Annotated in this window: 54 protein-coding genes (1 of these 54 only partly in view); 37 read left to right on the top strand and 17 right to left on the bottom strand. The window is 70.4% G+C overall.

The features are described 5' to 3' along the window. The 3 genes from ACFVJX_RS01575 to ACFVJX_RS01565 all read right to left on the bottom strand — a co-directional run. Positions 1–330: the 5' end (the start) of a GAF domain-containing SpoIIE family protein phosphatase gene (locus ACFVJX_RS01575; RefSeq protein WP_384126723.1), read on the bottom strand. The gene continues 1,560 nt to the left of window position 1, outside the view; only the first 330 of its 1,890 coding nucleotides appear in the window; its start codon is at positions 328–330; its stop codon lies off the left edge, out of view. Positions 331–745: 415 nt separating this feature from the next. Then, positions 746–1,618 carry an endonuclease/exonuclease/phosphatase family protein gene (locus ACFVJX_RS01570; RefSeq protein WP_384126722.1) on the bottom strand — a complete coding sequence of 291 codons (873 nt, stop codon included), beginning with the start codon at positions 1,616–1,618 and terminating at the stop codon, positions 746–748. Between the two features lie 285 nt (positions 1,619–1,903). Beyond that, positions 1,904–2,197, bottom strand: a complete 294-nt coding sequence (locus ACFVJX_RS01565) for a hypothetical protein (RefSeq protein WP_384126721.1) — start codon at positions 2,195–2,197, stop codon at positions 1,904–1,906. Between the two features lie 666 nt (positions 2,198–2,863). On the opposite strand from ACFVJX_RS01565, the gene ACFVJX_RS01560 reads away from it, so the two are divergent. From ACFVJX_RS01560 to ACFVJX_RS01545, 4 genes are read left to right on the top strand one after another with little or no spacing between them, the layout of a single operon-like run. Beyond that, on the top strand, positions 2,864–3,727 hold the full coding sequence (locus ACFVJX_RS01560) for a fumarylacetoacetate hydrolase family protein (RefSeq protein ID WP_384126720.1): 864 nt from the start codon (positions 2,864–2,866) through the stop codon (positions 3,725–3,727). A 47-nt stretch (positions 3,728–3,774) separates the two neighbouring features. After that, the gene (locus ACFVJX_RS01555) at positions 3,775–4,740 is read left to right on the top strand and encodes a VOC family protein (RefSeq protein WP_384126718.1); all 966 of its coding nucleotides are present in this window, start codon (positions 3,775–3,777) and stop codon (positions 4,738–4,740) included. 8 nt (positions 4,741–4,748) lie between these two features. Next, positions 4,749–6,383 (top strand): bifunctional 3-(3-hydroxy-phenyl)propionate/3-hydroxycinnamic acid hydroxylase, encoded by a 1,635-nt coding sequence (locus ACFVJX_RS01550; RefSeq protein WP_384126716.1) that lies wholly within the window; start codon positions 4,749–4,751, stop codon positions 6,381–6,383. Beyond that, the gene (locus tag ACFVJX_RS01545; RefSeq protein WP_384126715.1) at positions 6,380–8,359 is read left to right on the top strand and encodes an acetoacetate--CoA ligase; all 1,980 of its coding nucleotides are present in this window, start codon (positions 6,380–6,382) and stop codon (positions 8,357–8,359) included. Before ACFVJX_RS01550 ends, ACFVJX_RS01545 begins: the two co-directional genes overlap by 4 nt. A 97-nt stretch (positions 8,360–8,456) precedes the next feature. Here ACFVJX_RS01545 and ACFVJX_RS01540 read toward each other — a convergent pair whose 3' ends face one another. From ACFVJX_RS01540 to ACFVJX_RS01530, 3 genes are all read right to left on the bottom strand, one after another. After that, positions 8,457–9,152 (bottom strand): type 1 glutamine amidotransferase domain-containing protein, encoded by a 696-nt coding sequence (locus ACFVJX_RS01540; protein WP_384126714.1) that lies wholly within the window; start codon positions 9,150–9,152, stop codon positions 8,457–8,459. Between the two features lie 208 nt (positions 9,153–9,360). After that, complete coding sequence (locus tag ACFVJX_RS01535; protein WP_384126712.1) at positions 9,361–10,806, bottom strand: amidohydrolase family protein; 1,446 nt, start codon at positions 10,804–10,806, stop codon at positions 9,361–9,363. Between the two features lie 85 nt (positions 10,807–10,891). Next, on the bottom strand, positions 10,892–11,842 hold the full coding sequence (locus ACFVJX_RS01530; RefSeq protein ID WP_384126711.1) for an amidohydrolase family protein: 951 nt from the start codon (positions 11,840–11,842) through the stop codon (positions 10,892–10,894). Between the two features lie 76 nt (positions 11,843–11,918). Between ACFVJX_RS01530 and ACFVJX_RS01525 the strand changes: the two genes are divergently transcribed. After that, a complete protein-coding gene (locus ACFVJX_RS01525; protein ID WP_384126710.1) occupies positions 11,919–12,740 on the top strand; it encodes an IclR family transcriptional regulator in 822 nt (273 codons plus the stop codon). 70 nt (positions 12,741–12,810) lie between these two features. Here the strand turns inward: ACFVJX_RS01525 and ACFVJX_RS01520 are convergent, their stop codons facing one another. Continuing rightward, positions 12,811–13,392, bottom strand: coding sequence for a nuclear transport factor 2 family protein (locus ACFVJX_RS01520; RefSeq protein ID WP_384126708.1), 582 nt, complete (start codon positions 13,390–13,392; stop codon positions 12,811–12,813). 26 nt (positions 13,393–13,418) lie between these two features. Continuing rightward, positions 13,419–13,985 (bottom strand): flavin reductase family protein, encoded by a 567-nt coding sequence (locus ACFVJX_RS01515; RefSeq protein ID WP_384126707.1) that lies wholly within the window; start codon positions 13,983–13,985, stop codon positions 13,419–13,421. 309 nt (positions 13,986–14,294) lie between these two features. Here ACFVJX_RS01515 and ACFVJX_RS01510 point away from each other — a divergent pair, with 309 nt between their 5' ends. Next, the gene (locus ACFVJX_RS01510) at positions 14,295–15,503 is read left to right on the top strand and encodes an acyl-CoA dehydrogenase family protein (protein WP_384126706.1); all 1,209 of its coding nucleotides are present in this window, start codon (positions 14,295–14,297) and stop codon (positions 15,501–15,503) included. A gap of 7 nt (positions 15,504–15,510) precedes the next feature. On the opposite strand, the gene ACFVJX_RS01505 is transcribed toward ACFVJX_RS01510, so the two are convergent. Together ACFVJX_RS01505 and ACFVJX_RS01500 are read right to left on the bottom strand one after the other, a co-directional pair. Then, the gene (locus tag ACFVJX_RS01505; RefSeq protein ID WP_384126704.1) at positions 15,511–16,854 is read right to left on the bottom strand and encodes a PucR family transcriptional regulator; all 1,344 of its coding nucleotides are present in this window, start codon (positions 16,852–16,854) and stop codon (positions 15,511–15,513) included. 59 nt (positions 16,855–16,913) lie between these two features. Beyond that, positions 16,914–17,594 (bottom strand): GntR family transcriptional regulator, encoded by a 681-nt coding sequence (locus ACFVJX_RS01500; RefSeq protein WP_384126703.1) that lies wholly within the window; start codon positions 17,592–17,594, stop codon positions 16,914–16,916. Positions 17,595–17,771: 177 nt separating this feature from the next. On the opposite strand from ACFVJX_RS01500, the gene ACFVJX_RS01495 reads away from it, so the two are divergent. Then, positions 17,772–18,650 (top strand): alpha/beta fold hydrolase, encoded by an 879-nt coding sequence (locus ACFVJX_RS01495; protein ID WP_384126702.1) that lies wholly within the window; start codon positions 17,772–17,774, stop codon positions 18,648–18,650. Between the two features lie 135 nt (positions 18,651–18,785). Next, on the top strand, positions 18,786–20,738 hold the full coding sequence (locus ACFVJX_RS01490; protein ID WP_384126701.1) for a BTAD domain-containing putative transcriptional regulator: 1,953 nt from the start codon (positions 18,786–18,788) through the stop codon (positions 20,736–20,738). Positions 20,739–20,789: 51 nt separating this feature from the next. Here ACFVJX_RS01490 and hypB read toward each other — a convergent pair whose 3' ends face one another. Further along, positions 20,790–21,524: a hydrogenase nickel incorporation protein HypB gene (hypB, locus tag ACFVJX_RS01485; protein ID WP_384126699.1), complete on the bottom strand. Its 735-nt coding sequence runs from the start codon at positions 21,522–21,524 to the stop codon at positions 20,790–20,792. 54 nt (positions 21,525–21,578) lie between these two features. Beyond that, the gene (locus tag ACFVJX_RS01480) at positions 21,579–21,908 is read right to left on the bottom strand and encodes a hydrogenase maturation nickel metallochaperone HypA (protein ID WP_384126698.1); all 330 of its coding nucleotides are present in this window, start codon (positions 21,906–21,908) and stop codon (positions 21,579–21,581) included. A gap of 259 nt (positions 21,909–22,167) precedes the next feature. Between ACFVJX_RS01480 and ACFVJX_RS01475 the strand changes: the two genes are divergently transcribed. The 14 genes from ACFVJX_RS01475 to ACFVJX_RS01410 all read left to right on the top strand — a co-directional run bounded on the left by ACFVJX_RS01475 (position 22,168) and on the right by ACFVJX_RS01410 (position 35,423). Then, positions 22,168–23,223, top strand: a complete 1,056-nt coding sequence (locus ACFVJX_RS01475; protein WP_384126697.1) for a hydrogenase expression protein HypE — start codon at positions 22,168–22,170, stop codon at positions 23,221–23,223. Positions 23,224–23,285: 62 nt separating this feature from the next. After that, a complete protein-coding gene (locus ACFVJX_RS01470) occupies positions 23,286–25,079 on the top strand; it encodes a nickel-dependent hydrogenase large subunit (RefSeq protein WP_384126695.1) in 1,794 nt (597 codons plus the stop codon). Continuing rightward, positions 25,079–26,020 carry a NifU family protein gene (locus ACFVJX_RS01465; RefSeq protein ID WP_384126694.1) on the top strand — a complete coding sequence of 314 codons (942 nt, stop codon included), beginning with the start codon at positions 25,079–25,081 and terminating at the stop codon, positions 26,018–26,020. The genes ACFVJX_RS01470 and ACFVJX_RS01465 overlap by 1 nt, the downstream gene beginning before the upstream one ends. Next, positions 26,017–26,670: a DUF5947 family protein gene (locus tag ACFVJX_RS01460; RefSeq protein ID WP_384126693.1), complete on the top strand. Its 654-nt coding sequence runs from the start codon at positions 26,017–26,019 to the stop codon at positions 26,668–26,670. Before ACFVJX_RS01465 ends, ACFVJX_RS01460 begins: the two co-directional genes overlap by 4 nt. Then, a complete protein-coding gene (locus ACFVJX_RS01455) occupies positions 26,667–27,308 on the top strand; it encodes a DUF6084 family protein (RefSeq protein ID WP_384126692.1) in 642 nt (213 codons plus the stop codon). The genes ACFVJX_RS01460 and ACFVJX_RS01455 overlap by 4 nt, the downstream gene beginning before the upstream one ends. Then, positions 27,305–28,708 (top strand): hypothetical protein, encoded by a 1,404-nt coding sequence (locus ACFVJX_RS01450; RefSeq protein WP_384126691.1) that lies wholly within the window; start codon positions 27,305–27,307, stop codon positions 28,706–28,708. The genes ACFVJX_RS01455 and ACFVJX_RS01450 overlap by 4 nt, the downstream gene beginning before the upstream one ends. Further along, on the top strand, positions 28,705–28,824 hold the full coding sequence (locus ACFVJX_RS01445; protein WP_384126689.1) for a DUF6893 family small protein: 120 nt from the start codon (positions 28,705–28,707) through the stop codon (positions 28,822–28,824). Before ACFVJX_RS01450 ends, ACFVJX_RS01445 begins: the two co-directional genes overlap by 4 nt. 35 nt (positions 28,825–28,859) lie before the next feature. Continuing rightward, a complete protein-coding gene (locus tag ACFVJX_RS01440; protein WP_384126688.1) occupies positions 28,860–29,072 on the top strand; it encodes a hypothetical protein in 213 nt (70 codons plus the stop codon). 7 nt (positions 29,073–29,079) lie between these two features. Next, complete coding sequence (locus ACFVJX_RS01435; protein WP_384126686.1) at positions 29,080–29,610, top strand: hydrogenase maturation protease; 531 nt, start codon at positions 29,080–29,082, stop codon at positions 29,608–29,610. A gap of 2 nt (positions 29,611–29,612) precedes the next feature. After that, complete coding sequence (hypF, locus tag ACFVJX_RS01430) at positions 29,613–32,165, top strand: carbamoyltransferase HypF (protein WP_384126685.1); 2,553 nt, start codon at positions 29,613–29,615, stop codon at positions 32,163–32,165. A 47-nt stretch (positions 32,166–32,212) separates the two neighbouring features. Further along, positions 32,213–32,509, top strand: a complete 297-nt coding sequence (locus ACFVJX_RS01425; protein WP_384126684.1) for a HypC/HybG/HupF family hydrogenase formation chaperone — start codon at positions 32,213–32,215, stop codon at positions 32,507–32,509. Beyond that, positions 32,506–33,609, top strand: a complete 1,104-nt coding sequence (gene hypD, locus ACFVJX_RS01420; RefSeq protein ID WP_384126683.1) for a hydrogenase formation protein HypD — start codon at positions 32,506–32,508, stop codon at positions 33,607–33,609. Before ACFVJX_RS01425 ends, hypD begins: the two co-directional genes overlap by 4 nt. 8 nt (positions 33,610–33,617) lie before the next feature. Then, positions 33,618–34,706 (top strand): hydrogenase expression/formation protein HypE, encoded by a 1,089-nt coding sequence (hypE, locus tag ACFVJX_RS01415; RefSeq protein ID WP_384126796.1) that lies wholly within the window; start codon positions 33,618–33,620, stop codon positions 34,704–34,706. Continuing rightward, positions 34,707–35,423, top strand: a complete 717-nt coding sequence (locus ACFVJX_RS01410; RefSeq protein WP_384126681.1) for a DUF6390 family protein — start codon at positions 34,707–34,709, stop codon at positions 35,421–35,423. A gap of 112 nt (positions 35,424–35,535) precedes the next feature. Here the strand turns inward: ACFVJX_RS01410 and ACFVJX_RS01405 are convergent, their stop codons facing one another. Then, positions 35,536–36,213: a helix-turn-helix domain-containing protein gene (locus ACFVJX_RS01405; RefSeq protein WP_384126680.1), complete on the bottom strand. Its 678-nt coding sequence runs from the start codon at positions 36,211–36,213 to the stop codon at positions 35,536–35,538. Positions 36,214–36,357: 144 nt separating this feature from the next. Between ACFVJX_RS01405 and ACFVJX_RS01400 the strand changes: the two genes are divergently transcribed. The 5 genes from ACFVJX_RS01400 to ACFVJX_RS01380 all read left to right on the top strand — a co-directional run bounded on the left by ACFVJX_RS01400 (position 36,358) and on the right by ACFVJX_RS01380 (position 40,251). Next, positions 36,358–36,798, top strand: a complete 441-nt coding sequence (locus tag ACFVJX_RS01400; protein WP_384126679.1) for a MarR family winged helix-turn-helix transcriptional regulator — start codon at positions 36,358–36,360, stop codon at positions 36,796–36,798. Between the two features lie 42 nt (positions 36,799–36,840). Further along, positions 36,841–38,613 carry an MFS transporter gene (locus ACFVJX_RS01395; RefSeq protein WP_384126677.1) on the top strand — a complete coding sequence of 591 codons (1,773 nt, stop codon included), beginning with the start codon at positions 36,841–36,843 and terminating at the stop codon, positions 38,611–38,613. Further along, positions 38,610–39,176, top strand: coding sequence for a cysteine hydrolase (locus ACFVJX_RS01390; RefSeq protein WP_384126675.1), 567 nt, complete (start codon positions 38,610–38,612; stop codon positions 39,174–39,176). The genes ACFVJX_RS01395 and ACFVJX_RS01390 overlap by 4 nt, the downstream gene beginning before the upstream one ends. Next, positions 39,173–39,745: a YbhB/YbcL family Raf kinase inhibitor-like protein gene (locus ACFVJX_RS01385; RefSeq protein ID WP_384126674.1), complete on the top strand. Its 573-nt coding sequence runs from the start codon at positions 39,173–39,175 to the stop codon at positions 39,743–39,745. The genes ACFVJX_RS01390 and ACFVJX_RS01385 overlap by 4 nt, the downstream gene beginning before the upstream one ends. Before the next feature lie 164 nt (positions 39,746–39,909). Continuing rightward, positions 39,910–40,251 carry a family 20 glycosylhydrolase gene (locus ACFVJX_RS01380; protein ID WP_384126673.1) on the top strand — a complete coding sequence of 114 codons (342 nt, stop codon included), beginning with the start codon at positions 39,910–39,912 and terminating at the stop codon, positions 40,249–40,251. On the opposite strand, the gene ACFVJX_RS01375 is transcribed toward ACFVJX_RS01380, so the two are convergent. Next, positions 40,218–41,177 (bottom strand): fumarylacetoacetate hydrolase family protein, encoded by a 960-nt coding sequence (locus tag ACFVJX_RS01375; RefSeq protein WP_384126671.1) that lies wholly within the window; start codon positions 41,175–41,177, stop codon positions 40,218–40,220. The two genes, ACFVJX_RS01380 and ACFVJX_RS01375, sit on opposite strands and share 34 nt — an antisense overlap. Positions 41,178–41,253: 76 nt before the next feature. Continuing rightward, positions 41,254–42,267, bottom strand: coding sequence for a LacI family DNA-binding transcriptional regulator (locus ACFVJX_RS01370; RefSeq protein ID WP_384126669.1), 1,014 nt, complete (start codon positions 42,265–42,267; stop codon positions 41,254–41,256). Between the two features lie 287 nt (positions 42,268–42,554). Here ACFVJX_RS01370 and ACFVJX_RS01365 point away from each other — a divergent pair, with 287 nt between their 5' ends. The 6 genes from ACFVJX_RS01365 to ACFVJX_RS01340 all read left to right on the top strand — a co-directional run bounded on the left by ACFVJX_RS01365 (position 42,555) and on the right by ACFVJX_RS01340 (position 50,168). Further along, positions 42,555–43,658, top strand: a complete 1,104-nt coding sequence (locus ACFVJX_RS01365) for a glycoside hydrolase family 172 protein (RefSeq protein WP_384126667.1) — start codon at positions 42,555–42,557, stop codon at positions 43,656–43,658. 71 nt (positions 43,659–43,729) lie between these two features. After that, complete coding sequence (locus ACFVJX_RS01360) at positions 43,730–45,097, top strand: ABC transporter substrate-binding protein (protein WP_384126666.1); 1,368 nt, start codon at positions 43,730–43,732, stop codon at positions 45,095–45,097. Then, positions 45,094–46,053 (top strand): carbohydrate ABC transporter permease, encoded by a 960-nt coding sequence (locus ACFVJX_RS01355; protein WP_384126664.1) that lies wholly within the window; start codon positions 45,094–45,096, stop codon positions 46,051–46,053. The genes ACFVJX_RS01360 and ACFVJX_RS01355 overlap by 4 nt, the downstream gene beginning before the upstream one ends. Then, positions 46,043–46,882 (top strand): carbohydrate ABC transporter permease, encoded by an 840-nt coding sequence (locus tag ACFVJX_RS01350; RefSeq protein WP_384126663.1) that lies wholly within the window; start codon positions 46,043–46,045, stop codon positions 46,880–46,882. The genes ACFVJX_RS01355 and ACFVJX_RS01350 overlap by 11 nt, the downstream gene beginning before the upstream one ends. Before the next feature lie 44 nt (positions 46,883–46,926). Continuing rightward, positions 46,927–48,405, top strand: a complete 1,479-nt coding sequence (locus tag ACFVJX_RS01345; protein WP_384126661.1) for an FGGY-family carbohydrate kinase — start codon at positions 46,927–46,929, stop codon at positions 48,403–48,405. 131 nt (positions 48,406–48,536) lie between these two features. Beyond that, positions 48,537–50,168 carry a fucose isomerase gene (locus tag ACFVJX_RS01340; RefSeq protein WP_384126660.1) on the top strand — a complete coding sequence of 544 codons (1,632 nt, stop codon included), beginning with the start codon at positions 48,537–48,539 and terminating at the stop codon, positions 50,166–50,168. A 57-nt stretch (positions 50,169–50,225) separates the two neighbouring features. Here ACFVJX_RS01340 and ACFVJX_RS01335 read toward each other — a convergent pair whose 3' ends face one another. After that, positions 50,226–50,813 carry a TetR/AcrR family transcriptional regulator gene (locus ACFVJX_RS01335; protein WP_384126659.1) on the bottom strand — a complete coding sequence of 196 codons (588 nt, stop codon included), beginning with the start codon at positions 50,811–50,813 and terminating at the stop codon, positions 50,226–50,228. Positions 50,814–50,883: 70 nt separating this feature from the next. On the opposite strand from ACFVJX_RS01335, the gene ACFVJX_RS01330 reads away from it, so the two are divergent. The 3 genes from ACFVJX_RS01330 to ACFVJX_RS01320 all read left to right on the top strand — a co-directional run bounded on the left by ACFVJX_RS01330 (position 50,884) and on the right by ACFVJX_RS01320 (position 53,618). Then, on the top strand, positions 50,884–51,777 hold the full coding sequence (locus ACFVJX_RS01330; RefSeq protein ID WP_384126657.1) for an NADP-dependent oxidoreductase: 894 nt from the start codon (positions 50,884–50,886) through the stop codon (positions 51,775–51,777). A gap of 198 nt (positions 51,778–51,975) precedes the next feature. Continuing rightward, a complete protein-coding gene (locus tag ACFVJX_RS01325) occupies positions 51,976–52,710 on the top strand; it encodes a class I SAM-dependent methyltransferase (RefSeq protein ID WP_384123403.1) in 735 nt (244 codons plus the stop codon). Between the two features lie 137 nt (positions 52,711–52,847). Continuing rightward, positions 52,848–53,618 carry a uracil-DNA glycosylase gene (locus ACFVJX_RS01320; protein WP_384123405.1) on the top strand — a complete coding sequence of 257 codons (771 nt, stop codon included), beginning with the start codon at positions 52,848–52,850 and terminating at the stop codon, positions 53,616–53,618. 115 nt (positions 53,619–53,733) lie between these two features. Here the strand turns inward: ACFVJX_RS01320 and ACFVJX_RS01315 are convergent, their stop codons facing one another. Continuing rightward, positions 53,734–55,245, bottom strand: a complete 1,512-nt coding sequence (locus ACFVJX_RS01315; RefSeq protein ID WP_384123407.1) for a cryptochrome/photolyase family protein — start codon at positions 55,243–55,245, stop codon at positions 53,734–53,736. 211 nt (positions 55,246–55,456) lie between these two features. On the opposite strand from ACFVJX_RS01315, the gene ACFVJX_RS01310 reads away from it, so the two are divergent. Next, entirely contained in the window at positions 55,457–55,627 is a 171-nt protein-coding gene (locus ACFVJX_RS01310; RefSeq protein ID WP_384123409.1) for a hydrophobic protein, read from the top strand. Positions 55,628–55,690: the final 63 nt, after the last annotated feature.

Below are 55,690 nucleotides of genomic sequence, written 5' to 3'. Positions count from 1 at the left end.
CGCCAGGGACGTGCACGTCCGGGTGTCCTCACGGGCATCGGCCAGCACCAGAGGCCGCCCCTCGGCCACCACGTGCTGGCAGAGCGAATGCGTCAACGGCGTCTGCCGGCTCTTGGCCCATGGATCAGCCAGTCCCACCATGCCTGGAAAAACCTGCCGCGCGGACTCCAGTAGCGACACCAGCGCCACCGGGACACCCACCAGCTCCGCGGCCAGCCGCGCGAACCGCTCCATCCCCGCATCCGACGCCGCCGTCAGCCCCGTCTCCCGCAGCGCTCCGAGCCGTGCCTCGCCCCCCGACAGCGATGCATCCCTGCCAGATCCCGCCATCACGAACTCCTGAAAGCAACCGCCGGGCGTCAGAACATTTCGTACACGACAACAGTAGCCAAACGCATCGCGGCTCCACGGCGGCGACCCGACGCGGGAGACGGGCGCGGCCATGTGATCCAAACGAAACCCTCTACAGGGTGACGAAGGCCGGAGGTACAGCAGGGTGTGCCCCCACATACCGCAGGTACAAGGGTCGGTCCGCTGAGGACTTCTCCGGAGGCAAGATCGTTGTTCCCTCCTTCCTCTTCCCGGACGCCCTTCCTCTTCCCCTTCCGGACGCCCTTCCCCTTGCCGGACGCCCTCCCCCTACCCGGACGCCTCCGCTGCCGTCGGCGGTGCGTGACCCGCCGGATACCCCGACGACCGAAATGATCCGCGTGTCGCCCGGGGCCCGGGCGCGGAACAGGCTTCGCTACGCCCGTCCAAGATCGGCCTGCACCAGATCGTGGTCCGAGTACGGAGTGGGATGCGCACCTTGTCCGATCGGAGCGAAGCCGCGCAGAAAGATGTAGTCGAACTTGCTGCGCCAATCCGTGGTCGGCCGGCACGTACCGGCCGCCGAGGGACCGCACCCGCGGTCCGCATCCGTGAACAGGCCCCACATAGCGGCGAGTTCCACGGACTCCGGCACCGCATTGAAGTCGCCGAGAACAATCGTGCGGTCATGCCGGGCGACTGCCTTCGCCAGTACGCGTGTCTGCTTCGCGCGGACCGATTCCTGACGCCGCTGGGCGAGGTGCGTGTTGAAGACCCGGACGGGCCGGCCGTCCACGAGAGTGGTGACGGCCATGTACCCGCGGTCCTCGGAACCGCCCTCGGGGTACTCGACGTTCACATGGTCGGTCATCGGAGCGGCCGAGAGGATTGCCTGGCCAAAGCCCCCCGGGCTCCATGGCACTCCCCCACAGCGGCTCCAACTCTGCAGAACCGATCCGTACTCGACCTGGTAGACCAGCCCGTACCTGTACCGCAGATAGTCCCGGATCCTCTCGACATCACCCACGCACGCTTCCTGCAGGCCGACTACCTGAGGCGCGTACGTGGCGATCTCCGCCGCCCGGCCGACGTTCTGGCCGCTCCCCTTGCAGGGATTGCAGATGTTCCACGTCATGACACGGTTCGGCACGACCTCCTTGGGGGCGTCGGCCGGCAGCGGCATGGTTACGTAGGCACCGTTCGGTGCGCTCGGCCCCGCGATCAGCACACAGGCCACGATCAGCGCGCCCGCGAGCCACCGCGCAGCGGTTCCGGTCACCCTCGCCTCCTCGAACTCGAGACACGCCATCGTGCGAGGTCTCCCCGCACGAGGTTATGTGACGGGTTGTATGCGGCACATGAGGTGCCTGGATTACGCGGCGGCGTCACGCCGGCCCCGAGGACCACCGAGCTGCGCCCGTACACACGCGCTCGCCCGTCCGGAAGGCGTCGCCCAGGCAGCAGGCGGCCCAGCCGGGGGCGAAGGGACCGAAGGAGGCGACGAGGCGAGGAGCGAAGGGGATCATCGCCCACCTCCCACGTGGCTCGCACGCGGGAGCGGACCGAGCCGGTGGACGAATCCGTCTGTGCCGGGTCAGTCCCCGTATGCGGCGGCCTGCAGGGCGTACAGCTCGGCGTAGAGCCCCTTCGCCGCGACGAGTTCGTCGTGGCTGCCGTACTCGGTGATCCGGCCGTCCTTGAGCACCACGATCAGGTCGGCCATGCGTACGGTCGAGAAGCGGTGGGAGATCGGCAGGGTGACCCGGCCGTCGGCTCTGCCCTGCCGTGCCTCGACGGCGACCTGCTCGAACAGGGCGTGTTCGGCGCCCGGGTCCAGACTGGCCGTCGGCTCGTCGTAGATGGTGAGCAGCGGGCTGCGGCGCATCATCGAGCGGGCGAGCGCGAGTTTCTGCCCTGCCCGCCGGACAGTTCCACTCCGCCTCGCCAGCCCACGCCGAGCGGGGTCGCAAGCCCATCGGGCAGGGCCTCACACGATGCCGCCGTTCACACGACCGGCCGGGAATTCCATGGGCCGGTACAAGGGTCCCGCACCGTCGGCTCGCGGGGCGACACGCAGGGGGACGCGCCGAACGGCGTTCCGCCCGATGGGCGGCCGGCCCGAGCTTCAGGGGTGTCGACTCAGCTGCCCATCAGGCCGGTTGGAGCGCTCGGGGTTCCGGGGTCCCGCCCACACGGACCTGCCCGGCCCGGGCACGTTCCGCGCCGGATTCCGGACGGCAACGCGTGGGAACACACCGCCCCTACGGCCTCCACCACACCGGTCATTGCCGCAAACGGCCGGTGTGCGCCGGGGCGTTCCCCGGTCTCGGCGCTAACCAGCCGTCTCCCCACGAGCTTTCAGGGCGGAACGACGGCTGTGACCACGCATGCCGTCGCGCACGCGCCGGGCCCGCACCCCGTAGACATCCGGCACCATCGGGCGACACCGCACGGAAACGCCACTCGAAGAGATTATCGTTAATCTATTGCATTCATGCGATCAGACGTGAAAACTGCGTTTCAGATGCTCCGCACCACACATCGGGAGACGCACATGCGCATCGCGAACATCAACGGGCGGCTGACGCTGCGCGGCGCCGACGGATATCTGGACGTCGCCGAAGCCAGCGGCGGCAGGTTCGGCCCCGATCCGCAGGCCGTGTACGCCGACTGGAACGCCTTCACGCAATGGGCGCGGGCTCACCCGGGAGCCGGTCGGACCGCGGCCGCGGCACTCCCCGCCACCGGACACGCCACGGTGTGGGGACCCCCGGTCCCCCGGCCTGCCCAGATCTTCGCTGTCGGGCTGAACTATCGAGACCACGTCCTCGAGTCGAAACTGCAGATCCCCGAGGAACCCGCCGTCTTCACCAAGTTCGCCACGTCACTCACCGGCCACGAACAGGGCGTAGCCCTCCCGGAAGGGCTCGTGGACTGGGAAGTCGAGCTCGTGGTGGTCATCGGGGAACGCTGCCACCTGGCGACCCGGGAGGCGGCCTGGTCCCATGTGGCCGGAGTGACCGTGGGGCAGGACCTGTCCGAGCGACGCCTCCAGCTCACCGGGCCGGCGCCCCAGTTCTCCCTGGGCAAGTCCTACCCCGGCTTCGCGCCCACCGGGCCCGAGCTGGTCACCGTCGACGAGCTCGCCGATCCGGACGATCTGGAGATCGGGTGCTCCCTGGAGGGCGGTGAGGTGCTGCAGAAGAGCCGCACCTCGAACATGATCTTCGACGTTCCGGAACTGATCGTCCGCCTGTCGGCCGTCTGCCCACTGCTGCCGGGGGACCTGATCTTCACCGGCACCCCCGCCGGGGTGGGTGGGGCCCGTACCCCGCAGAAGTTCCTGGCGCCCGGCGACGTCCTCGTCAGCCGGCTCGAAGGGGTCGGCAGCCTGCGCAATCCGATGCAGGCGCCCTGAAACACCCCACCCGAGAGAAACAGTCCATCCGAAGAAGGCCGACCACCATGCCACTGCACCGCTTGACCCAGATCGTCATGGGCGTGCCGAACGTCGAACAGACCGCCGCCTACTACAAGGACTTCGGTTTGGCCCCGAGCACGGGCCCGCTCATCACCCCGGGCGCCCCGCCCTCCGCCGGACACGGCTTCTCGACGGTGGACGGTGGGGAACAGCTGCGCATCGTCCATTCCCCGCGCCGGCGTCTCGTCGAGCTCGGTGTGGGCGCCGACGACCCCGACGACCTCGACCGCGTCGCGTCCGCGCTGTCGGGACTCGGTGTCCCCGTCCACCGCACCCCCACCGCCGTCACCGCCGTCGACCCGGGCACCGAGCTCCTGGTCCGTGTCGAGATCGCGCCACGCTACGACCAGCCGGCCACTCCCCCGCCGCCGTACAACACACCGGGTATCGACGCCCGCCTGCAGGAGCGGGCCCCCGGCATCCTTCGCGAGGGCCCGGTCCGGCCGCGCAAGCTGGGGCACGTCGTGCTCGGCTCCACCGACCAGGAGTTCTCGCAGCGGTTCTTCAACGAGGGCATCGGTTTCCGGATCAGCGACACGGTGAAGGGCATGGCGGCCTTCATGCGCTGCTCCAGTGACCACCACAACGTCCTGGTGCAGCAGGCGCCGGTGGCCTTCCTGCACCACACCTCGTGGCAGGTCGACGACGTCGACGAGGTCGGCCGCGGAGCGACCGCCATGCTGGAGGCCGATCCCGGCCGCCACACCTGGGGGCTCGGCCGGCACTTCATCGGCTCCAACTTCTTCTGGTACCTCAAGGATCCGGCCGGCACCTTCTCCGAGTACTACTCCGATCTCGACTGCATCGTCGACGACGCGCTGTGGAAGCCGGGCGAGTGGGAGGGCGCGAGGGCCCTGTGGGCGTGGGGGCCGCCCCCGCCGCCTTCGTTCCTCGCCCCGGAGGACCTGGCGGAGCTCATGACCGGCTCCCACGCCGCCCCGCCGAAGTAGGAGCTGCCATGACTCTGCACGAGGACCGCACCACGGACGGCGACGTCCTGGTCGTGGGAGCCGGCCCGGTCGGCCTGGCGTGCGCGCTCTTCCTGGCTCGCGACGGACGGAAGGTGACCGTGCTCGAACGGTGGCCCTCCCCCTATCCCCGGCCCCGCGCCGTGCACTTCGACGACGAGGTCGCGCGTCTGCTGGCGGGGGCGGGTATCGGCGACCGGCTCGGTGACCTCACCGAGCCCGCCGACACCTACGAGTGGCGCAACGCCGCCGGTGAGACGCTGCTGAGTTTCGACTGGTCCACGGTCGGGCCGTCGGGCTGGCCCACCGCGTCGATGATGTACCAGCCGGATCTGGAGCAGGCGCTGGTGGAGGTCGCCGAGGCCGCCCCGGCCATCACCGTCCTGCGGGGGCACGAGGCGGTCCGGCTCGTCGAGAGCACCGACTCGGTCCACATCACCACCCGCGACAGTGCCGGTGCCGAGCGGCACTTCACCGCGCCCTGGGTCGTCGGCAGCGACGGCGCCAACAGTTTCGTCCGCACCCACATGCCGACGGAGATGCTCGATCTGGGCTTCTTCTACGACTGGCTGATCGTCGACGTCCGCCCGCACGAGCAACGCACCTGGCATCCGGTCAACCTCCAGATCTGCGACCCCGCACGGCCCACCACCGTGGTCTCCGGTGGCCCCGGGCGCAGGCGCTGGGAGTTCATGCGCATGCCCGGCGAGACGGTCGAACAGCTCAACACCGAGGGCGCCGCATGGAGGCAGCTGGCCCGCTGGGGCCTCGACGCGCAGAACTGCACGCTGGAGCGGCACGCCGTCTACACCTTCCAGGCCCAGTGGGCGACCACGTGGCGCGCGGGCCGGCTCCTGCTCGCCGGCGATGCCGCCCATCTGATGCCCCCCTTCGCCGGTCAGGGCATGTGCTCGGGCATCCGCGACGCGGCCAACCTCGCCTGGAAGCTGAACCTCGTGCTCAACGGTGAAGCGGACCCCGGGGTACTGGACACCTACGGCAGCGAGCGCAGCGCACACGTCCAGCACGCCATCGGCAAGTCCGTCGAGCTCGGCAAGGTCATCTGCGTCACGGACCCCGATGCCGCGGCGCAGCGGGACGCCTCGATGATCGCGCAGGATGGTGACCCGGAACGCATCCTGCCCCCCTTGCCGCCCGAGACGCTTGGCGACGGGGTCATCTCGGGAGACCGGACGGACCGCTCGGCCGGGCGGCTCAGCATCCAGGCCCGCGTCCGCCACCGTGCTCGTACCGGACTGCTCGACGAGGTGACCGGACACGGTTTCGTGGTGGCCGCCACCACCGATCCCCGCACCGTCCTCGCGCCCGAGCAGCTCGAGTACCTCGACCGGATCGGCGCACACGTGCTGCACCTGGCGCCCGTGAACACTGACGCCGACCCCGAGGTCGCCGCCTTCGACATCGACGACGTCTATGTGCCGCGCCTGCGGGCGGAAGGGCATATCGGCGTGGTGATCCGACCCGACCACTACATCTTCGGCACCGCCCGCACCGCGCGGGAGCTGACGGACCTCGTCAGCGACCTGCGGCATCAACTGGCGTTCCCTGCCGTCCCGGCAGCAGCGGCGCCCCGCACATCGGCGGCCTCGGAAGGTGGCATATGAACACGGCGGACGAGAGCTCCTCGCCGACGGCGCCCGTGTGGGTACCCGATCCGGCTGCCGTCGCACTCTCACACATCGGCCGCTTCACCGAGTTCGTCGCGACCCGTACCGGTACGCACCACCCCGACTACCGGTCGTTGTGGGAGTGGTCGGTGCAGGACCTCGCCGCGTTCTGGTCGGCCGTGTGGGACTTCTTCGGCATCCGGTCCAGCGGTTGCCATGACCGGGTCCTCGACGACGCGCCCATGCCCGCCACCCGTTGGTTCACGGGAGCACGGCTCAACTACGCGGAACACGCGCTGCGCGTCGACGACCCGGGGCCGGCGATCATCTCCGTCGGTGAGGACGGTGCGGCCACCCGTACCAGTCGCGGTGATCTGCGTCGCCAAGTCGGTTCGCTGGCAGCCTGGTTGCGTCGCAACGGCGTCAGGGCCGGGGACCGGGTCGTAGGCTACCTGCCCAACACCGTGCACACGGCCGTCGCCTTTCTGGCTGCGGCCAGTGTCGGCGCGGTCTGGTCCGCCTGCGGTCAGGACTACGGGGCCTCCGGCGCCGCCGCCCGCTTCGGGCAGCTGGAGCCTGTCGTCCTGTTCGCCGCGGACGGGTACCGGTGGAACGGCAGGGAACATGACCGCCGCGCCGAGGTCGACCGGCTCCGCGACGCCCTGCCGACCGTGCGGCACACCGTCCGCGTGCCGCACCTCGGACTGCCCCTGCCCGAGGATCCGGGCTCGTCCGACTGGGCCGATGTGACCGGCGGCCAGGAGGAGCCCGTCTTCGAGCAACTGCCGTTCGACGCACCCCTGTGGGTGCTGTTCTCCTCCGGGACGACGGGCACGCCCAAGGGCATCGTGCACGGACACGGGGGCGTGCTGCTGGATCACCACAGGCTGCTGGGCCTGCAACTCGACCTGCGTCCCGGCGACCGGTTCCTCTGGTACACGACCACGAACTGGATGATGTGGAACCTGGTGATCTCCGGCCTGCTGCTCGGGGCCACGCCGGTGCTGTACGACGGCAGCCCCGCCCACCCGGGGCCGGGGCGGTTGTGGGAACTGGCGGCAGAACACCGTGCCGCCGTCCTGGGTGTGAGCCCCGGATACCTGCTGGGCTGCGTCAGAGCCGGCCTGGAGCCGGGTCGTGAGCACGACCTCTCCGCCCTGCGGGTACTGGGCTCCACCGGTGCCCCGCTGCCGGCCCAGCCGTACTACTGGGTCCGCGACAACGTCGGTCCGCGGGTGCAGGTCGCCTCGACCAGCGGAGGCACCGACATCGTCAGCGGATTCTCCGGAAGCGCACCCAACACCCCCGTCTGGGCCGGAGAGATCTCCGCTCCCCTGCTCGGCGTCGCGCTGGAAGCCTGGGACGCGCACGGTCGTCCCGTCACCGGCGAGGTGGGCGAGCTGGTCGTGACCCGGCCGCTCCCGTCGATGCCCCTGTACTTCTGGAACGATGCCGACGGCTCCCGCTACCGTGACGCCTACTTCAGCGCCTTCCCCGGTGTCTGGCGCCACGGCGACTGGATGACCCGCACCTCGCGCGGCAGTGTGATCGTTTCGGGACGTTCCGACTCGACCCTCAACCGGCAGGGCGTCCGTCTCGGCAGCGCCGACGTCTACGCCGTGGTCGATGAACTACCCGGTGTCCGGGAGAGCTTGGTCATCGGAGCGGAACTCCCGGACGGTGGGTACTGGATGCCGCTCTTCCTCGTGATGGAACCCGGCCACGACCTCACCGACACCGTGCGCGCCCGGATCATCGCCGCCATCCGCACCCGGGCGTCGCCACGCCACGTTCCCGACACCGTCCTGGCCGTACCCGCCGTCCCCCACACCCGGACGGGCAAGAAGCTGGAGGTGCCCGTGAAGCGCATCCTGCAAGGCGTGCCGATAGAGCAGGTGGCCGACCGTGAGGCAGTCGACGACTTCGAGGCACTCGCGTACTTCACCCGCTTCGCCGCCGTCCGGGACCGGTGATGTGCCGATGGTGACGTGACCCGGCGGCCGGTGAACGCGAGGGGCGCACCGCGACATGCGGTGCGCCCCTCGCCTGCCGGCCGGCTCGAAGCGCGTGTCAGACGAGCTTCTTGAGGAGTTCGGCGGCGAGCAGACCGGACGAGGCGGGGTTCCGGCCGGTGACGACATTGCGGTCGACCTCGACGTGCGGCGCCCACGGCTCGCCCACCTCGACCTCGAGACCGGCTTCGGTGAGCCGGTCCTGGAGCAGCCACCTCGCCGTCTCGACGTTACCGGCGAGCTGCTCCTCGGTGTTGCTGAAGGCCGTGATCCGGTAGCCGGCATAGGCGTTGGTCCCGTCCTCCTTGAGCGCGGCCAGCAGTGCGGCCGGACCGTGGCAGATCACACCCACCGGCAGGCCGGACTCCAGCGCCCGGGTGAGTACGCGGCCGGAGTCGGCGTCGGCCGACAGATCCTCCATGGGGCCCTGGCCGCCGGGGACGTACACCGCGTCGAAGTCCTCCACCGTCACATCGCTGAGCGCCAGCGGGCTCTGCAGTTCGGCTGCACCTTCCACCACGGCCAGTACGGAGGCGGCGTTCTCCTCACCACCGTTCGCCCCGGCGCCGAGACTGGACGGTTCCACCGGAGGCACCACGCCGCCCGGTGTGGCCACAGTGATCTCGTGGCCCGCGGCCTTGAACGCCTTGTAGGGGATGACCGCTTCGCCGGCCCAGTAGCCGGTGCGCTTCTTGCTGCCGTCGGCCAGCGTCCGCCGGTCGGCGCCGGTCATCACAAAAAGGATCTTCGCCATGTGCTCTCCTGGAGGGGTTCCGGCCTGCATGGTCACCTCGCGCGATGGGGGCCGTCGCGCGGCCGCACCCGGGCGACACCAAGACGTTAGCCCCATCTGCCGTGGGCGTACCGGCGGATATACCGATCCCGGCCATCGGTAATCCGATGGCCGACGGCGGACGCGGGCCCTCAGGACCTGGGCTCGGTGCTGGGGGCCCGCGTCCAGGTCAGTGGGCGCCCGGCTCGGCGGCCACGCGCTCCAGGACGCCGTCGAGGTCGGCGCGTGACCACCAGGAGCCCTCCCTCATCACCCCGGCGATCGCCCGGAGGGCGGTGTGACTCTGCAGCGGGTCCTCGTCCAGGAGCACCAGGTCGGCGGGCATGCCCGGCGCGATTCGGCCGAACGCGCCTTCCTCTCCCAGGAAGCGGGCCGGCTCGGTCGTTGTCATCCGCAGGATGGTCAGGGGGTCCAGGCCGGCTTCGGCGAGGAGGCCGAACTCGTCGTGGAGGGCGAAGCCCGGGATGATCCCGGCGGCTCCGCACGCGTCGGTTCCGGCGACCATCGGGACTCCGGCGTCGGCGAAGGTCCTGGTCATCCTCAGCTGCGCGTCCCAGTGGCCGCGCAGGGCGCTGCGGGTGGCGTCGGGAAGCCTGGAGAACCTCTTCACGGACCTGTCCCAGGTGCGCAGTTCCTCCGGGGCCATGTAGCGGCGCCTCGGGTCCTCGGTGTGTTCGGGTGAGTCGGCGAACTGCTGGGTGTGGACGCGGATCAGTGTCGGGCACTGCCAGGTGGAGTGTTGGACGAACAGGGCGGCCAGTTCCTCGGCCTTCTGCTGATCGTAGGAGGCGTCGGCGAGGGTGTAGGCGTGCGCTTCCGGTTCGGAGGTCGCGGTAGCGGGGTTGGTGACCATTCCCTTGATCAGTTTCATCGCCAGCTTCTCGGCGCCGGGGATCTTGATCCTGGGGATGGGGGGAAGCTTGCGGGTGACGTTCCCCGCGCGGACCTCCCCCTCCTTCGAGGAGGCCGCGGCGAACACGGTGACGCCCGGGCCGAGGTGCTCGATCGACCACACCCCGGCGCGTGCGGCCTCACGGGGATCGAGGTCGGCCGGCAGGTGACCGCCCAGCCGGATGCCGAGCCGGTTCGCCTCCCGCAGCGCTGCCAGGAAGGTCTCCCCGGTCGTCATGCCCGCCTTGACGAAGTCGGCACCGTCCCGGTGCTGTTCACGCACGGCCCGCACGGCGCCGTCGACGGTGCTCGCGTTCAGCGGGGTCAGCAGGTCACCGGCGGTCGCCTTGAGGGCGGGTGCCCCGGTCGGCCGGGGCAGCCCGCCATCGCGCCGGGCCTTGAGCAGCGCCCTGTTTCCGGACATCTGACGGAAGCCGGCGATGCCGTTGGCGAGCATCAGCGCATAGGTTCCGTCGACGTCCTTCGGGGTGTTCAGGGCGTGCAGGTGCATGTCCATGTACGCCGGGACGAGGAACCTGCCCCGGCCCTCCACCACGTGCGCGCCCTCGTCGGGTGCGCCGGTCGCCGTCACGGAGGTGACCCGGCCGCCCTCGACCACCACGTCCTGACCGGGTGTGCCGTGCCCGTCCAGTGGGTCGACCACGGTGACGTCGCTCAGCCGCACGCGCCCGTTGATCCGGGACGGTTCGACGTACCTGCTCATATCTCTCCTTGGGGTCGTCGCGGTGACCGGCCGCGCGCGCCGGGTCGCCGCGCGCCTGTCCGTTCCGCGGGTTTCCGGGCGGCTGTCACGCGAGGAACAGCTGGTGTGCGTTACGGGTGGTGAGGTCGCGCCAGGTGTCGGTGGCGGACGGCTGCGCGGCCGAGTCGACGGACGCCACCTGGGTGAGCACCGCTCCCTCGGGTGTCCAGCAGTAGTCGCTCCCGTACAGGAGGCGGTCGGTGCCGAACGCGGCCGCGAGCGCGGGGACCTGGCGCGGGAACGGGGTCCCGGCCATGTCGTACCAGAGACGGCCGAGCTGTTCCACGGCGCCGGCCGTGTCCCGGGGGCCGCCCTCCATAAGTGCGCTGAACAGTTCGATGCGGTCGGCGAGCAGCGGCAGCGCGCCTCCGCCGTGGGTCAGCACCCAGCGGATCCGGGGATGGCGGGTGAGGACACCGCGCAGGAGAAGGTCGCTCGCGCTGCGGGCGGTGTCGAACAGGAACTCCAGCATCGGCCGCGGCCGTCCCAGGGCGAGCTCGTCGGCGTGGGGCGGTGACGTGGGGTGGACGAAGACGACGGCTGCGCGGCGGCCGAGCTCCTCCCACAGCGGTTCGAACCGGGGGTCGCCGAGGTAGAGGCCGTGGTGGTTGGTCTCCACGGCGACTCCGTCCGCACCGAGTACGTCGAGGGCATGGACCGCTTCGGCCAGCGAGCCCTCGACGTCGGGAAGCGGCAGGGAGGCGAAGTGGCCGAACCGCGAAGGGCGTTCGCTGCGCACCTGGGCTCCGAACCCGTTGACCTCCCGCGCCAGGGCCCGTGCCGCGGCAGCGTCACCGAAGTGCACTCCCGGTGAGGAGACGGACAGGTAGGACTTCTCGATTCCCGAGCGCTCCATCAGGTCGAGTTGCCGCTCGACGCTCCACGTGGGCCAGCCCGGCATGCCGTCGGGGTGTTCGATGCCGGCGGCCCTGGCCGCTGCGACATAGCTGTCCGTGACGAAGTGGGCGTGGACGTCGATGAGGCCGGTCGAGGTCATGTGGTGCTCCCTGGCTTGCGGGTCCGTACATCAATCAGCGTAGGAAGGGGGCCGTAGGATGGCATGAGTGATTCCAATGAATGAAACGCGGAGTTCCGCGGGTGCGGTGCCACGGCGCGGGGGCAAGCCCGCCGAGGGGCAGCCGGTCATCGACCGGGCGTTCGCGCTGCTCGGCGCTTTCGACAGCGACCACCGTGCACTGCCCCTGGGGGAACTCGCGCAGCGAAGTGGCATTCCCCGCAGCAGCGCTCTGCGGATCGCCCGCTCCCTCGTGCAGGTGGGCGCGCTCGAGCGGCTCGACGACGGCCGCTACGTCGTGGGGCTGCGGCTCCTGGAGACCGCTTCGCTGGCTCCGCGCGGTCATGGGCTGCGATCCGTGGCCATGCCGTTCATGGAGGACCTCTTCCACGTCACCCGCCAGCACGTACTGCTCGCCGTTCGTGACCAGCAGGAGGCACTGCTCGTCGAGAGGCTTTCCGCGCTGGACGCGGGACCGGTGGCCTACCGCGTCGGGGGCCGTCTTCCACTCACGTCCACCGGCGTCGGACTGGTGCTGCTCGCCTTCGCACCGGTGCCCGTGCAGGACCACGCCATCGACGCGTACGAGCCCGAGCTGGGCCCTGACGGCATCGACACCGCGACCGACCTGCGCCGCCTGCTCGCGGAGGTACGGCGTGGCGACCACGTCTTCGGCCGGCAGAGTCGTCCCTGGCGGCTGAACACCGTGGCCGCGCCGGTACGGGACGGCCACGAGGTGGTGGCGGCTCTGTCCGTCGTGGCGCCCAGTACCGGCTTCGCGGAGGCGGGCTACGGTCCTGCTGTCCGGGCAGCGGCCCGTGCGATCTCCCGCAGGCTGGACGAGGACGGCCACCGGGCCGCGCGTCCGGGTCACGCCTGATGCCGTCCGCGAAGGCGGCGGAGACGGCGGAGGCGGTCCTGCGGCCCGGACAGGCGCTCGGCGGCGCCGGTCAGCCGTTGAGCCACTTGAGCGTCTCGGCGTAGAAGGCCGCGGTCTCCCCGGGCCGGTCGTCCCCCAGGAGACCTGGGGAGACCTCGTAGCCGCGACGGGCCAGGTGCCAGGCGAGGATCGCGTACGACGCCCGGTAGGGAGCGAGGTCGTCGGGAGCGATGGCGACGTGGCTGCCGGGCAGGACCGGGCCGATGGTGTCCCGCTCGTAGACGCAGTCCAGGCGGAGGATGCCCCAGCGGCCGTCGCGGCGCTCCAGACGGTGCACGATACGGGTGTACGAGACGATGTCGACGGCGACTCCCTCGATGTCGGTCCGCAGTTCGATGCCCGCGGGGAGCTCGACGAAGGCCCGGTCCGCGACGATCCGGACCACGGGCGGGGACAGGCGGTGAACACTGGCGTCGCCGCGGCCGGCCATGGCCTCGGAGGCCTCGACGAAGCCGGGCCCCGTGCCCCGGTACCAGCTGAGGTTCACCCTGGAGTCGGGCCAGTAGCAGTTCCGCATCCGGTCCCACCAGCCGCGGTCGCGCCCTTGGCGCTCCCGCAGAACGGTCTGGGTGACGAGATCCGTGTCCGTCATGGTGTGCTCCTGTTCCCGTCGGAGGTTCAGCGGTCCCACCAGCCGAAGGAGTGCGTGGGCGCGTGCACGCCGCCGGCCCGGTCGAGGCGTGCCAACTGGCCGCGGTGGAAGATCAGGGGTTTGCGGGGCCCGCGGGCCGCGGTGAGGCCACGCACCCGGCCCACCACCGCCATGTGGTCCCCGGCCGGGAAGCTCCCCTCGATGTCGCACACGATCCAGGCCGCCGCACCGCCGAGACGCGGCGCCGTGTGCGCCGCGAACTCCCAGTCCCCGGTGGCGAACCTGTCCGAGGCGCGCCGGGCGAAGGCCGAGCACACCTCCTGCTGGTCCTCGGCCAGTACGTTCACGCCGAAGTGCCCCGCGCCGACGATCGATCGCGCGCTCGCCGAGCCGGCGCCGGCGTAGAAGACCACCAGCGGAGGGTCGAGGGACACCGAGGTGAAACTGCCGACCGTGACGCCCACCGGGCCGGAGGACGTCGTAGCGGTCACCACACAGACGGACGTCGGCACGTGTCCCAGCACATGACGGAATGCCTCGGGGTCGGGGACGGTGGCGGGCGGGTCCGTCGCGGTAAGGGCGGATGCGGGCACAACTGCCTCCAGAGGGAGCGGGTTCCGAGTCCGCGTCGGCACGGCGGGAACGGATTGCCGCGGCGCGGGTTCCGTTCCAGTCATTCCACGCTGTTCTCCCCGTCGCACTGGGCCGGGGGGCCAAGCCGGATGGAAGGGCTTGGGCGTCCAGCCTAAAGCGGCGGCCGACTGGTCCGGCAGCGCAAGCGGTGGCCTGGATTCTGTGGTCCCGGAACCAAGACAGCGGGACGGGCCGGGCGTGCAATCCCACCAGCGGCATCCCGCCATGCGGGGTGCGCCGACCGAGCCGCGCAACGCCCGGAGGGCACCATGACCACCACCACGTCCACCCCGCAGACACCCGTCACGTCCGCCCCCGCCCTGGAGGAGAGCGCCAGGGCGCTGGTGCCTCTGCTGAGGGACAACGCAGCCCGTACGGAGGCCGACCGCAGGGTCGCCGAGGAGAACATCGAGGCCCTGGCAGGTGCCGGACTGTTCCGGCTGACGGTGCCGCGGCGCTTCGGCGGCCACCAGGCGGACTTCCGCACCTTCCTCGATGTCACCTCCGAACTCGCCCGCGGCTGCGGGTCCACCTCCTGGGTGACCACCCTGGTCAACGTGTGCAACTGGATGGTCGGTCTGTATCCCGACCGCGCCCAGCAGGAGGTCTGGGGCGAGGACCCCGACGCGCGGGTGTGCGGTGTCCTCGCCCCCAGTGCCACCAGCCGGGCGGTCGACGGCGGACTCGTCGTCACCGGCCGCTGGGGCTTCGCCTCCGGCAGCCTCCACGCGCAGTGGGCCACTCTCGGTGTCCCCGTCGTGAACGCCTCCGGCCGGCAGACCGACCAGGGTGCCGCACTCATCCCGATGCACGAACTGACGATCGAGGACACCTGGTACGTCGCGGGTATGCGGGGCACCGGCAGCAACACCCTCGTCGCCGACGAGGTCTTCGTACCCGCGCACCGCATCCTGTCGGTCACCCAAGGCGTGCAGGGCGGATACCCGACCGAGCACAAGGACGAGGCCCTGTACCGGTCCGCGCTGGTACCGGTGCTCGCGCTGGTACTGGCCGGTCCGCAGGTGGGGCTGGCCCAGGCGGGAATGGACCTGGTCTCGGCCTCCCTCGCCAAGGGCAAGGGCATCTCGTACACCTTCTACGAGCGCGCGACCGATGCGCCTTCGACACAGATCCAGCTGGCCGAGGCCGCCCAGCTGATCGACACCGCGCGTCTGCACCTGATGCGGGCCGCCGACGACATCGACCGCTGGGCGGGCCGGGGCGAGTACATGCCGTTCGAGACACGGGCGCGGGTCCGGATGGACACCGGTTACGTCGCCCGGCGCTCCCGTGAGGCCCTGGACCTGCTGCTGAGCATCCAGGGCGCCGGCAGTTTCGCCGAGGCCAATCCACTGCAGCGGATCTGGCGGGACCAGGAGACGGGCAGCCGGCACGCGGTCATCAACCCGGCCATCGCCGGTGAACTGTACGGGCGGGCGCTCCTCGGCATCGAGGAGCAGGTCACCCCGTTGATCTGACGAGCTGTCACGCGTGGTGGGGAGGACCGTCGTTCGGGTCCTCCCCGGCCGGCCGGAGCACGGAAGCGCCCAACACCCGGGCGGCTTCCAGCGCCGCCATCACCTCGGGCAGCCGGGACGTCAGTTCGTGCCCGAGCAGTTCCTGAGCCCGCTTGACCCGGTAGGTGACGGTGTTGCGCGCCACGTGCAGTTGCGCCGCGGCGGCCATCAGGCTGCGCTCATTGCGCAGGTACAGGCGCAGTGTCCGGCGCAGTTGCTCCGCGTGCGGGCTGTCCGCCGCCAGCGCCCCCAGCTCGTCGGCGACGAAGCGGCGAAGGGCCGGCAGGTCCACGGAGAGCAGTGCCGGGAGTTCGACATCCGGGTAGTCGACGACAGGGCCCGTGCCTCGGGGGTTGAGTTCCGTGATCCGGGCCGCGCGCAGGGCGTCCTCGTGGGACTGGCGGAAGCCGGGGAGTCCGTGGCGTACCGAGCCGAAGGCGAAGCGGAAGCCTTCCGGGTAGGGGTAATCGCCGGGCGCCGCGGTGGGGAGCGGGGCGTGGAGGTCGCCCCACGCCCACACGGTGGTCCGGCCGGTGGGGACGACCAGGACCGAGGCACAGCCGCGCAGGTGCAGCAGTTCGGCCGCCGCGCGCTGCAGATCACCGGGGGTGTCCGTGGCCGGGCTGTCGCACCAGGCGATGACGGCCAGGTGGCGGCCCTCCAGGCGGTGGGCGAGGAGCTCACGGGCCGCCTCCTCCCGGACCGGCTGTCCGTCGAGGATCGCGCGGACGGTCTCCTCGCGGGCGGCGGCCCCGCTGGCGAGCCACCGGTCGTGCTCGGCCAGGTATTCGGCGGTCATCCGTGAGGAGAACTCGTCCATGAAGGCGAAGAGCAGCTCGGAGATGCGACGGAACTGTTCGGCGTGTTCGGACGGCGCGGCCCGTTCCTGGCACGCGGTCATCAGCGCTTGTGTCAGCGCGGCGTGGGCGACGCGGATACCGCGCAACACCTTGTCCAGGCCCAGGCGCCGCCGGGCGAACTCACGGTCCCCCAGCAGGGATTCCTCAGGGACCACACGGCCCGAGGCCGGATCCGCCAGCAGGAGCAGGGCGTACAGCGTCGCCGCCTCGGTGCCCATTCGGAGGGTCTCGAAGGGGGCCTGGCCGCCGCCGAGTTCGGGAACCTCGCTGACGATGACGCGGGCCAGTTCCGCGCCGACGGCGACGGCCCAGGCCACCGGCCCGGAGCCGAGGCGGTCGGTCGCCTCGGCGATGGTGCCCCCGGAGCTCGCGGGCGCGTGAGGCGTGTGAGCGGGGTCGGGGGCGAGCAGGGAGACCCAGCCGGAGGGACCGGGATCATGGCGGTCCGTCATGACGTGCTCCTTGCCGTCGTGTGGGCAGTGCGTGCCGCGTCGCCGCCCTCGCCGCTCAACTACGCCACGGTGGCGGGGGCCGTACCGATCACCGTGCGCAGCGCCTGAGATGTGCGGTCGATATGCCGGGCGAGCAGCTCGGCCGCGGTGTCGGCGTCCCTGTCCAGCACGGCGTCGACGATGGCCTGGTGCTCGCCTGCGACATCGCGCTCGGTGTCGTGGCCGACGGGCAGAGACCAGCGCCGGTACAGCGTGGCCGCGTCCCGCAGGCTGAGGGCCGCGGCCAGCAACCGGGCGTTGCCGCACGCTTCGAGCAGGGTCTGGTGGAAACGCTCGTGCACGGGGAACCAGTCCGCGTTCAGCGTTCCGTCCGGGCGGAGCCCGTCGGTGCCCGCCAGGTGGTGGTGGGCGGCGACCACGGACGCCTCCCACTTGATGTCCCCGCGCTCCATGGACCGGCGCAGCACCAGGGTCTCGATCTCGATCCGGGCTTCGGTGAGTTCGTTCAGATCCGCCAGGGAGACCGTGACCACGCTGAATCCCTGTTGCGGCGCGGCATGCACGAGTCCCTGCTCGGAGAGGCGCGTGAGGGCTTCGCGCACGACCGACTGGCTGACCTCGAAGCGCTGGGAGAGCTCCACCAGGCGCAGCCGCTGACCGGGTTCGAACACCCCTTGGAAGATGTCCTCGCGGATTCGCGCGTGGACGACGCCGCCCCTAGTTGTCTTCGCACCAGCCATGGCCACAGACCGTAGCAGCTGAACGACACTGACAGCAATTATCGTTAATTTGCTGCCGCCGGGATGACGGAGCGGGGCGGTCCGGCACTGATCGGCTACTCATTCACGTCGGGCACCTTTGGTTCTGCCAGTCACCGGACTGGCGGGACGAGCGAGCACGAGCACGAAGGACCTGCCATGACACCCACCTTTCCCGGTTTCGCGCACACCCGGCTGCCCGGCGCGGACGGTGTCCACCTGAATGCCGCGACCGGGGGCGACGGCAGCCCCGTCGTCCTGCTGCACGGATTTCCCGAGACCCATCTGATGTGGCGGCACGTCGCCGCGAGGCTGGCCGGCGAGCACACGGTGGTCTGCCCCGACCTGCGCGGCTACGGCGCGAGCGACAAGCCGCCCGCCACCGGTGAGGACGTCTATTCCAAGCGCACCATGGCCGCGGACGTCGTCTCGATGATGGCCGGGCTCGGCCACGACCGGTTCGCGCTGGTCGGCCACGACCGTGGCGCCCTGGTCGCCTTCCGGGCCGGACTGGACCACCCCGAGACCGTCACGCATCTGGGCGTCCTCGATGTCGTGCCGACCCTGGACATGTGGGACGTGCTGCGGGGCGTCCCCGCCGCCGTCGGCTACCACCTGTTCCTGATGGCGCAGCCGGCCGGTCTGCCGGAGACCATGATCGCCAACAGTTCGGACGCCTTCTTCGGCTCCTTCCTGGACGCCTGGTCAAACGACCCGGCCGCGCTCCCGGAAGACGTACGCGCCGAGTACCTGCGGGCCGGCGCGGCCGCAGTGGACTCGATCGTCGCGGACTACCGCGCCTCGGCGGGCATCGACGTCACCCAGGACCGGGCGGATCTCGACGCCGGCTCCCAGCTCGCGATGCCCGTCACCGTGATCCAGCAGGACTGGGGCTCGCAGCTGGGCTACGACGCGGCGCAGGTGTGGCGGGCGTGGGCACCCGACCTCGACCACCGGCTGACCCGAGCCGGTCATTTCATGGCCGAGGAGGCCCCCGACGAGATCACGGCGGCGATCCAGGACCTGCTGGCCCGCTGACACGCGCGTACGCCGGAGCCCGCTACCGTTTCCTGCAGAGGACGGCCACCCCGAGCAGGCGTGAGCGGGCCCGTCAGCGCTTCCCCGACGAGCACCGGACAACCCGTCTCGCACCCCGGAAGGAATGAGCACGGCATGCGGATCGATGTGCTCGGCCCGGTACAGGCTCGGTACGACGACGGCCGGCCGGTCGAACTGGGCGGACCGCGTCACCGCGAGGTCCTCGGCCGTCTCGTCGCGGCCCGGGGCCGCACAGTCACCACGGACAGCCTGATCGACGATCTGTGGGATGACCGGCCGGCCGGCGCGGTGGGGGCGCTGCGCACCTTCGTGGCCGCGCTGCGCCGGGCCGTCGAGCCCGACCGGCCACCGCGTACACCGCCGCGGGTACTGGTCACGCAGGGGACGGGGTACCTGTTGCGGCTGCCGCGCGAAGCCGTGGACGTCAACCGCTTCCAGGACGCGCTGGACGCGGCCCGCCTGTCCCCCGGCAAGGCGGCGGAGCTCGGTGACCCGCTCGCCCTGTGGCGCGGCCCCGCCTACGCCGACCTGCCCGACTCCCCCTGGGTCCAGCGGGAACGCACCCGCCTCGAGGAACTGCGGCTGCAAGCTCTGGAACTCAGGGCAGACGCCCTGCTCGTATCCGGCCGGGGCGCCGCCCTGGTCGCTGAACTGGGCGCACACGTCGCCGAGCACCCCTGGCGCGAGCCGGCCTGGGGGCTGCTGGCCCGGGCCCTCTACCGCGACGGGCGCCAGGCAGAGGCGCTGGAGACCCTGCGCCGCGCCCGGACCATGCTCGTCGAACAGCTCGGGCTGGATCCCGGCCCACGGATGCGGCGCCTGGAAACCGACATCCTCAACAGGTCTCCCACGCTCGAACCGCACGACGAGCAGGAGCCCGGTCTCTCCTCCCTCGCGCGAACCCGACTGGGCCCGCGGACGACCGCTGAACTGGCCCGGACCCTCGCACTGGCCGGAGGCGACGCCCTGGTCGGCTCCCGCCGCGACCGGCTCACGGCCATCACCGCCGCCGAACGCACCGGAGACGTCACGCTGACCGCACGTGTCATCGGCGCCTACGACGTCCCCTCCATCTGGAGCCGCGCCGACGATCCCGCCCAGTCGCGCGCCGTCGTCGAGGCGGCCGATCGCACCCACCGTCGGCTCGGCCCCGACGGCCCCGCCGACCTGCGCGCCCGCCTCCTGTCCACCGTCGCCAACGAGAGCCGCGGCGCCGACACCACCGGCGCCGAACGCGAAGCCGCGCACACGGCCGCGCGCCTCGCCGAATCCCTGGCGAGGGACCTCGACGATCCCGCCCTGCTCGCCTACGCCCTCAACGGCGTGTTCCTGCAGTCCTTCGCTCACCCGGGCCGTGCGGCACAGCGCGACGCCATCGGCGTCGAACTGCTGGCCCTGACCAGCCGCCACGAGCTGCCCGCCTTCGAGATCCTGGGCCATCTCGTTCGTCTGCAATCCGCGTCAGCACTCGGTGAGCTCGATGCGGCGGCCGAGCACGCCGAGGCGGCGGAGCGGCTCGCCGACACCCACGAGTCCCCCCTCGTCCCCGTCCTCACGGCGTGGTTCGGAGCCCGTGTCACCGCTGCCCGGAGCGCCGAACCGGGCGGTCCCACCGCGGCGGCGGCGGCCGCGGCCTACCGAGCGGCCGACAACGGCCTGGCCGAAGCCGGAATGCCCGGCCTCCACCGCGGCCTGCTCCCGCTGGCCCTGCTCGGCCTGCGCCTGCTGCACGACCGTCCCGCACCCACCGATCCCGGCCTCGACTGGGGCCCCTACCTGCCCTGGGCGGCGCCCCTGCTCCTGCTGGCACGGGGCCGGGCCGAGGAGGCCCGCGCCGCCCTTCGCGCGGCGCCCGAACCGCCCGGTGACCACGTGCAGGAGGCCCTCTGGTGCCTCACCGCGCACGCCGCGACCCGCCTGGACGAGCCCGGCATCGCCGATCGCGCGGCAACGGCACTGCGTGACGCGCGAGGCGAACACGCGGGCGCCGCCAGCGGCATGCTCACCCTGGGCCCCGTGGACCGCTACCTCACCGGGGCCGGTGCCCGCCCCCGGAACGACCGCTGAGCCTCGGCAGCGCACACGTGCCCCGGCGGGCACCCGGGCCCGCCGACACGGCTACTTCTGCGCCGCCAGCCAGTCGTACCAGTGGGCCAGGCCCTCGCCGGTGGTAGCGGAGACCGTCAGCACGCGCACGTCCGGGTTGACCGAGCGCGCGTACCGTGTGCACCGCTCGACGTCGAAGTCGACGTAGGGGAGCAGGTCTGCCTTGTTGATGAGGATCAGATCCGCGGCGGCGAACATGTACGGATACTTCAGCGGCTTGTCCGTGCCCTCGGTGACCGAGATGACCACTGCCTTCGCCCGCTCCCCCAGATCGAACATGGCCGGACACACCAGGTTCCCGACGTTCTCGACCATGAGGAGCGATCCGTCGGCCGGGGACAGCGCGGTGAGGGCGTCCCGCATCATCTCCGCGTCCAGGTGGCACCCGGCTCCGGTGTTCACCTGCACCACGGCGCAGCCCGTGCGCCTGATCCGGTCGGCGTCGAGCCTGGTCTCCTGATCGCCCTCGACGACGGCCACCGGCCGGCGGCCGTCCAGATCAGTGATGGTGCGTTCGAGCAGTGTCGTCTTGCCCGCCCCGGGTGAGCTCATCACGTTCACGGCAACGACGCCGCGATCGGTCAGCCACGTCCGGTTGCGCTCCGCGATGAGGTCGTTCTTGGCCAGGACCTTCTGTTCGATGGTGACCGTCTCGCCGGAGCCGGCCGACCGGGGACGCTCATGCGGATGGGGGTGGGTGTGCGGATGCGCATGTCCGTGGTCCGGTGCGTCGTCCTCCCGCAGCATCACGATCCTGCTACCGCCGGACTCCTCGGAACACCCGCACGTTCCACACATGTTTCAGCCCACTCTCATCGAGACGATCTGCAGTTCCCGGCCCGATGTGATCTCCACGTCCGCACTGCCACAGGGGCACAGCAGAATCAGGTCGGTCAGGGTGAATTCGACGGCACAGGTCCGGCAGCGGCCGGCGCCGGGCTGCTGGTCGATCTCCAGCTCGGCCCCCTCGGCGGCCGTTCCCTCGGTGATCAGGCCGAAGCAGAACCGCATCGAGTCGGGCACCACAGCGGTGAGCACACCGACGCGGACGCGGACCTCGTGGACCGGACGCCCGGCGGCACGCTCGCACACCGAATCGACGACGCTCTGTGTGATGGCCAGCTCGTGCACCGCTGCCTCGCTCTTCCGGGGGTGGTGCCGACCGTAGGGCCACCGGGGCGGCGGGATGCCGCCCGACCGGACCGGTCCGCCCGCCGGATCACCCGGGCGGCCCATCGCATGTGGCCATTCGGCCCCGGGGAACAGGCGGGGCGGCCAATTCCCCGTGTTGCCGCCGCGCTCGGATCGGGGCGTGATGGTAGCAATGTGCGCGAACCCATCCATGGGGGCGGACGGCCGGTGAGCCGTCATCCCGAAAGGCGGCACTGCCATGCCGACAGAGGAAGCGGTAAAGGCGGAGGACACCCTGATCCACGTGCTGTGGATCAATGCGGGACTGAGCTGTGACGGCGATTCCGTCTCTTTGACGGCCGCCACTCAGCCGAGCATCGAGGAGATCGCGCTCGGTGCTCTGCCGGGCCTTCCCCAGGTCGCTGTGCACTGGCCGCTCATCGATTTCGAGTGCGGACCCAATGGCGGCGCCGACGATTTCCTCGAATGGTTCTTCAAGGCCGACCGCGGCGAACTGGAGCCGTTCGTCCTGGTGGTCGAGGGGTCCATTCCGAACGAGCAGCTGCACGACGAGGGTTACTGGTGCGGGTTCGGCAACGACCCCGCCACCGGCCAGCCGATGACCACCAGCGAGTGGCTGGACCGGCTGGCCCCGAAGGCCACCGCGGTCGTCGCGGTCGGCACCTGCGCGACGTACGGCGGAATCCACGCCATGGCGGGCAACCCGACCGGTGCGATGGGAGTCCCCGACTACCTGGGCTGGGACTGGAAGTCCAAGGCGGGCATCCCGATCGTCTGCGTCCCCGGGTGTCCGATCCAGCCGGACAACCTTTCGGAGACGCTCACGTACCTGCTCTACATGGCCACCGACCAGGCCCCGATGATCCCGCTCGACGACGCGCTGCGGCCGACCTGGCTGTTCGGTTCGACGGTCCACGAGGGCTGTGACCGGGCCGGGTACTACGAGCAGGCCGACTTCGCGACGGAGTACGGCTCGCCGAAGTGCATCGTCAAGCTGGGCTGCTGGGGGCCGACGGTCAAGTGCAATGTGCCCAAGCGCGGCTGGATGAACGGGATCGGCGGCTGCCCCAACGTCGGTGGCATCTGCATCGGATGCACCATGCCCGGCTTCCCGGACAAGTTCATGCCCTTCATGGACGAGCCCCCGGGCGGAAAGCTCTCGACCAACACGGTCGGGCTGTACGGGTCGACCATGCGGCGTCTGCGCCACATCACCACACACACCCTGGACCACGAACCGAAATGGCGCAGGCCCGGCAGGGAACTCACGACCGGCGCCACCCGCACCTGGTGAACGACCGCCACGGTAAATGACCGCACAATCACCGCAACGGACAGAAAGATGAGGCGGCGCACATGACCGCGACGCAGCACAAGGGTGCCGGAGGAGGCCAGAGCAAGAACGACCTGGTCGAAATGGCGTGGGATCCCATCACCCGGATCGTCGGCAGCCTGGGCATCTACACGAAGATCGACTTCAAGCAGAAAGTCGTCGCGGAGTGCCACAGCACCAGTTCCATCTTCCGCGGCTACTCGGTCTTCATGAAGGGAAAGGACCCGCGGGACGCGCACTTCATCACGAGCCGCATCTGCGGGATCTGCGGTGACAACCACGCCACGTGTTCCTGTTACGCGCAGAACATGGCGTACGGGGTGAAGCCGCCGCACCTCGGCGAATGGATCGTGAATCTCGGCGAAGCCGCGGAGTACATGTTCGACCACAACATCTTCCAGGAGAACCTGGTCGGGGTCGACTACTGCGAGAAGATGGTCGCGGAGACCAACCCCGGGGTGCTGGAGCAGGCGAACCGCACACCGTCCCCGCACGGCGAGGAGCACGGGTACAGGACGATCGGCGACATCATGCGGTCGCTGAACCCCTTCACCGGTGAGTTCTACCGCGAGGCGCTCCAGGTCAGCCGGATGACCCGGGAGATGTTCTGTCTGATGGAGGGCCGGCACGTCCATCCGTCGACGCTCTATCCCGGCGGCGTCGGCACCGTGGCGACCATCCAGCTGATGACGGACTACATCACCCGGCTCCAGCGGTACGTGGAGTTCATGAAGAAGGTCGTGCCGATGCACGACGACCTCTTCGACTTCTTCTACGAGGCCCTGCCCGGGTACGAACAGGTCGGCAACCGCCGTATCCTGCTCGGCTGTTGGGGCTCGTTCCAGGACCCGGAGCACTGCAACTTCGAGTACAAGGACATGACCGACTGGGGCCGGAAGATGTACGTCACCCCCGGTGTCGTCGTCGACGGGAAACTGGTCACCACCGACCTGGTGAAGATCAACCTCGGCATCCGTATCCTGCTCGGCTCGTCGTACTACAACGACTGGGACGAGCAGGAGACGTTCGTCTCCCACGACCCGCTCGGCAACCCCGTCGACCGGCGTCACCCGTGGAACCAGCACACCAACCCGCAGCCGCAGAAGCGGGACCTGGACGACAAGTACAGCTGGGTAATGTCGCCGCGGTGGTTCGACGGCAAGGACTACCTGGCCCTCGACACGGGCGGCGGGCCGCTCGCGCGGCTGTGGACGACCGCGCTGGCCGGTCTGGTCGACATCGGCTACATCCAGGCCACCGGTCACAGTGTCAAGATCAACCTCCCCAAGACCGCCCTCAAGGGGCCGGTGGAGTTGGAGTGGCACGTCCCGAAGTGGAGCAACACCATCGAGCGCAACCGGGCGCGCACCTACTTCCAGGCCTACGCGGCCGCCTGCGCGCTGCACTTCGCGGAGAAGGCGCTGGTTGAGATCCGCTCGGGGAACACCAAGACCTGGGAGAAGTTCGAGGTCCCCGAGGAGGGTGTGGGCTGTGGCTTCACCGAGGCGGTGCGCGGTGTCCTCTCGCACCACATGGTGATCCGGGACGGCAAGATCGCCAACTACCACCCGTACCCGCCGACCCCGTGGAACGCGAGCCCCCGCGACACCTACGGCACTCCGGGCCCCTACGAGGACGCCGTTCAGGGCCAGCCGATCTTCGAGGAGAACGACCGGGAGAACTTCAAGGGCATCGACATCATGCGCACGGTGCGCAGCTTCGACCCCTGTCTGCCCTGCGGTGTGCACATGTATCTCGGCGAGGGCAAGAAGCTGGAACTCCTGCACTCCCCCACCCAGTCCGCGGGCGGCGAGTGATGGCGCAGGAGGAGCAACCGGCGGCGCCCGACTGGCGGGCGACCGGTGAGCGCATCGACACGCTGATCGCGGCCAGCGGCTCGGGCGGTGCGGTGGCCCGCGAGCGCAGTGAGGAGCTGGTCCGGCTCGTCGTCGACTTCTACGGCGCCGGACTGGAACGGCTGCTGGACCTCGTGTACGAGCAGGGCCGGCTGGACGACGACGTACTGGCCGCGCTGGCCGGTGACGAACTGGTGGCCAGTGTCCTGCTGGTGCACGGTCTCCACCCGTACACCGTGGAGACCCGGGTCGAGCAGGCGCTGGAGAGTGTGCGGCCGTATCTGGGCTCGCACGGCGGTGACGTCGAGCTGCTCGACGTCACCGAGGAGGGCGCCGTACGGCTGCGGCTGCTGGGCAGTTGTGACGGCTGCCCGTCCTCCTCGGTCACGCTCGAACTCGCCGTTCGGGGTGCGGTGGAAGCGGCGGCCCCGGAGATCACCTCGATCGAGGTCGAGACGGCGGCCGGCGACGACAACGCGGCGGGTCCGCTGGTGCCGGTGGACTCGCTCTTCGCCCGGCTGCACGCGGATGCCGCAGCCGTCGGCGCCGACGGTGCCTCGTGGGAGGTCGTGCCGGAGCTCCCGGGCCTGGAGTCCGGTGCCGTCGCCCGGGTCGAGGTCGGCAGGATGCCGGTGGTGGCGTGCCGCGTGGGTACGGATCTCTTCGCTTTCGAGGACCGGTGCGCACGCTGCGAGCGGCCCTTCGACGGCGCGACACTGGCACGACGGCTGGGGGGCGGCGCGGGTGACGCGGTCCTGCGCTGCGCCACCTGCCGTGCGCACTACGACGTGCGCCGGGCTGGTGTCTGCCTCGACGAGGACGGCGGCCATCTGGCCCCGCTGCCGCTGCTGGCGGACGGCGCCACGGTCTGCGTCTCGGTGCCCGCGGCGGTGGCACCGTGATCGCGGCCGGCCGCTCGGCCTCCCCTGCCTCCGCCCTGCTGCGCGTCACCCGTAACCGGCCGCGGCCGGTTGCGGGTGAGCGTTGCGAGATGTGTGCGGAGCCGATCGGCGAGAGCCATTCCCATGTGGTGAACCTCGACAGCCGTGCCCTGATGTGCGGCTGCCGGCCCTGCTATCTGCTGTTCACCGACGAGAAGGCACAGATGCGTTACCGGGCCGTTCCCGAGCGCTATCTGCACTTCGCGGGGCTCACCGTGGACGGGCGCGCCTGGGACGAGCTGCAGATTCCGGTGGGGCTCGCCTTCCTGTTCCGCAATTCCGTCCAGGACCGCATGGTCGCGTTCTATCCGGGTCCCGCCGGGGCCACCGAGTCCGAACTGCCGCTGGATGCCTGGGAGGCCGTCGTCCAGGCGAATGGGGAGCTTGCCGTGCTGCGTCCCGATGTCGAGGCCCTGCTGATCCGGCGCACCGAGGGCAGCGGCGGATCGTGTCACCTCGTGCCGATCGATGCCTGCTACGAACTGGTTGGCCAACTGCGCACGCTGTGGCGCGGGTTCGACGGAGGCTCCGAGGCGCGGACCGCGATGGACACGTTCTTCGCGCAGGTGACTGACCGCAGCAGGCCCGCCGCGGGGAGCGGGGCGCCGTGAACGACTTCACGTTCTCCGTGCTCGATGTCTTCGCCGAACCGTACGCGGCCGTGCCCCAGTTGACCGCGAGACTGCGGATCGAGGAGCGGACGGGCCGCCGCATCCATGCCATCGCGCTGCACTGCCAGGTCCGCATCGAACCGCAGCGACGCCATTACGACGAGGCCGAACAGAGCGGCTTGCAGGCATTGTTCGGCGGGCGGGAGCGATGGACGGACACCTTGAAGCCGTTCCAGTGGATGAGCTGCGACACGACGGTGCAGGGGTTCAGCGGCGTGACCGAGGTCGATCTCGCACTCCCCTGCACGTACGACTTCGATGTGATCGGCTCCCGCTATCTGCACGCCCTGGGCGAGGGTCCGGTGCCGCTGGCCCTGATGTTCTCCGGCACCGTCTTCACCCGAGGCACGAAGGGTTTCGGGGTCGAGCAGGTGCCGTGGGACTGCGAGGCCCGGCATCCGATGCCGGTCCAGGTGTGGCGGAACATGGTGGCCGCGCACTTCCCCAGCACCGGCTGGATCAGGCTGGACCACGACGTGCTCGCGCGCTTCGCGGACTTCCGGGCCCGGCGCGGACTGATCAGCTGGGAAGAGACGGTCCGGACGCTTCTCGCGGAGCACGACGAGGTGGTCCTGTGAGCCTCGACCAGGTGCGTTCGATCGCCGACGCCGTCCTGTACGAGGGGTATCTCCTCTACCCGTACCGCGCGAGCTCGCACAAGAACCGCTCGCGCTGGCAGTTCGGGGTACTCGGACCGCCGAAGGCCACCGCCGCCAGCTTCGGTGAGGACTCCGAGATGGAGATGGAGTGCCTGCTGGCACCGGCCGCCGGCCCGGTGGCCGTCACCGTACATCTGCGCTTCCTCCAGCTCCAGGTCCGCGAGGTGCGGAGCACGGGCGAGGACGGGGTGGAGGTACCGGTCGACCGGCTCACGGTCGACGGGGCCGCGGTGATGTCCTGGGACGAGGCGGTGGAGCGGGAAATCGTGCTGGCCGCCCTGCCGTTGGACGAGCCCGCCGATTCCGTGCACGAGGTGCCGGGTGGTGAGGAGAGCGAGCCGGTCACCGACGCGCGGGGCACGGTGGTGGGCCGGATCGTGCGACGGCGGCTTCCGCTGGCGGTCCGCATCCGTACACGTGCCGTCATGGACGACGGCTACGTACGTCTGACCGTGAGCGTCGGCAACGAGCACCCGGAGCCGGCGGACACCAAGGACGCCGCGATCCGGACCTCGTTGATCGGCGCACATCTGCTCCTCAGCGCGCACGACGCCGGGTTCGTCTCGTTGCTCGAACCGCCCGAGGGGGCGGCGGCGGCCGCCGGACGGTGCCGGCAGCGCAGGTGCTGGCCCGTGCTGGCCGGGCCGAAGGGCTCGACCGGCACCCTGCTGGGCGCCCCGATCATCCTGTACGACTACCCCGAGGTCGCCGAGCAGAGCCCCGGCGCCCTCTTCGACTCGACCGAGATCGACGAGATCCTGACCCTCCGCGTGATGACCATGACGGAGGAGGAGAAGGCGGAGGCCCGCGCCACCGACCCCAGGGCCAGGGAGATCATCGACCGGTGCGACGGGATGTCGCCCGCCGGCCTGCAACAGCTGCACGGCCTGCTGCGCGACCCGCACGCCCCGCAGCCCGTGGCCCTCGTGGGCCCGTCCGCCGGCGTGCGGGACGTGGAGCCCGCCCCCTTCGACACCGCGGGCGCGCCCTGGTGGGATCCGGCGGCCGATGCCTCGGTCAGCCCGGAGAGCGACGCCGTGGTCATCGACGGGGCGCGAGTGGCCAAGGGGAGTCTGGTCCGCGTCCATCCCACCCGGCGGGCCGACGCACAGGACCTGTTCTTCGCCGGCCAGGTGGCCCGGGTGACCGCGGTCCTCGCGGACGTGGACGGCGGTACGCATGTCGCCCTGGTCCTCGCCGACGACCCGGCGTCCGACCTGCACGACTGGTACGGCCGCTACTTCTACTTCGCACCCGACGAGCTGACACCCCTGAGCGCCGAGGAGTCGGCGCAGCACCGAGAGGAGAACCGATCGTGAAGAGCCTGGGCATCATCACCGCCGTCGTGGGGGCGGCCGCGGCGGCCGTCGCCGTGGGAATCGGGATCAGGTCCATCCCCGACATCCGCCGCTACCTGCGCATCCGTTCGATGTGAACCCCGACCCGAGTGATGTGAGTGAGGAGCACCCCATGGCGGACACACCGGAGAAGAACAGCGCTGTCCAGGAGGAGCCGCAGGAGGAACGGGGCCCGATGGGGTCCCGCGACACCGGCTCGGACCGGCCCGAAGGCGGCCCGGCCGAACGGCCGTCGGGCGGCTCGGACGAGCGCTCCGACACCTCCGTGAAGCCGGAGAAGGGCCGGCACCCCGAGGCGCCCGACCTCCAGTCCGGTGGCGGCTGAGCCGAGGATGACGGACGAACCGGAGACGGCTGCCCGGGTGCTGGTGGCGGGCATCGGCAATCTGTTCCTCGGCGACGACGGCTTCGGCCCGGAGGTCGTACGCCGGCTGGCCGCCGCCGGTGGCATGCCCCCGCAGGTGCGGGTGGTGGACTACGGAATCCGCGGCATGCACCTCGCGTACGACCTGCTCGACGGGTACGACGCGCTGGTGCTGGTCGACGCGTACCCGGGTGACGGCGCGCCCGGGGAGGTGACGGTCCTGCGCATCGGTGCGGAGCACCTCGGTACGGGTGAATTCGACGCTCATGGCATGAATCCGGTCGCTGTGCTTGCAAATCTGGATCAATTGGGCGGTACTCTTCCGCTCACCTACCTCGTCGGCTGCACACCCGCCGGACTCGAGGAGGGCATCGGGCTCGGCGAAGCCGTCGGCGACGCGGTGCCCGAGGCGATCCAGGCAGTACACACCCTGGTCCGGCAGCTCGTTCAAGCCGTACCGACCGCATCCATGAAGAGCGCCGAACCCCGGAGATCCTGATCATGTGCCTAGGCATTCCTGGCCGCGTCGTGGAGATCGTGGACGGGTACGCGGGCCAACTGGCTCTGGTGGACGTGGAAGGCGCCCGCAGGCGCGTCAACATCGGCATGCTCGACGATCCGCCCGGCTGCGACGACTGGGTACTTCTGCACATGGGCTTCGCCGTCGAGCTCATCGACCGGGCGAAGGCCCGGGAGGCCATGTCGGGCCTGGAGATGATGGGGCGCGGCCGGGCGGAGGGGGTCCGGCGCCGGTTCGAGGTGCGGGGCGTCGTGCAGGGCGTGGGGTTCCGGCCCTTCGTCTACGTCACCGCCTGCGAGTTGATGCTCAGCGGCACGGTGACGAACACGGGTGACGGGGTGCTCGCCGAGGTCGAGGGAGCCGCCGAGGCCGTGGCGGAGTTCGGCCGGCGGCTGCGTGCCGACGCCCCGCCGCTGGCGGTCGTCGAGGACGTGCGCTCCAGCGATCAGCCGACCCGGGGCGGCACGGGTTTCACCATCGAGCGGTCCGGCGCTGCCGACCGGGCCAGGACACTCGTCTCCCCCGACGTCGCCACCTGCCTCGACTGCCTCGACGAGCTGGCCGACCCGTCGAACCGGCGCTTCCGCCATCCCTTCATCACCTGCACGCACTGCGGTCCCAGGTTCACGATCGTCACCGGCCTTCCGTACGACCGGGCGGCGACGACGATGGCGGACTTCGAGATGTGCGGTGCCTGCCGCGCGGAGTACGAGGATCCGCGCGACCGACGCTTCCACGCCCAGCCCATCGCCTGCCCGGACTGCGGACCCCGGCTCGAACTCCTCGGCGGTGAAGGGGTTTCCGTGTCCCGGGACGAGGACGCGCTGCGCACCGCGCGCAAACTCCTCGCCGACGGCGGGATCGTCGCGGTCAAGGGACTCGGCGGGTACCACCTGGTGTGCGACGCCCGTAACGCCGCGGCCGTGACGGAGCTGCGCAGGCGCAAGCGGCGCGGCGGGAAGCCCTTCGCGGTGATGGTCCCTGACCTCGGTGTGGCACGGGAGTTGGTGACCGTGACGCCGGACGAGGAGGAGCTGCTGACAGGTGGGCGCCGCCCGATCGTGCTGCTGCCCAGGCTCACCGCCGGGCCCGGGGGCGGGGTGTCCGATGCCGTGGCGCCCGGCAGCCCGTACCTCGGACTCCTGCTTCCGTACACCCCGTTGCACGTACTGCTCTTCGGGATCGGTGACGACGACCCCGGCCCGGACGCGCTGGTGATGACGTCGGCCAATCTGTCGGGCGAGCCGATCGTCACCGACGACGCCGACGCACTGACCGTCCTTGCGCCGCTGGTCGACGCGTGGCTGCGGCACGACCGGCGGATCCATGTGCCGTGCGACGACTCGGTCAGCCGCTATGTGGCCGGTGCCGAACTGCCGTTGCGCCGCTCGCGCGGCTACGCCCCGCTGCCGCTCGCGCTGCCCTTCGACGTGCCGCCGACGCTGGCCGTAGGCGCCGACCTGAAGAACACCTGTGCGCTGGGCGAGGGACGGTACGCGTGGCTGAGTCAGCACATCGGTGACATGGACGACCTGTCCACGGTCGACGCGCTCACCCGGACCGAGAGGCACCTGGAGGACCTCACGGGAGTGGAGCCCACGGTGCTGGTGGCCGACCGCCATCCCGGCTACCACTCCGGGGGCTGGGCCCGGACCCATGCGTCCGGGCGGCCTGTTCGAACCGTGCAGCACCACCACGCGCACATCGTGTCCGTCATGGCGGAGCACGGCATGGGACCGGACGCACGCGTGATCGGCATCGCCTTCGACGGCACGGGCCACGGCGACGACGGCGCGGCCTGGGGCGGTGAGGTCCTGGTGGCCGGCTACGCGTCGTTCCGCAGGGCCGGCCACCTGGGTTACGTTCCGCTGGCCGGGGGCGACGCGAGCGTGCTGCGGCCGTACCGGATGGCTCTCGCGCACCTGCACGCGGCCGGTCTCACCTGGGACGAGGACCTGCCCGCCGTCCGGGCCTGCCCGGCCGCGGAACGCGCCGTCCTGGCCCACCAGTTCGCCACCGGCTTCGGTTGTGTGCCCACATCGAGCATGGGCCGGCTCTTCGACGCGGTCGCCTCACTGGCCGGTGTCCGCCACGAGGTGTCGTACGAGGCGGAGGCCGCCATGGAGCTGGAGGGGATGGCCCGGACCACGGGGGCACAAGCCGCCGCCGCGAAGCGCTGCTACCGCTTCGAGATCCTGCCCGGTACGGGAGAGGGGCCCGCTGTCGCGGATCCGGGACCGGTCGTCCGCGCCGTGGTGTCGGACGTACGGGCCGGTGTCCCCGCCGGGGTGATCGCCGCGCGCTTCCACGCCTCCGTGGCCGCTCTGATCGCCGGCTTCGCCGAGGACGCCCGCACCGGCACCGGCCTCGGCACGGTGGCGCTGGGCGGTGGCGTCTTCCAGAACGCCGTTCTGCTCGAGGCCGCGCAACACGCCCTGACCGCAAAGGGGTTCACCGTGCTGCGGCCGCGGCTGCTCCCGCCGAACGACGGCGGGATCGCGCTGGGCCAGCTCATGATCGCCGCGTCGGGCTGACGGCGCAGCGCGCCCGTACAACGAGAGATCCACAGAGAAGAGGGACCATGTGTCTGGCTGTTCCGGGGTGTGTCCTCAGTACCGCCGAGGTCGACGGCACCGTCATGGCCGAGGTCGACTTCGGCGGAGTGCGCAAGGAGGTGTGCCTCCAGTACATCCCCGATGTGACCGTCGGTGAATACGTCATCGTGCACGTCGGGTTCGCCATCCAGCGCCTCGACGAACGGTCGGCCAAGGACACTCTGGCCAACTTCGACCGGCTCGGAATCCTCGCCGAGGAGTTCGGCGACGGGTTCGAACTCGCAGCCCAGCAGAGCGCATCCCCCGAAGGAGCCGGCCAGTGAAGTACCTCGAGGAGTTCAGCGACCCCGAGCTCGCGAAGAAGCTCATCGACCAGATCCGCGCCGTCACCACGCGGAAGTGGGCGATGATGGAGGTCTGCGGCGGCCAGACCCACTCGATCATCCGGCATGGCATCGACCAACTGCTCCCGGACGGCGTGGAGATGATCCACGGTCCCGGCTGCCCCGTCTGCGTGACGCCGCTGGAGACCATCGACCGGGCGCTGGCGATCGCAGCCCGGCCCGGTGTCATCTTCTGCTCGTTCGGCGACATGCTGCGGGTGCCCGGCAGCAGTCAGGACCTGTTCTCCGTGAAGAGCGCCGGCGGTGACGTACGGGTGGTGTACTCGCCCCTCGACGCGCTGAAGCTGGCCCGCGAGAACCCGGACCGTGAGGTCGTCTTCTTCGGGATCGGGTTCGAGACCACCGCACCCGCGAACGCGATGACGGTGTACCAGGCGAAGCAGCTCGGTGTCCGGAACTTCTCGCTGCTGGTGTCACATGTGCTGGTGCCGCCCGCGATCGCCGCGATCATGGAGTCCTCGACCTGCCGGGTACAGGCGTTCCTCGCCGCGGGGCACGTGTGCAGTGTGATGGGGACGGCCGAATATCCGCCCCTCGCCGAGAAGTACAAGGTGCCGATCGTGGTCACCGGCTTCGAGCCACTGGACATCCTCGAAGGCGTACGCCGCACCGTCGTCCAGCTCGAAGCCGGCCGCCATGAGGTGGAGAACGCCTATCCCAGGGCCGTCCGCGCCGAGGGCAACGCGCCTGCCATGAAGATGCTCGCGGATGTCTTCGAGGTGACGGACCGGACCTGGCGCGGTATCGGGGCGATTCCCCGCAGCGGCTGGCGGCTGTCGGCGAAGTACCGGGAGTTCGACGCGGAGCAGCGGTTCGACGTGACGGGTATCCACACGGCCGAATCGTCGCTCTGCCGCTCGGGTGAAGTCCTGCAGGGCCTCATCAAACCGCACCTGTGCGAGGCATTCGGCAAGGAGTGCACGCCGAGGAACCCGCTCGGCGCGACGATGGTGTCCACCGAGGGCGCCTGCGCCGCGTACTACACCCACCGCCGGCTGGAACTGGTCGATGCGAAGTGACTGACGCGATGCAGGACATGACCGGCGTACAGGCAGCGGTGCCCGACCTCGACTTCGAAGGCTGGACCTGCCCCGTACCCCTGCGTGACAGCCCTTCCGTGGTGATGGGTCACGGGGGCGGCGGAGCGATGTCCGCGGAACTGATCGAACACCTCTTCCTGCCCGCCTACGGTGCCGCGGCGGCCGCCGACCTCGGTGACTCCGCCGTCCTGACGGTCGGTACCGGTACCCGGATCGCGTTCTCCACCGACTCGTTCGTGGTGAAGCCGATGTTCTTCCCCGGCGGGTCGATCGGTGACCTGGCGGTGAACGGTACGGTCAACGACCTCGCCATGTCGGGGGCCACCCCGCTCTTCCTGTCGACCGCCTTCATCCTCGCGGAGGGCACCGGACTGAGTGTCCTCGGCCGGATCGCCCAGGCCGTGGGCCGGGCCGCCGACACCGCGGGCGTACGCCTGGTCACCGGCGACACGAAGGTCGTGGAGCGCGCCAGTGGTGACGGGGTCTACCTCAACACCTCGGGTATCGGTGTGGTTCCCGAGGGCGTCGACATCCACGCGCGCCGGGCACGCCCCGGCGACGCCGTCCTCGTCAGCGGTGACATCGGCGTGCACGGTGTGGCCGTGATGAGCTGCCGGGAGGGCCTGGAGTTCGGTACGACTGTCGAGAGCGACACCGCCGCACTGCACACCCTGGTGGCCGCCATGCTCGCCACCGGTTCCGACCTCCACGTGCTCCGTGATCCCACGCGCGGAGGTGTCTCGGCCTCCCTGAACGAGATCGCGCGCGCCTCGGACGTGGGCATCGATCTGGTCGAGCAGGCACTGCCCGTGCCGCCCGCGGTGCGCGACGCGTGCAGTCTGCTCGGGCTCGATCCGCTCCAGGTGGCCAACGAGGGCAAGCTCGTCGCGATCGTCCCGGCCGAGGACTCGGACCGGGTGCTGGACGCGATGCGGGCGCACCCGCTGGGCCGGAGCGCGTGCAGGATCGGCAGTTGCGTGCCTGAGCACGCCGGGATGGTCGTCGCGAGGACGATGCTGGGCGGAAGCCGGGTGATCGGGCTGCCGATCGGCGAACAACTACCGAGGATCTGCTGAGTGAGTGCCGAGGGCGCCCTGCTGTTCGCGCGCTACGCCTATCCGCCCAACGAGCTCGGCTACTGCGGTCCCGCCGACGCGGCGGGTCTCCTGCGCCGCGACGCGACAGCCGACATCGAGCGACGGGCCCGGCAGTTCGAGGGGGCCTGGTGCTACCTCCAGTTCCTCGCGGAGGCCGCGGGGCTCGATGACCCGCTCGATGCGCGGGTGGTCGAGGCCTACTGGATCGGCAACGAGCTGCTGGACCTGGCGGCCCCGGCCGCTCTGGTGGAGCGCATCACCGACCGGTTCCGGGGGCAGCTCGGCGGCACCTGGCGCGAGGCCGGCGGGCGGGCGCTGGCCCATCACAGCTTCCAGGTGTTCGAGGTGTATCCCTGGGCGGCGATGCTGCGGTCGAGTGGACACCCGACCGCTCTCTCCGTGCTCGAACAGTGCCGTATCCGTACGGGGGTGGTCCTCGAAGCCGGCCCCGATGTGGCGACCGTACGGTCGCGCCCGCTGTGCTGGGACGGTGCCGGCCTCTCCGACGGCGCGTGGCGGGAGGAGACCGTGCGCTGCTCGGCCGGTGGGCGGACGCTGCTCGACGGGCTCTGCTCCGGTGACCGGGTGGCGCTGCACTGGGACTGGGTGTGCGACGTGATCACCGACGAGCAGGCGCAGCGCATCGAGTCCATCGAGGAGCGGCGGCGCACCGAACTGGGTCTGCCCGCCGTATGAGCGTGGCGCCCCGCGGCCACGAAGGTGGCCCGTCGGCCCTCGCCCGGCCGGGAACGGCCGAGGCGGCGGTCGCCCACACGGTTCGGGGGCGACGGGGCGCGCCGACCTGAGTTCAGCCGACGTCGCCCGGCGCACCGGGCACGACGATCCGGCGACCGGTGACGCGGCGGGGTGCCAGCACCATGACGCTCTCACGGCCTTCCCCGGCCCACGGGCTCGAGTACGCCGCCTCCCGGAACCGGCGGGCGGCGTCCTCGTCCGTCACGGCCCGGACAGGTCCGACGAGCAGTACGCTCCAGCCCCTGCTGAAGGCGTCGTCGATGTGATCGGCCTCGAAGGCGATCTCGGTACCTTCGGCCGTGGCCAACGGGGAGTGCTCCGCCGTGCTGAACATGACCTCACCGTCCAGCACCTGGTAGTTCAGGGGCAGCACGACCGGACCGTCACCACTTGCCAGGGCCACCCTGCCCACACCGTGATCACCGAGCAGCGTCCAGGAATCCGTTTCGTCCAGTTCCACCATCTGGGCCTGTTGGGCCGCTCTCGCGAGCCCGGTGGGCAGTTCCGCGGTCCCACCGGTCAGATCCTCGACGGTTGTTTCGAGAGCGTTCGCCAGCCGGAGCATGAAGCCGACGCCCGGAGACGCCGGCTGCTCCTCCACGTACTCGATGTAGCCGGGCGCCGCAGCCGCACGCAGGGCCACGTCCTGTCGGGACAGCCCGAGCTGCATGCGACGCGTAGCGATACGCCGCCCCATGTCGCCCCTCGCCGGATTCTGTGGTGCGGGCATCGTCGGACTCCCTGTTCGTCGCGGGCACCTGCCTGCACGACCACGCTAACGAGAGTCCACGGCGGACGCAGTGCGGCCAGGTGCCCTCCCGCGCTGCCGGACCCCATAACCCTAAGGAAGATTGATAAAGTAGCCTTAGGGTTTATGGACGACGATCTGGACCCCGAAGGTGTCGCATCGGCCCTGCTGGCGAGCCTCAGCATGCTGGTGCGACGCGTGCGCCAAGTGCCGGTCGAGGGCGGACTGACGATGCCCGAACGGACAGCCCTCTCACGCCTGGACCGCTCGGGCCCCACCACCTCCTCGGCACTGGCCAGGGAGGTGCAGATCACGGCACAGGCCATGGGGGCGACGCTCGGTGCGCTGCGGGCGCGCGGTCTGGTCGACCGGCACCCGGATCCGCAGGACGGCAGGCGCGTGGTGCTGACGGTGACCGACGCCGGTCTCCAGGCGCTCAAGGACAAGCGCAACGCGCGGACCGAGCTCCTCGCCCACGCGCTGACCGACGGCGCTTTCACCGAGGCGGAGCTGAAGCGGCTCGCTGCGGCCGCACCGCTGCTGGAACGGCTCGCCCAGAACATCTGACGCCGGCGCAACCCCGAGGAAGCGATCCGAGGAACCAAGCTGATGAAGGATCTCGCCAAGACGCGCGTTCCGCGTCGCCCGTCCGGTGACGACCGGTACAAGTGGACAGCGCTGTCGAACACGACCGCCGCGGTCTTCATGTCCGCGCTGGACGGCTCCATCGTGCTGATCGCCCTGCCGGCGATCTTCCGCGGCGTGCACCTCGATCCCCTGGCTCCGGGCAACATCGCCTATCTGCTGTGGATGATCATGGGATACCGGCTGGTCCAGGCGGTCCTGGTGGTCACGGTGGGCCGGCTGGGAGACATGTACGGCCGGGTCCGGATCTACAACTCGGGGTTCGCGGTCTTCACCTTCGCCTCGGTCCTGCTGTCCTTCGACCCCTTCGACGGCGGCCACGGAGCGATGTGGCTGATCGTCTGGCGTCTGCTCCAGGCCGTCGGCGGCTCGATGCTCACGGCGAACTCGGCCGCGATCCTGACCGACGCCTTCCCCGAGGAACAACGCGGCTTCGCCCTGGGCATCAATCAGGTCGCCGCCCTGGCCGGAATGTTCATCGGCCTGGTCGCCGGCGGTCTGCTGTCGGCCTGGGACTGGCGCGCGGTGTTCTGGGTGAACGTGCCCGTCGGCGTGTTCTTCACGGTGTGGGCCTACCGCACCCTGCGCGAGACCGGCAGGAGCGGTGGCGGACGGATCGACTGGTGGGGCAACATCACCTTCGCGGTGGGCCTCAGCGCGGTCCTGATCGCGGTCACCTTCGGCCTGCAGCCCTACGGCGGGCACACCATGGGCTGGACCAACCCGCTGGTCGACGGGCTGATCGCCGGCGGACTGATTCTGCTGACGGCGTTCGTCATCATCGAGAACCGCTTCTCCGCGCCGATGATCCAGCTGAGTCTCTTCCGCAGGCGGGCCTTCACCTTCGGCAACCTGGCGGGCCTGGCCATCTCGATCGGCCGCGGCGGGATGCAGTTCGTGCTGATCATCTGGCTGCAGGGCATCTGGCTGCCGCTGCACGGCTACGACTACGGCGACACACCGCTGTGGGCCGGCATCTTCATGCTGCCCCTGACCGCGGGATTTCTCGCCGCGGGCCCGGTGTCCGGCTATCTGTCCGACCGGATCGGCTCCCGGGGCCTGGCCACCGGCGGCGCGCTGCTGTTCGGCGCCAGCTTCCTCGGCCTGATGCTCCTGCCGATCGACTTCAGTTACTGGATCTTCGCGGTGCTGATCGCGCTCAACGGTATCGCCAGCGGGATGTTCGCCTCGCCCAACTCCTCATCGATCATGGGCAGTGTGCCCGCGCCGCTGCGCGGGGTCGCCTCCGGCATGCGTGCCACGTTCCAGAACTCCGGTACCGCCGTCTCCATCGGTGTGTTCTTCTCCCTCATGATCGCCGGGCTGGCCGGCAGCCTCCCGCACACCCTCACCAGCGGCCTGCAACAGCAGGGCGTGCCGGTGCACGTCGCCACCGAGGTCGGCGGCCTGCCCCCGGTCTCGTCCCTGTTCGCCGCCCAGCTGGGCGTCAATCCGGTCCAGCACCTGCTCGAACCGAGCGGCGTCCTGACCCACCTGACCACCGCGCAGCAACAGACCCTGACCGGCCGCGAGTTCTTCCCGAGTCTGATCTCCGGGCCCTTCCACTCCGGCCTGGTCATCGTGTTCGCCTTCGGTGCCGTCCTGGCCGTCCTTGCCGCGATCGCTTCCCTGCTGCGCGGCGACAACAACGCCCCCGGGACCCGGGGACCGCACACGGCGGCAACCCGCGGCGCCCCCGCCGGCCTGCCGACTTCCACAGGAGAGACAACGCCATGACACTCACAACGATCGACCCGTCGTCCGCGCTCGTCGTGATCGACCTGCAGAAGGGCATCGTCTCGGCCCACACCGGCGCTCCGGTGAAGGCCGCCGTCCATCGGGCGAGCCATCTGGCCGCCGAGTTCCGGCGGCACGGCCTGCCCGTGGTCCTCGTCAACGTCACCGGACGGGCACCGGGGCGCACCGAGGCCCGGTCGCCGGGACGGAGCGAGGCGCCGCCGGCCGGCTGGGCCGACCTCATCGACGCGCTCGACGTGCAGCCGACCGACCACCTGATCACCAAGCGCCGCCGCAGCGCCTTCCACGACACCGGGCTCGACACCCTGCTGCGCGATCTGGGCGTCACCCAGGTCGTGCTCGCCGGGCTCTCGACCAGCGGAGGCGTCGAGTCGACCGCCCGGTCGGCCGCGGACCACGGCTACCACGTCGTCCTGGCAACCGATGCCATGAGCGACCCCGACGCCGACGCCCACCGGCACAGCATCGAGCGCGTCTTCCCCAAACTCGGCGAGACCGCCACCACCGCCGAGGTCGTCCAGAAGGCCGAGGCCACCCGATGAGCCTGCTCGGCCGACTTCTGAGCAACCGCAGGGCGGGCGAACGCCACCTGGCGTGGAATCTGCCCAACCTGCTGGGTCCCGAGCAGCCGACTCTGACCAGCCGGGACTTCAGCGACGGCGGGACCCTGCCACCGGCGCACTGCGCGAAGAACATCGGCGGCGACGACCTGTCCCCCCATCTGGCGTGGACTCCTCCGCCGCCCGGCACCGTGCAACTCCTCCTCGTCATGGAGGACATCGACGTTCCGCTGCCCAAGCCCGCCGTGCACTGCGTCGCCCTGGTCGACCCGGCGGTCGGACACCTGGAACCCGGCGCCCTGGCGGCGCGGCGGCCCGGTGCCGGGGTGCGGGTGCTGCGCTCCACGATCGGGCGTGGCTACCACGGCCCGGCGCCCATCAAAGGCCACGGGCCGCACCACTACGTCTTCGAGCTGTTCGCCCTCTCGGCCCCCGTGGAGGACGCGCCCGGCGGCACTCCGGTGGAGCGGGTGAGACCCCGCGCCCTCCTGCCCGTGGTCACCTCACCTGTCCTCGGCCGTGCCCGGCTGACCGGTGTCGTCGAGCGCTGACCGGGGGCGCGGGGCGTGGGCCCGGCCCCGCTGGGCCGGCGCGTAGTCGTAGGTCGACGGAACGGCCATGGTTGAACACACCAGGCGTGACCAGGTCGTTGGCCGTCACCCCAGTCGGATGTGCGCTGGCCCATGTTCATGACCATTCCGGAGTAGCGCCGGCCGTGAAGACCTTCTGGACGGCCGTGGCGGGGTCCAGCGTGTCCCAGACGAGCAAGGCTTCGGCGGCTACCGTCCGGCACACGGCGGCCTGGGAACCCGCCGCCTGCGGGATCCCGGACCAGAGCGTCGCAGGTGTGGAAGCCACCGTGTTCGCCGAGCGGTTCGAGGGACTCGACGACGTCACCCTGCTGCTCCTGCCCCGGCTCGCCTCGGCCGCGGAGGCGGCCTGGTGCGGGCGGGCGCCGGAGTGGGCGGAGCACCGGACGCGACTGGCCCACCACGGCCGTGTCCGGAGCGAACGCGGGCCGGCCTACTTCGCCTCCACCGAGGTCTCCTGGCACTGAACACCGGTCCTCCTGTGCTCGCGGCGCACCTGCGGGCGGTCCAGCGCGTCGACGAGCCAGTCGTGACCCGCCCGGCCCACCGACACGGTGTTGGTCAGGGACCCCAGACCGTCGACGGCCGTCTCGACGGTGTCACCGGCGCGGAGGGTGAAGTCGAGACCGGGCACGATGCCGGTGCCGGTGGACAGCACCGCCCCGTCCGGGAAGGGCTGGCAGCGCCAGAGGTGTTCCACCAGGCCCTGCGGGGACCGGTGGAACGCGGAGGTGGAGGTCGTCGCCCGGTACACGGCGGCCCCGTCCCGCCACACGACGAGGGAGATCTCCAGCGCGTCGGGGGCCGCCATCTCCCAGGCCGGGACGATGGCCGACGATACGGCCGCGCTTCCGGCGTAGATCTTGGCCTGCGGCAGATAGAGCGGGTTCTCGCCCTCGATGGAACGTGAGCTGACGTCGTCGACGATCAGGTAACCGACCGTCTCGCCCGTCCGGTTGAGCACGAGGCCGAGTTCCGGCTCCGGGACGTTGAGCTCGGAATCCTCGCGCACGGCGATCGGTTCGCCGTCCGTCACCAGGCGCCACGGCAGCGCTTTGAGGAAGAGTTCGGGGCGCTCGGCTTCGTAGACCCGCTCGTACACCGACTGCTCGGTGCTCTCCTCGACCCGGGCCGCCCGCGATCGTTCGTACGTCACCCCGGCCGCCCAGAGCTCCATCAGTCCGTCCACCGGGGGCAGGACGAGCACGCTGTCCCGGTCGGTGTCCGGCCGGCGGGCGGCAGCGTCCTCGACCAGGGCACGCAGCCGTTCCAGCGGCAGCCGCAGCAGGTCGGCGACACGGGGCGCCGCCAGGCTCCTGATGCCCCCGGATCCGTCTGCGATCCCGGTCCGGACGGTTCCGTGGTCGTCGGCGAAGCGGACGATGCCTGTCATCCGTGGTCCCCTCTCCTGGGTCCGTGTGCGGTCGTGTGCCTTGGTCGGGCGTGCGGGGCGCGTGGCGGACCGGCCGTCACAGGACCGGTCCACCGGTCGACTCCCGGGCCTGGAGGGACGTGCGCAGGACCACCGTCTGCAGTGGCTTGTCCACACCCGCGAGGCGTTCCTGCAGCAGCCCCGCCGCGGTGAATCCCAGTTCGTACGAGGGGAGTTGGACCGAGGTCAGCGAGGGGGTGACGAGCTCCGGCCAGGGGACGTCACCGAAGGAGAGCAGGCCGGTGCGCGGAGGCTCGCGGCCCGCGTCGCGCAGCGCCGCCAGCGCGCCCACCGTCATCAGGTTGTTCGCCACGAACACCGCGTCCGGAGGTTCGGGCAGCTCCAGCAGCCGCTCCATGGCGGCCCGCCCGCCCTCGACCCGGAAGTCCCCGTGGCAGACGTACTCGGCGGGCGGTCGGCCCTGCCCGGTCTCCCGCAGGTGGTCCTGCAGCGCCGCCCGGTATCCGGCGAGGCGCTCGTCCGATGTGGAGGCGCCCTCGGGTCCGGCGATGCACGCGATGCGCCGGTAGCCGCGGCTGAGCAGATGCGCGGTGGCCTCCTCGCCGCCGTGCTGGTTGTCCATCATGACGGCGTCGACCGAGGCGCCGCGCGGGCGCCGGTCGACGGCGACGACCGGGGTGCCGCGATCGACGAGCGTCGACAGGTCCGTTCGGTGGCGGGACGCGGCGGCGACGATGACGCCGGCCATCTGCTCGGCCGCCGCGACCTCCAGATAGCGGTGCTCCTTGTCGACGTCCTCGTCCGTGTTGCACAGCACCACGGAGAGGTTCGTCTTCTGCGCGGCGTCCTCCACCCCACGGGCGAGAGCGGTGAAGAAGGGGTTCCCGATGTCCGGGATGATCAGGCCGATCACCGAGGCCCGCTGCATCCGCAGGGAGCGGGCGACCCGGTTGGGGGCGAAGCCCATCGCGGCCGCGGTCCTGCGTACGTTCTCGGCCCGCTCCTCGGTCACCCTGCCACCGTTGAAAACGCGCGACACCGTTGCCGGGGAGACCCCGGCCGCACGCGCCACGTCATAGATCGTCGCCACTGCCCTCTCACTCAACCCCTCGTCCGGGCGCGGGCGGTGGCCTCGCGCAGCTCTGCCGGTCATTGTCCGCTCCCGCGCCCCGATCGGGACCGGCCGGTCCCCCGGTCCCGTTCCCGCGCATCCTCTTGACAGCGTCTGGCGGGAAACCTACGTTCCCGTGAAACGGATTTCAAGACGTACCTGTCGGGCCCCGATGAGGGCGACGGGTTCCGCATCCACAATTCAGGACATGCAGGGAGGGACTTCCCCCTCCACCATCAAGAAATCGATTTCACGACGGAGTTTTGATGAGCATCGCCCCCGGACTGGCCGGACTCGCCCGTACCAGCAGCGCGGTCACGCGTTCCATCAGCGCGGAGAACGTCACCGGAGCCAAGGGAGCCGGCGGCATGGCGACCGATGGCACCGGCGCCCTCGCCGCCGGCCGGCTCGGACGTGGCTGGAAGATCTCTCCCAGCATCGACATCGCGGCGGGAGAGACCGTCGTGCTCGCCGACATCGACGGGCCCGGCACACTCACCCACATCTGGTGCACCACGGCCCCGCACGCGGCCTGGCGCCAGACCCTGCTGCGCTTCTACTGGGAGGGGGAGCAGACCCCCGCCGTCGAGGTACCCCTCGGCGACTTCTTCTGCCACGGCTGGAACGTCTTCAGCCAGGTCAGCTCGATCCCGGTGGCCGCCAACCCGAACGGTGGGTTCAACGCGTACTGGCCGATGCCCTTCCGGCGCAAGGCCCGGATCACGCTGGAGAACCTGGCCGCCGAGCAGCTGACGCTCTACTACCAGATCGACTACGAACTGGGCGAAGTGGCGGACGACGCGGCGTACTTCCACGCCCAGTGGCGCCGCAGCAACCCGGTGACGCCCGGCACGGACCACACGCTGCTGGAGGGCGTCGAGGGCTCCGGCCAGTACGTCGGCACCTATCTGGCCTGGGCCGTGAACAGCCCCGGATGGTGGGGCGAGGGCGAGCTGAAGTTCTTCCTGGACGGCGACGAGGAGTGGCCGACGATCTGCGGCACGGGCACCGAGGACTACTTCGGCGGCGCCTGGAACTTCGACGTCCCCGGCCGGGGCTACACCGCGTTCACCACTCCGTACCTCGGTCTCCACCAGATCCTGAAGCCGGACGGGCTCTACGACAGCCAGCAGCGTTTCGGGATGTACCGCTGGCACGTCCTGGACCCGGTCCGCTTCCAGGACGACCTGCGGGTGACCGTGCAGTGCCTCGGGATCGCCCGGGGCCACGGGAACGGGCTCCCGCACCGCTACCGGCAGAACCACGACGACATCGCGTCGACCTCCCTCTTCTACCTGGACCGGCCGGCCGGAGCGTCCCTGCCTGCCACTCCCGGGCTGCTGGACCTGGAAGTCGACACACACATGTAGCAGTCGGCCGGACCGCCCGGCATCCGCACCACTCCCCGACAGGCACACACACAGAGAGACGGGAGCACGCAATGCTCCAGCACGGCAACGGCGCCGTCGTCCCGGCCACACCGTCACGCCGCCGCTTCCTCGGCACGGCGGCGGGGGGCGTGGCCGCAGCCGCCGCCACACCGCTGCTGACCGGCTGCGGCGCCACGGCCGAGGCCGACAGCGGCACCCTCAAGTTCTGGCACTTCTACGACTCCCACTCCTCCGACCCGGCCATGCGCGGCCAGGCGAAATGGTTCGACGATCTGATCAAGGACTGGAACGACACGCACGACGTCAAGGTCGAGCCGTTCTTCGTCCCCGGAATCAGCTACCAGGGCTCGAAGATGGTCACCGCCTTCGCGTCGGGGGCGGGCCCCGACATCTTCCTGCTCAGCCCGGGTGACTTCCTGCGCTACCAGAACGGCGGCATCCTCGCGGACCTGACCCCGCACATGGACAAGCAGGCCGTCGCGGACTACGGGACGGCCCTGACCAGCCGGATGGTGGACGGCAAGGTCTACGCCCTGCCCATGGAGGTCGAGCCGCTGGCGATCTTCTACAACGTGCCCAACTGGGAGCGGGCCGGCCTGTCCGAGGCCGATATCCCGACCACCTGGGACCAGCTTCTCGATGTCGGCGACAAACTCCGCGCCAAGGGCGGTGGCGCCGGACTCGTCTTCGAGACCGATCCCGGCTACTTCCAGAACTTCACCTGGTACTGCTGGATGTGGCAGGGCGGCGGAGACGTCCTGGACAAGAACGGCAACGTGGCCTTCGACTCCAAGGCCACCCGGCAGGCGCTCGCCCTCTGGCAGGACGCCGTACGCCACGGCATCACACCGCGTACGAAGCCCGCCGCCGGCGACCAGTTGAGCGCCTTCAAGGCGGGTCAGGCCGGTATGTGGCAGAGCGGCATCTGGATGGTCTCGACCTTCAAGGTGGCCGCGCCCCAGCACAGGTACGGCGTCTTCCGGCTGCCCACACCACCGGGCGGCCGGTACGCGACAGCGCTGGGCGGCTGGTCCTTCTGCGCCAGCACCCAGTCCCGTGACCCCGATGCGGCGGCGGAGTTCTGCGGATGGGCGCTCGGACGGATGAACGAGCAGTCCGTCAACCGCACCGTCAGCTGGTGCACCGACGTCAAGTCGGATGTGTCGCCCCGCAGTTCCGCGCTCAAGGTGGCGACCGACAGGGGCGGGTACGACTCCTGGGCCATGAAGAGGTTCAAGGACGACATCTTTCCGGGGGGCCGGGCCGAGCCGCGCTACCCACCGGTCGTGTACAAGGCGATCTCGGATGCCGTCCAGGCCACGATGCTCGGCGGCAAGGGTGTCGACGGAGAGGCCGACCGGGCCGCGCAGACCATCGAGGCGTACATGAAGAGCTACCAGGGGGCGAGCCTGATATGAGCAGCATCGCAACCCGGCGCCGGCCGGCCGCCCCCGCGTCCGCCGCTACGGAACGCCCGACGCGGCGCGGGATGAGCCGCAAGCACCGGGAATGGCTGGCGGCCGGGCTCTTCCTGCTGCCCGACGGACTCGGTCTGCTCGTCTTCGTGGTCCTGCCGATGTTCTTCTCGGTCTTCCTGAGCTTCTTCCAGGTCTCCGGTTTCGGCTCGTACCAGTGGATCGGGCTCGGCAACTACGAGCGGATGTTCAACGACCCGTACTTCTGGTCCTCGATGCTGGTGACGGCGAAGTACGTGGTCATCCTCGTTCCGGTGCTCTTCGGTGTGAGTCTCGGTCTCGGCATCCTGATGAAGCAGAAGCTTCCGGGCATGGCCGTCTACAGGACCGCTCTCTTCATGCCGTACATGCTCAGTCTGGTCGTCGCGGGCCTGCTGTGGAAGTTCATGTTCGACGAGCAGACCGGCGTCGCCAACAAGGCCGTCGGCAAGCTGGGCATCGACCCCCAGTCCTGGCTGGGCGACCCCGGTCTCGCCCTGTACTCCGTCATTCTCGTCACGGTCTGGTACATGATGGGGTACTACATGATCATTTTTCTTGCGGGTCTCAACGAGATCCCCAAGGAGTACTACGAGGCGGCCAAGATCGACGGTGCCGGGGCATGGACCTCCTTCCGGAAGATCACCTGGCCGCTGCTGCGACCGACGAGCTTCTTCGTCCTCCTCATGACCACGGTCGCCGCCATCACCGGCACCTTCGACCTGGTCTACGTACTCACGGCCGGCGGTCCGGCCAACGGCACGGCGGTGGCCATGTTCTACATCTACCAACAGGCGTTCGTCTTCGGTGAGTACGGCTACGCCTCGGCGCTCGGCACCTTCCTGGTGCTGATCATGATCGTGCTGTCCTGGGTCATCTTCAAGCTCACGAAGGGCGGGAGGTTCGACGATGGCGAGTGAAACCGTCACCCCGGTCCGCAGGCGTGTCGGCAGGCGCGGCGGGCTCACGGCCCTCGCGGTCGTCCTGTCCCTGCTCAGCCTCTTCCCGATCCTCTGGATGATCTCGTCGTCCTTCAAGTCCCGGGCCACCGTCACCGACGGGAAGCTGCTTCCGCAGGACTTCACCTGGGACAACTTCACCTACGTCTTCACCCAAGTGCCGTTCGGCCGCTGGCTGCTGAACAGCTTCGTCATGGCCGCCGTCATCACGGTCGCGGCCCTGTTCTTCCACTCCATGGCCGCGTACGCGCTCGCCCGGCTGAAGTTCCCCGGCCGCGACTCGATCTTCGCCGTCATCTTCTCGACGCTGCTGATCACCGCGCCCGTCATCCTCATCCCGCTGTTCATCATCGTCCGCGAACTCGGGATGCTGGACAGTTACGCGGGCCTGATCATCCCGCTCGTCTTCAACGCCTTCGGGATCTTCCTGCTCCGCCAGTTCTACCTGGGCATACCCAAGGAACTCGAGGAGGCGGCGATCGTCGACGGCTGCGGCTACTGGCGGGTGTACTGGAACGTCGTCCTCCCGCTGTCCCGGCCCATCCTCTCGGCGCTGGCGGTGTTCTTCTTCCTGGCGAACTGGAACCAGTTCGCCTGGCCCCTGGTGTCCACCAGCAGCGCCGACCTCACCGTCACACAGGTCGGAATCGCCTCCTTCACCAGCCAGTACGGCGCGAACTGGAACTACATCCTGGCCGCCGCGGCGGTCGCCGTGCTGCCCATGCTGGCGCTCTTCCTCGTCTTCCAACGCCAGATGGTCGAGTCCATCAAGACCTCCGGCCTGAAATGAACGGCCCCTCCCCCGGCGGCCATCGACCGAGAAGTGGTGCGCGCATGCCCTCCTCAGCAGTCATCGGCGTGGACATCGGAACGTCGAGCAGCAAAGGCGTCCTGGTCGCCCTCGACGGCACCCTGCTGCACACAGCCGTCCGCGAACACTCCGTCGACCGTCCCGCTCCGGGGCACGTCGAGATGGACGCCGACGTGTGGTGGGACGAATTCGTCTCCCTCTGCCGCGAGTTGACCTCGGCGCAGGAGACGGATGTGGTCGCGGTCGGCGTCAGCGGCATGGGCCCCTGTGTGCTGCTCACCGACGCCGACGACCTCCCCCTGCGCCCGGCGATCCTCTACGGCGTGGACACGCGATCCGTCCACCGGAACGAGAGTCTGGAGCGGGAGCTGGGCGCCGACGAGATCACTCGCCGCTGCGGTTCGCGGCTCACGACCCAGGCGGCGGGCGGCAAGGTGGCATGGGTCCGCGAGCAGGAGCCGGAGCTCTTCCGCCGCGCCCGCAGGCTCTACATGCCCAGCTCCTGGCTGGTCCGCAAGCTCACCGGCGAGTATGTCCTCGACCATCACTCCGCCAGCCAGTGCACCCCGCTCTACGACACCCTGGCCCGTGACTGGTACGCCCCGTGGGCCGGCCGGATCGCCCCGGGCGTCGAACTCCCGCCGCTGAGCTGGTCCGGCGAGGCGGCGGGCACGGTGACCGCCGGGGCCGCCCGCCTGACCGGCCTGCCGGCGGGCATCCCGGTCACCACCGGGACCATCGACGCCTGGGCCGAGGCGCTGAGCGTCGGCGCACACGGCATCGGTGATCTGATGCTCATGTACGGCACGACGATGTTCCTCGTGCACACCGTGCCCGGCCTCCTTCGCGATCCCTCGCTCTGGAGCACCGTCGGCGCCCTGCCGGACACCCGCAACCTCGCCGGCGGGATGGCCACCTCGGGCGCCGTCACGAGCTGGCTGCGCGAACTTTTCGGCAGCGACGACTACCGGCAACTGCTGCGTCTCGCAGAGGAGTCCGGGCCCGGTGCGGGCGGCCTGCTGATGCTCCCGTACTTCGCCGGAGAGCGGACCCCCGTCACCGACCCGCGGGCGCGCGGCGTCATCGCCGGCCTCACGCTCTCCCACACCCGAGGGGACCTGTACCGGGCCGCGCTCGAAGGCACGGCGTTCGGGGTGCGGCACAACATCGAGGCCATCGAGGCGGCGGGCGGCGACATCCGCCGGGTCGTCGCCGTCGGCGGCGGCACCCAAGGACGGCTGTGGACCCAGATCGTCTCCGACGTCACCGGCAGACCCCAGGAGGTGCGCGCCATCTCCGTCGGCGCCTCGTACGGCGGGGCGCTGCTCGCCGCCCAGCTCGTCACCGACGCCCGCATCGATGCCTGGAACCCGGTCGAGGAGGTGGTCGCTCCGCGCCCGGAGATGACGTCCCGCTACGACGAGCTGTACGCCCTGTACCGCGAGCTCTATCCGGCGTCGTCCCACGTCGTGCACGCCCTGGCCGACCTCCAGACCCGCTGATCCACCGATCCGCAGGAGGCGCCGGTACGCCGCTGCGGACCGGCGCCTCCTGCCGGCCCCTCGCGGGCCGGGCCGACCCCCGGCCCCCTTTCCCACGTTGTCCACCTCGTTCACACCCTTGGAGTTTCCGTATGCCCTACACAGTTCCGCAGCCCGTCACCCCGCCCGTCGCCGAGCCCGGTGTCGTGTACACCGTCGCCAGTGGCGATCTGCGCCCCGCCGCCAACGTCACCGGGTGGCCCTCCCAGCAGAAGCTCGAAGCGGACCTGGCCGCCGCGCTCACCGACCTCGGCCGGACGGTGCGCCGCGGCCACCCCGTCGACGAGGAGAAGGGGCACGGCTTCATCGACAGCCAGCGTGCGGGTATCGAGGTCTTCCGGCAACTGCCGCCGGACGCACCGCTGATCGTCGTGGAAGGTGTCTGGCAGTACAGCCACCATGTGCTTGCAGGGCTGCGCACCCACCGTGGGCCGATACTCGTCGTCGCCAACTGGAGCGGCGAATTCCCGGGCCTGGTGGGTCTGTTGAACCTGACCGGCAGCCTCACCAAGGCAGGCGTGTCCTACTCGGCGCTGTGGAGCGAGGACTTCACCGACGAGTGGGCCCGCGACGGGCTGCGCACCTGGCTGGAGACCGGGGTCCTCACCCACGACACCGCGCACGTGAGGCCGCTTCCCCCGCTGCCGGCCGACGCGGAGACCGAACTGGGCGTCGCGCTGGCCCAGCGGCTGCGCACGGAGAAGGCCATCATCGGGGTCTTCGACGAGGGCTGCATGGGCATGTACAACGCGATCATCGACGACGAACTCCTCAACCCTCTGGGCATCTACAAGGAGCGTCTGTCCCAGAGTGCTCTCGTCGTCGAGATGAACAGGGTCACCGACCAGGAGGCGCAAGCCGTACGCGACTGGCTGGACGCCGCCGGGATGACCTTCCACACGGGCACCGACGAGGCGACCGAGCTCACCGACGCGCAACTGCTCAGCCAGTTCCGGATGTATGTCGCCGCACTGCGCATCGCCGACGACTTCGGGCTCGACGCCGTCGGGATCCAGTACCAGCAGGGCCTCAAGGACACCGTCCCCGCCAGCGATCTGGCCGAGGGCCTGCTGAACAACGTGGAGCGCCCGGCGGTGCTCTCCCGGGACGGCTCCCGGGAGTTGTACGCGGGAGCCCCGCTGCCGCACTTCAACGAGGTCGACGAGGGTGTGGCCGTCGACTCGCTCGTCACCAACCGGATCTGGACCGCGATGGGGCTCGACCCGGCGACCACACTGCACGACATCCGCTGGGGGGAGGAGTACGACGGCCGGTTCGTCTGGGTCTTCGAGATCTCCGGCTCGGTACCCGCCTCCCACCACGGCGGTTACGACAGGTCGTGGTCGATGCGGCAACCGCCGATGTTCTTCCCGCTCGGTGGCGGGACCCTCAGCGGAGTCTCGAAGCCGGGCGAGATCGTATGGTCCCGCGTGTTCATCATGGACGGTTCCCTGCACGTGGATCTCGGGCGGGCGAGCGTGGTCGCCCTGCCCGAGGAGGAGACCCGTCGGCGGCTCGACGCCACCAACCCGCAGTGGCCGATCATGCACGCGGTCCTGCACGGGGTGACGCGCGATCAGTTCATGGCCCGGCACAAGGCGAACCACCTGAACGTGGCCTACGCCCCCGACGCCGCTACGGCCGACAGCGCCCTGCGGGCGAAGGCCGCACTGTTCGCCGAGTTGGGGCTCCGGGTTCACCTGTGCGGCGACGTGCGCCTCTGACCGGCCGCCGGCCGGTTCCTGCTCCCGCCCCGCGTGGAGGGACGGACTGCTCACGCCTCACTCGCGTCGAGCAGGACCGGTGACCTCCCACGCCGCTTCGATCATCCGGAAGATCTCGTCCACAGCCGCCTCCGGCTCGGGCGATTCGCGGCCGAGCGAGTGGGCGTCGACCACGAACCTCGCGATCGTCCGGCAGGCCGTCGTGGCCGGGGACAGATCGAGATCGGCGGCGATGGCCGCGGCCAGCGACTCCGCGTGGCGCAGCCGCATCGACTCCTCGTACTCCCGCAGAGCGGCCGACTCGTCGATCATACGCCAGATCGGGGCGGCCCCGGCCTCAGTGCAGTGTCGCACCAGGGCCTGCATCTCGTCGCGCAGGGCGGGGATGAGCGGCGAGTGCGGTGCCCGGTCGGTGACCGCCCGCGCGAGGCGCTGCTCGAAGTTCTCGTCCTGTTCGAAGACCAGGGCCTCCTTGGAGGCGAAGTGGGAGAAGAGGGTGGTCACGGCCACGTCGGCCTCGGCGGCCACGTCGCGGATACCCACCGCGTCGTAGCCGCGTTCCAGGAAGAGCCGCTGGGCGGCGTCAGCGATCTTCTGGCGGGTCGCGGCCTTCTTGCGCTCACGGCGTCCGGACGGCTCAGTCATGCACTGACGCTATCAAATACAAAGGAGTAACGGTTCCGAAACACTAACGGTTAGTGTTACGTTCCTCCGTATGAGGAAAGTGAGCTTCGCCGAGTTCGGCGGTCCGGACGTCCTGCAACTCGTAGACGCCGAGGAGCCCCACGCGGGCCCCGGTCAGATACGCATCGCCGTACGGGCGGCGGGGGTGAACCCCGTCGACTGGAGGGTCCGTGAGGGCCAGATCCTGAAGGCCCATCCGCTCGAGTTGCCCGCCGGAGTCGGACTGGACGCCTCCGGGGTGGTGGACGAGGTCGGCGATGGCCTCGAAGGGGTCGAGGTCGGGGACCACGTGTTCGGCGAGGGTTCGAGCACCTACGCCGAGTTCGCCGTGCTGTCGGCCTGGGCCCGGATGCCCGAGGGGCTGACCTTCGAGGAGGCGGCCGGATACCCCTCCGTGGTGGAGACCGCGCTGCGCATCATCCGCGAGGTCGGCGTCCTGCCCGGGCAGACGCTGTTGGCCAGTGGTGCGTCCGGCGGCGTCGGATCGGCGGTGCTCCAGATCGCCCGCGACCGCGGCATCAAGGTGATCGGCACGGCCGGCGCCAGGAGCCAGGACTACCTGCGCGGCCTGGGCGCCCTCGCCACGACGTACGGCGACGGCTGGGTCGGGAGGGTGCGTTCGCTCGGGCATGTCGACGCGGCGCTCGATCTGGCCGGCTCGGGCGTGATCCGCGAGCTCGTCGAGCTGACCGGGGACCCGCGGAAGGTGGTCTCCATCGCCGATCTCGACGCGCCGGAGCTCGGTGTCCGCTTCTCCGGCGTGGCCGGGAGCGTGCCGGAAGCGCTCGACCGGGCGGCCGATCTCATCTCGCGGGGCAGACTCCACATCCCGGTCGAGAAGTCGTACACGCTGGCCGAGGCCGCGGCGGCACACATCGACAGCCAGGCCGGTCACACACGCGGGCGCCGGGTCATCGTCATCTGAGCCGCAGCGGTTCGGCCCGGCACGCCAATTTGCTCGGCGGCGGAGAAATCGCGCTCCCCGCCGCCTGAGGGCTGTCCCGTAATCCCTGGCGCCCGCCGGGGATTACGGGACAGCCCTCAGGCGGCCGGAAGCGGGTATCAGGACGCGGATCGTGTCAGGATGCTCGGCATGTCCGGTCGCGCACTCAGTTTCGGAGCAATGGCGGAAGCCTACGAACGTTTCCGGCCCGGATACTCGATGGCCCTCTTCGACAGAGTCATGGCGTATGCCGGTCAGCCGGTACGCACAGCCCTCGAGATCGGCGCCGGGACCGGCAAGGCGACCCGCCTCTTCGCTCAGCGGGGGGTCGACGTCACCGCGACCGAACCCGACGCGGCCATGCTCGCGGAGCTGCGCCGACACGTACCGCCGTCTGTCCGGACGGCGCGGGCCTCCTTCGAGGACCTGGGGGCCGGTGAGACGTACGGTCTCGTCTACGCCGCAGCGGCGCTGCACTGGACGGACCCGGCGGGCAGGTGGCCTCGGGTGGCCGCCCTGCTGGAGCCGGGTGGTGTGTTCGCCTCGTTCGGCGGGCCGGTCCGGCCTGCCGACCCGGCCGTGGGGGAAGCCGTCCGCAAGGCGCGGGCGCCGTTCCTGGACGACGACGACATCCCGTCCCCGGACGGCACACCTCCTGAACACGAGATGCAGTGGCCGGGCACCGAGCTGAGACGGTCCGAGTGGTTCACCGATGTCCAGCAATCGGTGATCGAACGGCGCCTGACGGTGAGCGCACGCGACTACGTCGGCCACCTCTCGACCATCTCGGCCTATCTCGTGCTGCCGGACATCGAGCGGGAGCAGGCGTTCGAGCAGATCGCACGAGTGCTGCCCGAGACGGTCGATCTCGTCGCCGACGTGACCGTCCACCTCGCACGGCGCACAGCCCGGTAGTACCCCTGAGGACCGCTGCGTGCCGGTGGGCGCTCCGGCGTGGAGAGGACTCATCTGCGCGGAACCCGGCTATTTTTCCCGGAGGCTGCGACGGCCGCGCACCAGTCGCCCACTACCGTTCCCGAACGGGGTTGATCATGTCCGGCAGCGAGGACTATCCGGCGTCGGCGGCCGCCGACGCCCGCACCCTGACCGATCTGGACGCGCGGCTGGTCTCGTGTCGTGCGTGTCGGCGCCTCGTCGCCTGGCGGGAGGAGACCGCTCTCGCCAAGCGTGCCGCGTTCCGCGGCTGGGAGTACTGGGGGCGTCCGGTGCCCGGCTTCGGTCCGGCGGACGCCGCGATGGTGATCACGGGGCTGGCTCCCGCCGCGCACGGCGGGAACAGGACCGGCCGGATGTTCACCGGTGATGTGGCCGGCGACCTGCTGTTCGCGACGCTGCACGAACTCGGCCTGGCCTCCCGGGCCACGGCGACGCACCGGGGTGACGGCCTGGAGCTGTACGGGGTGCGGGTCACCGCGCCCGTGCACTGTGCACCGCCCGCCAATCGGCCCACGACAGGTGAACGCGACACCTGCCGTCACTGGCTGGCTCGCGAGTTGCAGCTGCTCCGGCCGACGGCACGCTCCGTCGTCGTGCTGGGCGGCTTCGGCTGGCAGGCCACTCTCCCGGCTCTGCGGCAGTCGGGTTGGGAACTACCTCGCCCGCGTCCGCCGTTCGGCCACGGCACGAGGACGACGCTGGCACCCACGGACGGGTCCGCTGCCGCCTTGACGGTGTTCGGCTGCTACCACGTGAGCCAGCGCAACGTGTTCACGGGCCGCCTCACCCCGGCGATGCTGCGCGAGGTACTCGCCGAGGCCGCCCGCGCAGCCGGCCTTCCCCTCGTGCGGCCGGGACCGGGGTGAGCCGGGCGTACGGGTCGGCGTGCGGTACGCGGAAGGCGCAGCGGCCGGCCACGCGCCTCGTGCCCTTCCACGCACCCGGCCGGACCGGTGTTCGTGCCGTGACGAACCGGCAGGATCAGTCGCCGCGGTCGCGCTCCTGCTCCAGCAGGGCGTCGAGATCCCGGAGCCTGTCGAGCCCGCGTACCGCCCGGGTCATCCGCACGTTGCGTTCGAACCGGTCCCGGTGGCGGTGCAGGAGGTTCCAGTATCCGGCGGTGAAGGGGCAGGCGTCCTCACCGACCCGTACGGACGGCTTGTACCGGCAAGGGCCGCAGAGGTCACTCATCCGGTCGATGTAGGCGCCTCCGGACGTATAGGGCTTGGTGGTCATCCGGCCCCCGTCCGCGTACTGCGACATGCCCACCACGTTCGGGACCATGACCCAGTCGTAGCCGTCGACGAAGCTCCGGTGGAACCAGTCGGTGACGGCCCGGGGTTCCCACCCCCGCTGGAGCGCGTGACTGCCGAGGATCATCAGTCGGGGAATGTGGTGGGTCCAGCCCGTCGACCTGACCTGTTCCAGCGTGTGGGAAAGGCAGTTCGCGCCGGTGCCGTCCGGGGAGAGTTCGGTGAACCAGTCGGGCAGGGGCTCCTGGTGGCGCAGGACATTGCTCGCGCGGTATCGCGGGCCGAAGTGCCAGTAGAGGTGCCAGACGTACTCGCGCCACCCGGCGACCTGCCGCACGAACCCCTCGACGCTGTTGAGCGGCACGTCGCCCGACCGCCATCGCGCCTCCGCCCGCTCGACGCACTCGGCGGGATCCAGCAGGCCGAGGTTGAGCGAGGTGGAGAGCAGGCTGTGGCTCATCGCCGCGTCCCCGGCGAGAACCGCGTCCTCGTGGGCGCCGAACGTGGCGAGCCGGTGCTCCACGAAACGGCGGAGCGCGGCAAGGGCCTCCCGGCGCGTGGCGGGAAACCAGCGAGGTGCGTCGTCACCGACGAACTCCACGTCCCCGTCGCGCGACCAGCGGTCGAGGTCGGAGCGCACTTCGGCGTCGATGTCGCTCTCCCGGGGGCGGTAGGGGGCCGGCACGCCGAGGCCGGTGGCGCCGCGGGGCGGCGGCCGACGGTTCTCGTGGTCGAGGTTCCACCGGCCGCCGGCGGGGTGGTCCCCCTCCATCAGCAGATCGTGCGTCTGACGGACCCACCGGTAGAAGTCCTCCTGGCGAAGGTGCTTCGTGCCGCGGTCGTCCGCCCAGTTCCTGAACTCGTCGTGCGTGACGAGGAAGCCGCGCGCCGGCAGCACGCGCACGGAGGGCAGCGCGCTGACGAAGGCGTGGGCCGCGTGGGAGGTGGGGTGGTGCACGGTCACCCGGGCGTCCCCGACGGCCTCGCGCAGGCCCTGGCGATAGGTGTCCGCCTTGACGTACTGCACCCGGTCACCGAGTTCCGCCGCCCGGTGACGCATCGCCGAAAGCACCAGGTGCGCTTTGCCGCGATGGAAACGTCTCCGCCGGAAGACGCTCCTGGCCTCGATCATCACCAGTGGCGCGTCCCGGTGCGGGCCGCCCCGCGCGGGATCGACGAAATGAGGGCCGAGCTGATCGCCGAACAGCCAGTGCGGGGTACCGGACGGTTCAGCGGTCATGTACGGCGCTCCCTCGACGAACTGTGGTCCGGCCGTCCCATGATCACGACGCGGCGCTCCTCCTCAGATCAAAGCGCAGGACGGTGCGGGCCACGCACGGCACACGCCGGGCGCGACGCGTGGGGTCGCCGGCCGGTCGCAAATATTTAATAGGGCCCGCAGGAATGAAGCCCGGACTCAGGGGCATCTGCCATCTCGGAGGTTGATAATCATGGTTCCCATCATTCTGGTTCTACTGCTCGCCCTGATCCTCTTCGGTGCCGGATTCGCACTCAAGGCGCTGTGGTGGATCGCTGTCATCGTGCTGGTGGTATGGCTGCTCGGCTTCATAATCCGACCTGCGGCCAGTGGCGGAAAGCGAGGCCGCTGGTACCGCTGGTAAACAGGTTTCAGCGCCGGAGTGTCCTGAGCCGGGGTTCCGTGAGGGTGGGCCGCGAGAAATCTA

This window comes from Streptomyces sp. NPDC127177 (assembly GCF_042672475.1).
GTDB lineage: Bacteria > Actinomycetota > Actinomycetes > Streptomycetales > Streptomycetaceae > Streptomyces.
Note: the sequence above shows the minus strand (reverse complement) of the source record. Positions and strands in the feature narration are given on the sequence as shown.

What these genes read in the sequence shown, in the direction of transcription:
- ACFVJX_RS01390 (WP_384126675.1), top strand. Translation starts at nt 38,610, where the DNA reads ATGACACTCACAACGATCGACCCGTCGTCCGCGCTCGTCGTGATCGAC.
- ACFVJX_RS01400 (WP_384126679.1), top strand. Translation starts at nt 36,358, where the DNA reads ATGGACGACGATCTGGACCCCGAAGGTGTCGCATCGGCCCTGCTGGCG.
- ACFVJX_RS01365 (WP_384126667.1), top strand. Translation starts at nt 42,555, where the DNA reads ATGAGCATCGCCCCCGGACTGGCCGGACTCGCCCGTACCAGCAGCGCG.
- ACFVJX_RS01540 (WP_384126714.1), bottom strand. Translation starts at nt 9,152, where the DNA reads ATGGCGAAGATCCTTTTTGTGATGACCGGCGCCGACCGGCGGACGCTG.
- ACFVJX_RS01525 (WP_384126710.1), top strand. Translation starts at nt 11,919, where the DNA reads ATGAATGAAACGCGGAGTTCCGCGGGTGCGGTGCCACGGCGCGGGGGC.
- ACFVJX_RS01435 (WP_384126686.1), top strand. Translation starts at nt 29,080, where the DNA reads ATGACGGACGAACCGGAGACGGCTGCCCGGGTGCTGGTGGCGGGCATC.
- ACFVJX_RS01560 (WP_384126720.1), top strand. Translation starts at nt 2,864, where the DNA reads ATGCGCATCGCGAACATCAACGGGCGGCTGACGCTGCGCGGCGCCGAC.
- ACFVJX_RS01325 (WP_384123403.1), top strand. Translation starts at nt 51,976, where the DNA reads ATGGCGGAAGCCTACGAACGTTTCCGGCCCGGATACTCGATGGCCCTC.
- ACFVJX_RS01505 (WP_384126704.1), bottom strand. Translation starts at nt 16,854, where the DNA reads ATGACGGACCGCCATGATCCCGGTCCCTCCGGCTGGGTCTCCCTGCTC.
- ACFVJX_RS01490 (WP_384126701.1), top strand. Translation starts at nt 18,786, where the DNA reads ATGCGGATCGATGTGCTCGGCCCGGTACAGGCTCGGTACGACGACGGC.
- ACFVJX_RS01330 (WP_384126657.1), top strand. Translation starts at nt 50,884, where the DNA reads ATGAGGAAAGTGAGCTTCGCCGAGTTCGGCGGTCCGGACGTCCTGCAA.
- ACFVJX_RS01535 (WP_384126712.1), bottom strand. Translation starts at nt 10,806, where the DNA reads ATGAGCAGGTACGTCGAACCGTCCCGGATCAACGGGCGCGTGCGGCTG.
- ACFVJX_RS01545 (WP_384126715.1), top strand. Translation starts at nt 6,380, where the DNA reads ATGAACACGGCGGACGAGAGCTCCTCGCCGACGGCGCCCGTGTGGGTA.
- ACFVJX_RS01350 (WP_384126663.1), top strand. Translation starts at nt 46,043, where the DNA reads ATGGCGAGTGAAACCGTCACCCCGGTCCGCAGGCGTGTCGGCAGGCGC.
- ACFVJX_RS01355 (WP_384126664.1), top strand. Translation starts at nt 45,094, where the DNA reads ATGAGCAGCATCGCAACCCGGCGCCGGCCGGCCGCCCCCGCGTCCGCC.
- ACFVJX_RS01310 (WP_384123409.1), top strand. Translation starts at nt 55,457, where the DNA reads ATGGTTCCCATCATTCTGGTTCTACTGCTCGCCCTGATCCTCTTCGGT.
- ACFVJX_RS01360 (WP_384126666.1), top strand. Translation starts at nt 43,730, where the DNA reads ATGCTCCAGCACGGCAACGGCGCCGTCGTCCCGGCCACACCGTCACGC.
- ACFVJX_RS01475 (WP_384126697.1), top strand. Translation starts at nt 22,168, where the DNA reads ATGCCGACAGAGGAAGCGGTAAAGGCGGAGGACACCCTGATCCACGTG.
- ACFVJX_RS01465 (WP_384126694.1), top strand. Translation starts at nt 25,079, where the DNA reads ATGGCGCAGGAGGAGCAACCGGCGGCGCCCGACTGGCGGGCGACCGGT.
- ACFVJX_RS01495 (WP_384126702.1), top strand. Translation starts at nt 17,772, where the DNA reads ATGACACCCACCTTTCCCGGTTTCGCGCACACCCGGCTGCCCGGCGCG.
- ACFVJX_RS01425 (WP_384126684.1), top strand. Translation starts at nt 32,213, where the DNA reads ATGTGTCTGGCTGTTCCGGGGTGTGTCCTCAGTACCGCCGAGGTCGAC.
- hypE (WP_384126796.1), top strand. Translation starts at nt 33,618, where the DNA reads ATGCAGGACATGACCGGCGTACAGGCAGCGGTGCCCGACCTCGACTTC.
- ACFVJX_RS01565 (WP_384126721.1), bottom strand. Translation starts at nt 2,197, where the DNA reads ATGATGCGCCGCAGCCCGCTGCTCACCATCTACGACGAGCCGACGGCC.
- ACFVJX_RS01530 (WP_384126711.1), bottom strand. Translation starts at nt 11,842, where the DNA reads ATGACCTCGACCGGCCTCATCGACGTCCACGCCCACTTCGTCACGGAC.
- ACFVJX_RS01520 (WP_384126708.1), bottom strand. Translation starts at nt 13,392, where the DNA reads ATGACGGACACGGATCTCGTCACCCAGACCGTTCTGCGGGAGCGCCAA.
- ACFVJX_RS01335 (WP_384126659.1), bottom strand. Translation starts at nt 50,813, where the DNA reads ATGACTGAGCCGTCCGGACGCCGTGAGCGCAAGAAGGCCGCGACCCGC.
- ACFVJX_RS01315 (WP_384123407.1), bottom strand. Translation starts at nt 55,245, where the DNA reads ATGACCGCTGAACCGTCCGGTACCCCGCACTGGCTGTTCGGCGATCAG.
- ACFVJX_RS01570 (WP_384126722.1), bottom strand. Translation starts at nt 1,618, where the DNA reads ATGGCGTGTCTCGAGTTCGAGGAGGCGAGGGTGACCGGAACCGCTGCG.
- ACFVJX_RS01555 (WP_384126718.1), top strand. Translation starts at nt 3,775, where the DNA reads ATGCCACTGCACCGCTTGACCCAGATCGTCATGGGCGTGCCGAACGTC.
- ACFVJX_RS01345 (WP_384126661.1), top strand. Translation starts at nt 46,927, where the DNA reads ATGCCCTCCTCAGCAGTCATCGGCGTGGACATCGGAACGTCGAGCAGC.
- ACFVJX_RS01440 (WP_384126688.1), top strand. Translation starts at nt 28,860, where the DNA reads ATGGCGGACACACCGGAGAAGAACAGCGCTGTCCAGGAGGAGCCGCAG.
- ACFVJX_RS01340 (WP_384126660.1), top strand. Translation starts at nt 48,537, where the DNA reads ATGCCCTACACAGTTCCGCAGCCCGTCACCCCGCCCGTCGCCGAGCCC.
- hypB (WP_384126699.1), bottom strand. Translation starts at nt 21,524, where the DNA reads ATGCTGCGGGAGGACGACGCACCGGACCACGGACATGCGCATCCGCAC.
- hypF (WP_384126685.1), top strand. Translation starts at nt 29,613, where the DNA reads ATGTGCCTAGGCATTCCTGGCCGCGTCGTGGAGATCGTGGACGGGTAC.
- ACFVJX_RS01550 (WP_384126716.1), top strand. Translation starts at nt 4,749, where the DNA reads ATGACTCTGCACGAGGACCGCACCACGGACGGCGACGTCCTGGTCGTG.
- ACFVJX_RS01395 (WP_384126677.1), top strand. Translation starts at nt 36,841, where the DNA reads ATGAAGGATCTCGCCAAGACGCGCGTTCCGCGTCGCCCGTCCGGTGAC.
- ACFVJX_RS01510 (WP_384126706.1), top strand. Translation starts at nt 14,295, where the DNA reads ATGACCACCACCACGTCCACCCCGCAGACACCCGTCACGTCCGCCCCC.
- ACFVJX_RS01405 (WP_384126680.1), bottom strand. Translation starts at nt 36,213, where the DNA reads ATGCCCGCACCACAGAATCCGGCGAGGGGCGACATGGGGCGGCGTATC.
- ACFVJX_RS01320 (WP_384123405.1), top strand. Translation starts at nt 52,848, where the DNA reads ATGTCCGGCAGCGAGGACTATCCGGCGTCGGCGGCCGCCGACGCCCGC.
- ACFVJX_RS01385 (WP_384126674.1), top strand. Translation starts at nt 39,173, where the DNA reads ATGAGCCTGCTCGGCCGACTTCTGAGCAACCGCAGGGCGGGCGAACGC.
- ACFVJX_RS01375 (WP_384126671.1), bottom strand. Translation starts at nt 41,177, where the DNA reads ATGACAGGCATCGTCCGCTTCGCCGACGACCACGGAACCGTCCGGACC.
- ACFVJX_RS01470 (WP_384126695.1), top strand. Translation starts at nt 23,286, where the DNA reads ATGACCGCGACGCAGCACAAGGGTGCCGGAGGAGGCCAGAGCAAGAAC.
- ACFVJX_RS01500 (WP_384126703.1), bottom strand. Translation starts at nt 17,594, where the DNA reads ATGGCTGGTGCGAAGACAACTAGGGGCGGCGTCGTCCACGCGCGAATC.